Annotated in this window: 50 protein-coding genes and 1 pseudogene (1 of these 51 running past the window's edge); 33 read left to right on the top strand and 18 right to left on the bottom strand. The window is 73.1% G+C overall.

Annotated elements, in window-relative coordinates; all coding sequences use genetic code 11:
• The 9 genes from pssA to IE286_RS02235 all read right to left on the bottom strand — a co-directional run.
• Positions 1 to 408: the 5' portion of a CDP-diacylglycerol--serine O-phosphatidyltransferase gene (gene pssA, locus IE286_RS02275; RefSeq protein WP_189795101.1), read on the bottom strand. Its footprint begins 411 nt before the window's first position; only the first 408 of its 819 coding nucleotides appear in the window; the start codon lies at positions 406 to 408; its stop codon lies beyond the left edge, outside the window.
• Between the two features lie 22 nt (positions 409 to 430).
• Positions 431 to 1087, bottom strand: a complete 657-nt coding sequence (locus IE286_RS02270; protein ID WP_189794864.1) for a phosphatidylserine decarboxylase — start codon at positions 1085 to 1087, stop codon at positions 431 to 433.
• A 171-nt stretch (positions 1088 to 1258) separates the two neighbouring features.
• Positions 1259 to 2464 (bottom strand): acyl-CoA dehydrogenase family protein, encoded by a 1206-nt coding sequence (locus IE286_RS02265; protein WP_189794863.1) that lies wholly within the window; start codon positions 2462 to 2464, stop codon positions 1259 to 1261.
• 3 nt (positions 2465 to 2467) lie between these two features.
• Complete coding sequence (locus IE286_RS02260; RefSeq protein ID WP_189794862.1) at positions 2468 to 2980, bottom strand: MaoC family dehydratase; 513 nt, start codon at positions 2978 to 2980, stop codon at positions 2468 to 2470.
• A gap of 6 nt (positions 2981 to 2986) precedes the next feature.
• Positions 2987 to 4006 (bottom strand): HpcH/HpaI aldolase/citrate lyase family protein, encoded by a 1020-nt coding sequence (locus tag IE286_RS02255; protein WP_229861918.1) that lies wholly within the window; start codon positions 4004 to 4006, stop codon positions 2987 to 2989.
• Positions 4003 to 6051, bottom strand: coding sequence for an ethylmalonyl-CoA mutase (locus IE286_RS02250; RefSeq protein ID WP_189794861.1), 2049 nt, complete (start codon positions 6049 to 6051; stop codon positions 4003 to 4005). Before IE286_RS02250 ends, IE286_RS02255 begins: the two co-directional genes overlap by 4 nt.
• 9 nt (positions 6052 to 6060) lie before the next feature.
• The gene (ccrA, locus tag IE286_RS02245) at positions 6061 to 7398 is read right to left on the bottom strand and encodes a crotonyl-CoA carboxylase/reductase (protein ID WP_189795099.1); all 1338 of its coding nucleotides are present in this window, start codon (positions 7396 to 7398) and stop codon (positions 6061 to 6063) included.
• Between the two features lie 558 nt (positions 7399 to 7956).
• Positions 7957 to 8856, bottom strand: a complete 900-nt coding sequence (locus tag IE286_RS02240; protein WP_229861917.1) for a TetR family transcriptional regulator — start codon at positions 8854 to 8856, stop codon at positions 7957 to 7959.
• Between the two features lie 148 nt (positions 8857 to 9004).
• Positions 9005 to 10810: a 3-hydroxyacyl-CoA dehydrogenase family protein gene (locus IE286_RS02235; RefSeq protein ID WP_189794859.1), complete on the bottom strand. Its 1806-nt coding sequence runs from the start codon at positions 10808 to 10810 to the stop codon at positions 9005 to 9007.
• Positions 10811 to 11198: 388 nt separating this feature from the next.
• Between IE286_RS02235 and IE286_RS02230 the strand changes: the two genes are divergently transcribed.
• Positions 11199 to 11774, top strand: coding sequence for an adenylosuccinate lyase (locus tag IE286_RS02230; protein ID WP_189794858.1), 576 nt, complete (start codon positions 11199 to 11201; stop codon positions 11772 to 11774).
• A gap of 77 nt (positions 11775 to 11851) precedes the next feature.
• Here the strand turns inward: IE286_RS02230 and IE286_RS02225 are convergent, their stop codons facing one another.
• Together IE286_RS02225 and IE286_RS02220 are read right to left on the bottom strand one after the other, a co-directional pair.
• Entirely contained in the window at positions 11852 to 13474 is a 1623-nt protein-coding gene (locus tag IE286_RS02225; protein ID WP_189794857.1) for an alpha/beta hydrolase, read from the bottom strand.
• 250 nt (positions 13475 to 13724) lie between these two features.
• Positions 13725 to 14774 (bottom strand): Rv2578c family radical SAM protein, encoded by a 1050-nt coding sequence (locus IE286_RS02220; protein WP_189794856.1) that lies wholly within the window; start codon positions 14772 to 14774, stop codon positions 13725 to 13727.
• A gap of 188 nt (positions 14775 to 14962) precedes the next feature.
• Between IE286_RS02220 and IE286_RS02215 the strand changes: the two genes are divergently transcribed.
• The 23 genes and pseudogenes from IE286_RS02215 to IE286_RS02105 all read left to right on the top strand — a co-directional run bounded on the left by IE286_RS02215 (position 14963) and on the right by IE286_RS02105 (position 42521).
• Positions 14963 to 15406, top strand: coding sequence for an SRPBCC family protein (locus IE286_RS02215; RefSeq protein WP_189794855.1), 444 nt, complete (start codon positions 14963 to 14965; stop codon positions 15404 to 15406).
• A 175-nt stretch (positions 15407 to 15581) separates the two neighbouring features.
• On the top strand, positions 15582 to 18005 hold the full coding sequence (locus IE286_RS02210) for an MFS transporter (protein ID WP_189794854.1): 2424 nt from the start codon (positions 15582 to 15584) through the stop codon (positions 18003 to 18005).
• Between the two features lie 523 nt (positions 18006 to 18528).
• Positions 18529 to 21402 (top strand): bifunctional glycosyltransferase/CDP-glycerol:glycerophosphate glycerophosphotransferase, encoded by a 2874-nt coding sequence (locus IE286_RS02205; protein WP_189794853.1) that lies wholly within the window; start codon positions 18529 to 18531, stop codon positions 21400 to 21402.
• On the top strand, positions 21399 to 22532 hold the full coding sequence (locus IE286_RS02200; protein ID WP_189794852.1) for a glycosyltransferase: 1134 nt from the start codon (positions 21399 to 21401) through the stop codon (positions 22530 to 22532). The genes IE286_RS02205 and IE286_RS02200 overlap by 4 nt, the downstream gene beginning before the upstream one ends.
• A gap of 129 nt (positions 22533 to 22661) precedes the next feature.
• Entirely contained in the window at positions 22662 to 24092 is a 1431-nt protein-coding gene (gene gad, locus IE286_RS02195) for a glutamate decarboxylase (protein WP_189794851.1), read from the top strand.
• A 69-nt stretch (positions 24093 to 24161) separates the two neighbouring features.
• On the top strand, positions 24162 to 24995 hold the full coding sequence (locus IE286_RS02190) for a M55 family metallopeptidase (RefSeq protein WP_189794850.1): 834 nt from the start codon (positions 24162 to 24164) through the stop codon (positions 24993 to 24995).
• Positions 24988 to 26292, top strand: a complete 1305-nt coding sequence (locus IE286_RS02185; RefSeq protein WP_189794849.1) for a M20/M25/M40 family metallo-hydrolase — start codon at positions 24988 to 24990, stop codon at positions 26290 to 26292. Before IE286_RS02190 ends, IE286_RS02185 begins: the two co-directional genes overlap by 8 nt.
• Before the next feature lie 23 nt (positions 26293 to 26315).
• Entirely contained in the window at positions 26316 to 28277 is a 1962-nt protein-coding gene (locus IE286_RS02180) for an LpqB family beta-propeller domain-containing protein (RefSeq protein ID WP_189794848.1), read from the top strand.
• Positions 28274 to 29200, top strand: a complete 927-nt coding sequence (locus tag IE286_RS02175; protein WP_189794847.1) for a S66 peptidase family protein — start codon at positions 28274 to 28276, stop codon at positions 29198 to 29200. The genes IE286_RS02180 and IE286_RS02175 overlap by 4 nt, the downstream gene beginning before the upstream one ends.
• Positions 29201 to 29534: 334 nt before the next feature.
• Positions 29535 to 30122 carry a GNAT family N-acetyltransferase gene (locus IE286_RS02170; RefSeq protein WP_189794846.1) on the top strand — a complete coding sequence of 196 codons (588 nt, stop codon included), beginning with the start codon at positions 29535 to 29537 and terminating at the stop codon, positions 30120 to 30122.
• A 294-nt stretch (positions 30123 to 30416) separates the two neighbouring features.
• Positions 30417 to 31862: an NAD(P)/FAD-dependent oxidoreductase gene (locus IE286_RS02165; protein ID WP_189794845.1), complete on the top strand. Its 1446-nt coding sequence runs from the start codon at positions 30417 to 30419 to the stop codon at positions 31860 to 31862.
• A complete protein-coding gene (locus tag IE286_RS02160; protein ID WP_189794844.1) occupies positions 31859 to 33706 on the top strand; it encodes a transketolase in 1848 nt (615 codons plus the stop codon). Before IE286_RS02165 ends, IE286_RS02160 begins: the two co-directional genes overlap by 4 nt.
• A 126-nt stretch (positions 33707 to 33832) precedes the next feature.
• Positions 33833 to 36721, top strand: coding sequence for a SpoIIE family protein phosphatase (locus IE286_RS02155; protein ID WP_189794843.1), 2889 nt, complete (start codon positions 33833 to 33835; stop codon positions 36719 to 36721).
• A 124-nt stretch (positions 36722 to 36845) separates the two neighbouring features.
• The gene (locus IE286_RS02150) at positions 36846 to 37223 is read left to right on the top strand and encodes a gas vesicle protein GvpO (protein ID WP_189794842.1); all 378 of its coding nucleotides are present in this window, start codon (positions 36846 to 36848) and stop codon (positions 37221 to 37223) included.
• A 139-nt stretch (positions 37224 to 37362) separates the two neighbouring features.
• Complete coding sequence (locus IE286_RS02145; RefSeq protein WP_189794841.1) at positions 37363 to 37794, top strand: gas vesicle structural protein GvpA; 432 nt, start codon at positions 37363 to 37365, stop codon at positions 37792 to 37794.
• Complete coding sequence (locus IE286_RS02140) at positions 37791 to 38561, top strand: GvpL/GvpF family gas vesicle protein (RefSeq protein WP_189794840.1); 771 nt, start codon at positions 37791 to 37793, stop codon at positions 38559 to 38561. The genes IE286_RS02145 and IE286_RS02140 overlap by 4 nt, the downstream gene beginning before the upstream one ends.
• A 3-nt stretch (positions 38562 to 38564) precedes the next feature.
• Entirely contained in the window at positions 38565 to 38825 is a 261-nt protein-coding gene (locus tag IE286_RS02135) for a gas vesicle protein GvpG (protein WP_189794839.1), read from the top strand.
• Positions 38825 to 39526 (top strand): prolipoprotein diacylglyceryl transferase, encoded by a 702-nt coding sequence (locus IE286_RS02130; protein ID WP_189794838.1) that lies wholly within the window; start codon positions 38825 to 38827, stop codon positions 39524 to 39526. The genes IE286_RS02135 and IE286_RS02130 overlap by 1 nt, the downstream gene beginning before the upstream one ends.
• Positions 39523 to 40860 carry an SRPBCC family protein gene (locus tag IE286_RS02125; protein WP_189794837.1) on the top strand — a complete coding sequence of 446 codons (1338 nt, stop codon included), beginning with the start codon at positions 39523 to 39525 and terminating at the stop codon, positions 40858 to 40860. The genes IE286_RS02130 and IE286_RS02125 overlap by 4 nt, the downstream gene beginning before the upstream one ends.
• The gene (locus IE286_RS02120; RefSeq protein ID WP_125498824.1) at positions 40857 to 41225 is read left to right on the top strand and encodes a gas vesicle protein; all 369 of its coding nucleotides are present in this window, start codon (positions 40857 to 40859) and stop codon (positions 41223 to 41225) included. The genes IE286_RS02125 and IE286_RS02120 overlap by 4 nt, the downstream gene beginning before the upstream one ends.
• Positions 41222 to 41998 (top strand): GvpL/GvpF family gas vesicle protein, encoded by a 777-nt coding sequence (locus tag IE286_RS02115; RefSeq protein ID WP_189794836.1) that lies wholly within the window; start codon positions 41222 to 41224, stop codon positions 41996 to 41998. Before IE286_RS02120 ends, IE286_RS02115 begins: the two co-directional genes overlap by 4 nt.
• Positions 41995 to 42171: pseudogene (locus tag IE286_RS02110) on the top strand (gas vesicle protein); the annotation flags it as partial. The gene IE286_RS02115 and the pseudogene IE286_RS02110, both read left to right, overlap by 4 nt.
• Positions 42172 to 42233: 62 nt before the next feature.
• Positions 42234 to 42521: a gas vesicle protein K gene (locus IE286_RS02105; protein ID WP_125498595.1), complete on the top strand. Its 288-nt coding sequence runs from the start codon at positions 42234 to 42236 to the stop codon at positions 42519 to 42521.
• A 32-nt stretch (positions 42522 to 42553) separates the two neighbouring features.
• Here the strand turns inward: IE286_RS02105 and IE286_RS02100 are convergent, their stop codons facing one another.
• Complete coding sequence (locus IE286_RS02100) at positions 42554 to 43375, bottom strand: class I SAM-dependent methyltransferase (protein WP_189794834.1); 822 nt, start codon at positions 43373 to 43375, stop codon at positions 42554 to 42556.
• A 121-nt stretch (positions 43376 to 43496) separates the two neighbouring features.
• Entirely contained in the window at positions 43497 to 44987 is a 1491-nt protein-coding gene (locus tag IE286_RS02095) for a bifunctional phosphatase PAP2/diacylglycerol kinase family protein (protein ID WP_189794833.1), read from the bottom strand.
• A 122-nt stretch (positions 44988 to 45109) separates the two neighbouring features.
• On the opposite strand from IE286_RS02095, the gene IE286_RS02090 reads away from it, so the two are divergent.
• Positions 45110 to 45772 (top strand): histidine phosphatase family protein, encoded by a 663-nt coding sequence (locus IE286_RS02090; protein WP_189794832.1) that lies wholly within the window; start codon positions 45110 to 45112, stop codon positions 45770 to 45772.
• A gap of 80 nt (positions 45773 to 45852) precedes the next feature.
• On the opposite strand, the gene IE286_RS02085 is transcribed toward IE286_RS02090, so the two are convergent.
• Positions 45853 to 46968: a baeRF2 domain-containing protein gene (locus IE286_RS02085; protein WP_189794831.1), complete on the bottom strand. Its 1116-nt coding sequence runs from the start codon at positions 46966 to 46968 to the stop codon at positions 45853 to 45855.
• Between the two features lie 57 nt (positions 46969 to 47025).
• Between IE286_RS02085 and IE286_RS02080 the strand changes: the two genes are divergently transcribed.
• Complete coding sequence (locus IE286_RS02080) at positions 47026 to 47304, top strand: DUF6158 family protein (RefSeq protein WP_168131799.1); 279 nt, start codon at positions 47026 to 47028, stop codon at positions 47302 to 47304.
• A gap of 31 nt (positions 47305 to 47335) precedes the next feature.
• Here the strand turns inward: IE286_RS02080 and IE286_RS02075 are convergent, their stop codons facing one another.
• Together IE286_RS02075 and IE286_RS02070 are read right to left on the bottom strand one after the other, a co-directional pair.
• Positions 47336 to 47878, bottom strand: a complete 543-nt coding sequence (locus IE286_RS02075; RefSeq protein WP_189794830.1) for a type 1 glutamine amidotransferase domain-containing protein — start codon at positions 47876 to 47878, stop codon at positions 47336 to 47338.
• Between the two features lie 57 nt (positions 47879 to 47935).
• A complete protein-coding gene (locus IE286_RS02070) occupies positions 47936 to 48349 on the bottom strand; it encodes a DUF2795 domain-containing protein (RefSeq protein ID WP_189794829.1) in 414 nt (137 codons plus the stop codon).
• A 289-nt stretch (positions 48350 to 48638) separates the two neighbouring features.
• On the opposite strand from IE286_RS02070, the gene IE286_RS02065 reads away from it, so the two are divergent.
• The 3 genes from IE286_RS02065 to IE286_RS02055 all read left to right on the top strand — a co-directional run bounded on the left by IE286_RS02065 (position 48639) and on the right by IE286_RS02055 (position 51899).
• Positions 48639 to 49409 carry a hypothetical protein gene (locus tag IE286_RS02065; RefSeq protein ID WP_189794828.1) on the top strand — a complete coding sequence of 257 codons (771 nt, stop codon included), beginning with the start codon at positions 48639 to 48641 and terminating at the stop codon, positions 49407 to 49409.
• A gap of 148 nt (positions 49410 to 49557) precedes the next feature.
• Positions 49558 to 50832 (top strand): aminotransferase class I/II-fold pyridoxal phosphate-dependent enzyme, encoded by a 1275-nt coding sequence (locus tag IE286_RS02060; RefSeq protein ID WP_189794827.1) that lies wholly within the window; start codon positions 49558 to 49560, stop codon positions 50830 to 50832.
• Positions 50829 to 51899 carry an MBL fold metallo-hydrolase gene (locus IE286_RS02055; RefSeq protein WP_189794826.1) on the top strand — a complete coding sequence of 357 codons (1071 nt, stop codon included), beginning with the start codon at positions 50829 to 50831 and terminating at the stop codon, positions 51897 to 51899. The genes IE286_RS02060 and IE286_RS02055 overlap by 4 nt, the downstream gene beginning before the upstream one ends.
• 77 nt (positions 51900 to 51976) lie before the next feature.
• Here IE286_RS02055 and IE286_RS02050 read toward each other — a convergent pair whose 3' ends face one another.
• Complete coding sequence (locus IE286_RS02050) at positions 51977 to 52618, bottom strand: DedA family protein (protein ID WP_189794825.1); 642 nt, start codon at positions 52616 to 52618, stop codon at positions 51977 to 51979.
• Complete coding sequence (locus IE286_RS02045; RefSeq protein ID WP_189794824.1) at positions 52615 to 53385, bottom strand: MBL fold metallo-hydrolase; 771 nt, start codon at positions 53383 to 53385, stop codon at positions 52615 to 52617. The genes IE286_RS02050 and IE286_RS02045 overlap by 4 nt, the downstream gene beginning before the upstream one ends.
• 169 nt (positions 53386 to 53554) lie before the next feature.
• Here IE286_RS02045 and IE286_RS02040 point away from each other — a divergent pair, with 169 nt between their 5' ends.
• From IE286_RS02040 to IE286_RS02025, 4 genes are all read left to right on the top strand, one after another.
• Positions 53555 to 53992 (top strand): hypothetical protein, encoded by a 438-nt coding sequence (locus IE286_RS02040; RefSeq protein WP_189794823.1) that lies wholly within the window; start codon positions 53555 to 53557, stop codon positions 53990 to 53992.
• A gap of 110 nt (positions 53993 to 54102) precedes the next feature.
• Entirely contained in the window at positions 54103 to 56232 is a 2130-nt protein-coding gene (locus IE286_RS02035) for an alkaline phosphatase family protein (RefSeq protein ID WP_268255380.1), read from the top strand.
• A gap of 176 nt (positions 56233 to 56408) precedes the next feature.
• Complete coding sequence (locus IE286_RS02030) at positions 56409 to 56834, top strand: OsmC family protein (protein WP_189794822.1); 426 nt, start codon at positions 56409 to 56411, stop codon at positions 56832 to 56834.
• Positions 56835 to 57015: 181 nt separating this feature from the next.
• A partial coding sequence (locus IE286_RS02025) for an Hsp70 family protein (protein ID WP_189794821.1) occupies positions 57016 to 57230 on the top strand: 215 nt, incomplete at its 3' end.

Here is a 57230-nt window from a genome sequence, read left to right as displayed (position 1 = left end):
CAGCAGCACCACGACGGCGCCGAGCGCGGCCACCCGCTGATGGGCGTCGTCGGCGACCAAGCCGTACACCAGCACGAAGTACGCCGGGGCCAGGCCGAAGCTGATCAGGTCGGAGAGGTTGTCCAGCTCCGCGCCCATGGGGGAGGAGCGCAGCTTGCGGGCGACCAGGCCGTCGAACAGGTCGAACACGGCCGCGCACAGCATCAGGATGACCGCCGTCGCGGCGCTGTGCCGGGCCATGCCGCCGGTGTCGTGGCCGGCCAGATGCGGGATCAGGATGCCGGTGGTGGTGAAGTACACCGCCATGAAGCCGCACGTGGCGTTGCCGAGGGTGAGGGTGTCCGCTATCGACAGGCGCAGCGACAGGGGCATCTCCTCCTCGTCGTCCGCCTCGTCGGCCTCGGGCACCCAGCCGGTCTGGGTGTCGGGGTCAATCACGGTCAAGGCGCGTCACCCCTGCCACGGTCTTCTGGCCGACCTCGACGGCCGCGTCCACACCCTCCGGCAGGTACAGGTCGACACGCGAGCCGAAGCGGATCAGGCCGATCCGCTCGCCCTGCTCGACCTTGGTGCCCGACGGGACGTAGGGAACGATCCGACGGGCCACCGCGCCGGCGATCTGGACCATCTCGATGTCACCGAGCTCGGTGTCGAAGTGCCAGACGACGCGCTCGTTGTTCTCGCTCTCCTTGTTGAAAGCAGGAACGAAACCGCCGGGGATGTGCTCGACCGAGGTGACCGTGCCGGCCAGCGGGGCCCGGTTGACGTGGACGTTCAGCGGGCTCATGAAGATCGCGACACGGGTGCGGCCGTCCTTCCACGGCATGATGCTCTGCACCACGCCGTCGGCGGGTGAGATGACCCGGCCTTGACCGATCTCGCGCTCGGGGTCGCGGAAGAACCACAGCATCCCCGCGGCGAGCGCGGTGGCGGGGACGGCGAGCGCCTTGGCCGCGCCCGAGCGGCGGGCGCGGACCAGGCTGACGGCTGCGGTGGCGACGGTCGGCAGAAGCCACGGCGATGCTCCGCGCGCGAGGCGTACGCCGGCCAGGCTGTCGCGAGGTGCAGAGGTTTGGCTGTGGGGCATGGATGACCTTCGTAGCGGATGAATGCCGCGCTTTCGACGGGGGACGGCGGCTTTCCGCGATCGTAGCGGTTCGGCGCCGCAACTGGGTAAGCCAGGAAGTCGAGTCGGCCGCCGGAAACCGCTGACGGGGTGTGATCTTCTTCTCGAAGAAAACACCCCGTACACGGACAATCAGCGCTGGATCCGGTACTCCTCGAGGAGACGGCGACCGATGATCATTTTCTGGATCTCGGCGGTGCCTTCACCGATGAGCAGCATCGGTGCCTCCCGGTAGAGGCGCTCGATCTCGTACTCCTTGGAGAAGCCGTAGCCGCCGTGGATGCGGAAGGCGTCCTCCACGACCTCCTTGCAGTACTCGGCGGCCAGGTACTTCGCCATGCCGGCCTCCAGGTCGTTGCGCTGGCCGGAATCCTTCTTCCGGGCGGCGTTGACCATCATGGAGTGCGCGGCCTCCACCTTGGTGGCCATCTCCGCCAGTTTGAACTGGATGGCCTGGTGCTGGGCGATGGGCTTGCCGAAGGTGTGCCGCTGCTGGGCGTACTGCACACCCAGTTCGAAGGCGCGCAGGGCGACGCCGCAGCCGCGGGCCGCCACGTTCACCCGGCCCACCTCGACGCCGTCCATCATGTGGTAGAAGCCGCGGCCGGTGGTGCCGCCGAGCACGCGGTCGGCCGGCACCCGCAGCCCGTCCATGATCAGCTCGGTGGTGTCGACCCCCTTGTAGCCCATCTTCTCGATCTTGCCGGGGATGGTCAGGCCGGGGCGCACCTCGCCGAACCCGGGCTCCTTCTCCACCAGGAAGGTCGTCATGGACCTGTGGGGCGGTGTGCCCTCGGGGTGCCCCTCGTCGGTGCGGACGAGCACGGCCACCAGGGAGGAGGTGCCGCCGTTGGTCAGCCACATCTTCTGGCCGGTCAGGACGTACTCGTCGCCGTCCTTGACCGCCTTGGAGGTGATCGCCGACACGTCCGAGCCGAGCGAGGGCTCCGACATCGAGAACGCGCCGCGGATCTCACCGGCCGCCATCTTCGGCAGGAAGTAGTCCTTCTGTTCCTGCGTGCCGTGCTGCTTGAGCATGTAGGCGACGATGAAGTGGGTGTTGATGATGCCGGACACCGACATCCAGCCGCGGGCGATCTCCTCCACGCACAGCGCGTAGGTCAGCAGGGACTCACCCAGACCCCCGTACTCCTCGGGGATCATCAGACCGAACAGCCCCAGCTCCTTCAGGCCGTCCACGATCCGCTGCGGGTACTCGTCGCGGTGCTCCAGCTCGGTCGCGACCGGGATGATCTCCTTGTCGACAAAGTCACGGACGGTGGAGACGATCTCCTGCTGGACATCCGTCAGACCGGGCGTCTGGGCGAGACGGGCCATGGCTCACCTCTCCTGCTGCTTCGGCTCCGGGCGGGCAGGCTGCTCCCCGCCCCGCTCCTTGATGTACGTCTGGGTCGGCACCATGACCTTGCGGCGGAAGACGCACACCAGGGTGCCGTCCTGTTTGTAGCCCCGGGTCTCCACGTGGACGATGCCGCGGTCGTTCTTCGACTTCGACAGCCACTTGTCCAGCACGGTCGTCTCGCCGTAGATCGTGTCGCCGTGGAAGGTGGGCGCCACGTGCTTGAGCGACTCGACCTCCAGGTTCGCGATCGCCTTGCCGGACACGTCCGGCACGCTCATGCCGAGCAGCAGCGAGTACACGTAGTTCCCCACCACCACGTTCTTGCCGAAGTCCGTGGTCTGTCCGGCGTAGTGGGCGTCCAGGTGGAGCGGGTGGTGGTTCATGGTCAGCAGACAGAACAGATGGTCGTCGTACTCCGTGACCGTCTTGCCCGGCCAGTGCTTGTACGTCGCCCCGACCTCGAACTCCTCATAGGTGCGTCCGAACTGCATGCCGCCTCAGTCCTCCGGGATCTCGAACGTGCTGGTGCGCTTCATGCCGGCGGCGCGCCCCTTGCCCGCGATGACCAGGGCCATCTTGCGGCTGGCCTCGTCGATCATCTCGTCGCCGAGCATCGCGGACCCCTTCTTGCCGCCCGCCTCGGACGTGTAGTACGCATACGCGTCCAGGATGAGCTCGGCGTGGTCGTAGTCCTCCTGGGACGGCGAGAACACCTCGTTGGCGGCCTCGACCTGACCCGGGTGGAGCACCCACTTGCCGTCGAAACCGAGCGCGGCGGAGCGCTGTGCGACCTCACGGAAGCCGTCCACGTTGCGGATCTGCAGGTAGGGGCCGTCGATGGCCTGCAGGTCGTTGGCCCGGGCGGCCATGAGGATCCTCATCAGGATGTAGTGGTAGGCGTCCGCCGGGTAGCCGGGCGGCTGTTCGCCCACCACGAGGGACTTCATGTTGATCGACGCCATGAAGTCGGCCGGGCCGAAGATGATCGTCTCCAGGCGCGGGCTGGCGGCGGCGATCTCGTCGACGTTGTTCAGACCCCGGGCGTTCTCGATCTGCGCCTCGATGCCGATGCGGCCCACCTCGAAGCCCACGGTCTTCTCGATCTGCGTCAGCAGCATGTCGAGCGCGACGACCTGGTGGGCGTCCTGCACCTTCGGCAGCATGATGCAGTCCAGGTTCTGGCCGGCGCCCTCGACGACGGTGACGACGTCCCGGTAGGTCCACTCGGTCGTCCAGTCGTTGACCCGGACCACCCTGGTCTTGCCCGTCCAGTCGCCCTCGTTGAGGAACTTCACGATGGTGTGCCGCGCCTCGGGCTTGGCCAGCGGGGCGCAGGCGTCCTCCAGGTCCAGGAACACCTGGTCGGCGGGCAGGCCCTGGGCCTTCTCCAGGAAGCGGGGGTTGCTCCCGGGGACCGCGAGGCAGGAGCGGCGCGGACGCAGCCGGGAGGCGTCGCGCTGCTCGGGCGTCGCCCCGGACTGCGGGGAGCCGGACGGGCGGTCGGCAAAGAGGGTCATGCGGCAACCTCCAGGGGGTCGAGCTTGTTCGCGGTCCTGATCTCGTCGACGATGCGGCCGATGATGCCGGTGATGTCGAAGTCCTTCGGGGTGAAGACGGCGGCCACTCCGGCCTCGCGCAGCGCGTCGGCGTCACCGCTGGGGATGATGCCACCGGCGATCACCGGTATATCTGTGGCACCGGCCACACGGAGGCGCCGCAGCACCTCCGGCACCAGCCGGGCGTGCGAGCCGGAGAGGACGGACAGGCCGACCGCGTGCACGTCCTCGGCGAGGGCGGCGTCCACGATCTGTTCCGGTGTCAGCCGGATGCCCTGGTAGACCACCTCGAACCCGGCGTCGCGGGCGCGCACGGCGATCTGCTCGGCACCGTTGGAGTGCCCGTCCAGGCCGGGCTTGCCCACCAGGAAACGCAGCTTGCCCACACCCAGGTCACGGGCGGTCAGCTCCACCTTGCGGCGCACGTCGGCCAGGCGTGTGCCCTCCTCGGCGGTGACGGTCACGGGCGCGGACGACACACCTGTCGGCGCGCGGTACTCGCCGAACACCTCGCGCAGCGCCCCCGCCCACTCGCCGGTGGTGACGCCGGCGCGGGCGCACTCCAGGGTGGCCTCCATGAGGTTCTCCGTGCCCTGCGCGGCCTCCTTCAGCCGCTCCAGCGCCTTGCTCGCCCGCGGATGGTTGTACGGCGGCTGGTAGCGGGTGTCGCGCCAGTACTGCAGGGACCGCACGACCCGGGCCTCCACATCGGGGTCGACGGTCTGGATCGCGGTGTCCAGGTCGGCGGTGAGGGGGCTGGGCTCGGTCTCCTGGAAGACGTTCACCCCGACGATCCTGTCCTGGCCCGACTCGATCCGGGCCCGGCGCTCGGCGTGCGAGGCGACCAGCTGGGACTTGAGATACCCGGACTCCACGGCGGCCAGCGCACCGCCCATCCGCTGGATGTGGCCGATCTCGGCGAGTGCCGCCTCGACCAGCTCGTCCACCTTGGCCTCGATCACCTTCGAGCCCTCGAAGATGTCGTCGTACTCCAGCAGGTCCGACTCGTAGGCGAGGACCTGCTGGATGCGCAGCGACCACTGCTGGTCCCAGGGCCGGGGCAGGCCGAGGGCCTCGTTCCAGGCGGGCAGCTGCACGGCGCGGGCCCGGGCGTCCTTGGACAGGGTGACGGCCAGCATCTCCAGCACGATCCGCTGGACGTTGTTCTCCGGCTGGGCCTCCGTCAGGCCGAGCGAGTTGACCTGGACGCCGTAGCGGAAGCGGCGGTGCCGGGGGTTCTCGATGCCGTACCGCTCGCGGGTGATGCGGTCCCAGATGCGGCCGAAGGCGCGCATCTTGCACATCTCCTCGATGAAACGGACTCCCGCGTTGACGAAGAAGGAGATGCGGCCGACGACGTCGCCCATGCGCTCCTGCGGCACCTGGCCGGAGTCGCGCACCGCGTCGAGCACGGCGATCGCGGTGGACATCGCGTAGGCGATCTCCTGCACCGGCGTGGCCCCGGCCTCCTGCAGGTGGTAGCTGCAGATGTTGATGGGGTTCCACTTCGGCATGTGCGTGACCGTGTACGCGATCAGGTCCGTGGTCAGGCGCATCGAGGGGCCGGGCGGGAACACGTGGGTGCCCCGGGACAGGTACTCCTTGACGATGTCGTTCTGGGTGGTCCCCTGCAGCGCGCTGACGTCGGCACCCTGTTCCTCGGCGACGACCTGGTACAGCGCCAGCAGCCACATGGCCGTGGCGTTGATGGTCATCGAGGTGTTCATCCGCTCCAGCGGAATGTCCTGGAACAGCTTGCGCATGTCGCCCAGGTGCGCGACCGGCACCCCGACCCGGCCGACCTCGCCGCGCGCGAGGACGTGGTCGGGGTCGTAGCCGGTCTGGGTGGGCAGGTCGAAGGCCACCGACAGACCGGTCTGTCCCTTGGCGAGATTGCGCCGGTACAGCGCGTTGGACTCCTCGGCCGTGGAGTGGCCGGCGTAGGTCCGCATGAGCCACGGCCGGTCCTTGCCCCGCCCCTGCGCGGCGGTGTCACGCTCGCTCATGTGCGCCTCTCAGATGGTCCGGAAGCGGTTGATGGCGTCGAGGTGCCGGGCACGCGTCTCGTGGTCGCGCACGCCCAGGCCCTCCTCGGGAGCGAGGCAGAGGACGCCGACCTTGCCCTGGTGCAGGTTGCGGTGGACGTCGTACGCGGCCTGTCCGGTGTCCTGCAGGGGGTACACCTTCGACAGCGTGGGGTGGATCTTCCCCTTGGCGACGAGCCGGTTGGCCTCCCAGGCCTCGCGGTAGTTGGCGAAGTGGGAGCCGACGATGCGCTTGAGCGACATCCACAGGTAGCGGTTGTCGTACTCGTGCTGGTAGCCGGAGGTGGAGGCGCAGGTGACGATGGTGCCGCCCCTGCGGGTGACGTAGACGGAGGCGCCGAAGGTCTCGCGTCCGGGGTGCTCGAAGACGATGTCGACGTCCTCGCCGCCGGTCAGCTCGCGGATGCGCTTGCCGAAGCGCTTCCACTCCTTGGGGTCCTGGGTGTGCTCGTCCTTCCAGAACCGGTAGTCCTCGGCGCGGCGGTCGATGATGAGTTCGGCGCCCATGCTCCGGCAGATCTCGGCCTTCTGCTCGCTGGAGACCACGCAGATAGGGGTGGCGCCGCCGGCGAGGGCGAGCTGGGTGGCGTACGAGCCGAGGCCGCCGCTGGCACCCCAGATCAGGACGTTGTCGCCCTGCTTCATGCCGGCGCCGTTGCGGGAGACCAGCTGGCGGTAGGCGGTGGAGTTGACCAGGCCCGGGGCGGCGGCCTCCTCCCAGGTCAGGTGCCGCGGCTTGGGCATCAGCTGGTTGGACTTGACCAGGGCCATCTCCGCCAGGCCGCCGAAGTTGGTCTCGAAGCCCCAGATGCGCTGCTCGGGGTCGAGCAGGGTGTCGTTGTGGCCGTCGGAGGACTCCAGTTCCACGGACAGGCAGTGCGCGACCACCTCGTCGCCGGGCTTCCAGGCGTTGACGCCGGGGCCGGTGCGCAGGACGACGCCGGCGAGGTCGGAGCCGACGATGTGGTACGGCAGGTCGTGCCGCCGGGCCAGCTCACTGGTGCGGCCGTAGCGCTCCAGGAAGGCGAAGGTCGGCATCGGCTCGAAGATGGACGACCAGACGGTGTTGTAGTTGACCGAGGAGGCCATGACGGCCACGAGGGCCTCGCCCGGGCCCAGCTCGGGCAGCGGGACCTCCTCCAGGTGCAGCGACTTGCGCGGGTCCTTCTCGCGGGTCGCCATGCCCGCGAACATCTCCGTCTCGTCCTTGTGCACGGTGATCGCGCGGTACGACTCGGGCAGCGGCAGGGCGGCGAAGTCGGCGGACGCGGCGTCCGGCGACTGGATCGCGTCCAGGATGTCCTTCACGGTCACGGTGGTGCCTCCGGCGTCGAGCGGCCCTGAGGGAGGGGCGCGGGGGATACGTCGGTGCTGCTGGGGTCGGGATGCCGTCGGTGCGGCCGGTGGTACGTGGCAGCGCTTTGTGGCGCGAGAAGTGCCTGTGACGCAGGCGTCCGGGCGTGCGGGACCGAAGGACCCGCCGGGACAGCCGGCACACGGCTGGTCACCGCTGCCGGTCCGCCCGGACACCTTCAACGTATGACACCGCGTGTCAGCTGGCAAGGCACTGAGTGTCAGAAGTTGCGCTCATACGAAATCTTTACGCAACAGATGAGCGATGATCGATCGCATACGCGGTGCACTCCGGGTCGGAACCGCCCGGACATGACGAAACGGCCACCCCGGTCGGCGGGGCGGCCGTTTCCTGTGCTCGTGTGGTCCTGTCGCTTGTGTGGTCCGGTGGTGCTGCCCGTCGCCCGGGCCGGGCTGCCGCGGGCCGCGCCGGCCGGCCACTGCTCATAGCGCCGGCCGGGCCGCTGCTCGCCGGCCGGGCCGGCCGTGCCGCCGGCCCCGCTGCCGCGGCGCTCAGCGCTCCTTGCCGAGCGCCTCCTCGATGGTCCGCATGACCTCCTCCAGCGGGGCGTCGGTGCGGGCCACCGCGACCAGCACCTCCCCCTTCCGGGAGGCCGTCACGGCGGACGCACCCGAGGTGCCGCCGGAGGTGCCGGACGTGTCCGACGCGCCGGACGAGGCGCTGGACGGCGTCCCGGACGTACCCGACGGCCGGGACGCCGGGCCGCCCTTGCGGCCGGCGCTGATCCCGGTGCCGAACGTCTTGCGCACGATGGCGAAGGCGTGGTCCAGCTGCGCCTCCAGGTCGCCCTGGCCGCCCGCCCGCAGCCAGCGGCGCAGCACATGGTTGTGCGCGGTGACCACCGCCGAGGCGGCGACCTCCGCCAGCAGCGGGTCGTCGTTGGCGTCGTCGGCGTGGACGTGCTCGTCGAAGTGACCCAGCAGATAGCGCGTGAACAGCCGCTCGTAGCGGGACACCGAGGCGATCTCCGCCTCCCGCAGCGTGGGCACCTCGCGGGTCAGCTTGTACCGGGCGACCGAGATGTCCGGCCGCGCCGCGTACATCTTCATCACTTCCTTGATGCCGCGGCACACCGTGTCCAGCGGGTGCTCGTGCGCAGCGGCCGCGTTCAGCACCGCCTCGACGCGGACCAGGGTGTCGTCGTGATCGGGGAAGATCGCCTCTTCCTTGCTGCGGAAGTGACGGAAGAAGGTGCGGCGGGCGACCCCGGCCGCCGCGGCGATCTCGTCCACCGTGGTCGCCTCGTAGCCCTTCGTCGCGAACAGCTCCATCGCGGCGGCGGCCAGCTCCCGGCGCATTTTCAGCCGCTGGGCGGCCGCGCGGGAGCCGGCGGTGCTCTCCGGTGCGTCGGGTGAGGCGGGGGTGCGTGAGGACATGGCGGGCTGGGGCATGACCCGAACGTACTCCATGCGGGCGGCCTTTTGTGCAGGTCCGGCTCCGCTTCGGCCGCTCACGGGCGGGGCGGCCGGTGCCGGATCCAGCAGGCCGCCCCACTCCCGCGCCGGTCCGTGCCGCGCCCGGGCCTGCTCCTCGCCCCGGTCAGCGCCGGGCATGTTCGCGGAAGCCGCGGCCCGTCTTGCGGCCGAGGCAGCCCGCGGCCACCAGATGCTCCAGCAGCGGCGCCGGGGCCAGCCCGGGGTCGCGGAACTCCTGGTGGAGCACCTTCTCGATGGCCAGCGACACGTCCAGGCCGACCACGTCCAGCAGCTCGAAGGGCCCCATCGGGTAGCCGCCGCCGAGCCTCATCGCCGCGTCGATGTCGTCCAGCGACGCGTAGTGCTCCTGGACCATCTTCACCGCGTTGTTCAGGTACGGGAACAGCAGGGCGTTGACGATGAAACCGGCCCGGTCGCCGCAGTCCACCGGATGCTTCTTGATCCGCGCGCAGACCTCGCGCACCGTGGCGTGGACGTCGTCCGCAGTGAGCACCGTGCGCACCACCTCGACCAGCTTCATCGCGGGCGCCGGGTTGAAGAAGTGCATGCCGATCACGTCCTGCGGGCGCGTGGTGGCACGGGCACAGGCGACCACGGACAGCGAGGAGGTCGTACTGGCCAGCACCGCGCCCGGCTTGCACACCTTGTCCAGCACCCCGAACAGGTGCTGCTTGACCGCCAGATCCTCGGCGACGGCCTCCACGACGAGGTCCACGTCGGCGAAGTCGTCGTAACTGCCGGTCGCCGAGATCCGGTCCAGCGCCTGCGCGGCGGCCTCGGCGGTCAGCCGCCCCTTGTCCACCGAGCGCGACAGCGACCTGCCGATGCGCCCCTTCGCGGCCTCGGCCTTCTCCGGGCCGCGCGCGGCGAGCACCACCTCGAACCCGGCCTTGGCGAACACCTCCGCGATGCCGCAGGCCATGGTGCCCGAGCCGGCCACGCCGACGGAGCGGACCGGGCGTCCGGCACCGAGGCTGCCGCCGTCGCGCGGGGTCAGCACGTCGGGCACCACGGTGCCGCTGCCGGGCGCCTCGTAGGTGTAGAAGCCGCGGCCCGCCTTCCGGCCGGTCAGGCCCGCCTCGCTCAGCTGCCGCAGGATCGGCGCCGGTGCGTGCAGCCGGTCGCGGGAGGCGTCGTACATGGCCTCCAGGACGGTGCGCGCGGTGTCGATGCCGATCAGGTCCAGCAGCGCCAGCGGGCCCATCGGCAGACCGCAGCCCAGCCGCATCGCGGCGTCGATGTCCTCCCGGGAGGCGTACTTCGCCTCGTACATCGCGGCGGCCTGGTTGAGGTAGCCGAACAGCAGCCCGTCGGCGACGAACCCCGGCCGGTCGCCGACCGAGACCGGCTCCTTGCCCAGCTCCACGGCCAGATCCGTCACCGCGGCGACGGCCTGCGGGGCGGTCAGCACCGAGGAGACGATCTCGACGAGCTTCATCGCGGGAGCCGGATTGAAGAAGTGCATGCCCAGAACGCGTTCGGGGCGGGCGGAGTCGGCGGCGAGCCGGGTCACGGACAGCGCGTTGGTGCCGGTCGCCAGGATCGTCTCCGGCCGCACGATGCCGTCCAGCTCCCGGAAGATCTGCTGCTTGAGCTCGTACGACTCCGGCGCCACCTCGATCACCAGGTCGGCGTCGGCCGCGGCGGCCAGCGAGGTGGAGGTGCGCACCCGGGCCAGGGCCTCGGCACGCTCGGGCTCGGTCAGCCGGCCGCGCTCGACGGCCCGGGAGGTGGTGGACTCCAGCGCGGCGACGCACCGGGCGGCCGCCGCCTCGCTGACGTCGATACCGACGACCGTGCGGCCGGCCTCGGCCAGGACCTCGGCGATGCCGGTGCCCATGGTGCCCAGGCCGACCACGGCGACGGTCTTCAGGGGGGACAGAGAGGTGTCGGAAGAGGGAGTGGCCATCGCGGGACTCCAGGAATGAGGGTGACGACGACGAGCACGCCCCGGTACGCCCGGCGGCACACCGGTGCGGCGGGAGAGATGTGCGAGGTGTCCGGGCTGCACAGGCGGCCACGCCCGGTGCCGGAGCCCGCGGGCGAGCACACGCCCCCGGGCACGGCGGAAAACCGACCGGCTCTGTCCCGAAGCCGGGTCGTACTCACGGCCCCTGCGCATCCGAGCATGCCCGGATGCGCAGGGCCGACATGCTCGCGCGGCTGCGTCACCAAACCGCCACGAGCGATACGAGCGGGGTAGCTCGCTCGTATGAGCTTAACCAGCGAGTAATGAGCGCGCCACCCCCTTGGCGGAATCGCTGCCGAGGACGCCGCCGCACCCCTAGGCTGGCCTCGTGGACGAGGAGTTGCGACTGCTCACGGAACGCGCACGCCGGGAGTCGGGAGGGTCGGCCGCCTGTGCACGCCTGGCGGCCACCGACGACCTGGACGAGCTGGCCGGCGTGCTCGTGGCCCACGGGCAGCCGCTGTGGGCCAGGGAGCTGGCCGCCGTCCGGCTGGGAGCGGCGGGCGACCGCCGGGCCTTCGAGTCGCTGGTGCTGCTGCTCAACCACCGCGACCCGCAGCGCTGCGCGTCGGCCGCCTACGCCCTGGCTCGCCTGGCCGACCCGCGCACCGCCCGCGCGGCCGCCGCTCTCGCCACCAATGAACTGCGCGTCGCCTACGCGCTGGAGCCGGTGCGGCTGCTGGTCCAACTCCGCGCACCCGAGTCCGTGCCCGCCCTGATCACCACGCTGCGACGCCGGCTGCGCCCCCACGACCCCTACCGTCGGGTGGCGTTGGCCTGTGTGGAGGGCTTGGGTGCCCTGGGGGACGAGCGGGCCCGACCGGTGCTGAACGATGCTCTGGCTTACCCCGCCCTCGCCGAGGCGGCGGCCCTGGCACTGGCGCGCATTCCACGGCAGCGGTGACGGAGGATCGCGCGCACCGGGCGGCCGCCCGGCGGTATCGGCATCGCGCGGCCCGGCTCCGTCCGGGCCGCGCGCTGTCAGCCGCGGAAGCCGACCAACCGGTGCAGCAGCGAACCCCGGGAGGCGCCGGTGGCTTCGGACGTATCGGAGGTGGAGGTGCTCTTGTTGTCGTCCGCCTTCTCCGGCTTCGGCTCCGGCGTCCTCTCGCACACCGCGTCCGCCGCGCCGGCGTGGCCGCGCGGCACCGTGCCGTCGGCCAGATAGGCGCTCAGGTGCTTGTCCAGGCAGGAGTTGCCGCTGAGCGTCACACCGTGGTTGCCGCCGCCCTGTTCGACGACCAGGCTGGAGTGCGCCAGCAGCCGGTGCAGGATCACGGCGCCCTCGTAGGGTGTGGCCGCGTCGCCGGTCGCCTGGAAGAGCAGCACCGGGGGCAGGCTGGCGTTGGCGACGTTCAGCGGGCGGTGCTTGAGTGAGGACGGCCAGAAGGCGCACGGTGCGTTGTACCAGGTGTTGTTCCAGGCCATGAACGGCGCCTTGCGGTACACCGCCCAGGTGTCCCGGCGCCAGCGCCGCCAGTCGCGCGGCCAGGCGGCGTCGCCGCACTGCACCGAGGTGTAGACGCTGTAGCCGTTGCCGGTGGAGGAATCGGCCGCGGCCAGATCGTCGAACGCCTCGACCAAGGGCGCCGTCTGTCCGTCGTTGGCGTAGGCCGCGAATGCCTCGGCCAGGCGGGGCCAGTAGCCGTCGTAGTAGCCGGCCGGGATGAAGGTGTCCTCCAGTTCGGCGGCGCCGACCTTGCCACCCGCGGGCTTGCGGGCCAGCGCCGCCCGCATCGCGAACCACTTCGCCTCGACCCGTGCCGGATCGGTGCCGAGCCGGTAGGCCCCGTCGTGCTTGGCGATCCATGCCATGAAGGCGCGGTGCCGGTCGTCGAAGGAGTAGTCCTGGCGCAGGTTGTCGCGGTACCAGACGCCGGTCGGGTCGACGACGGAGTCCAGCACCATCCGGTGCACCCGGTCGGGGAACAGCGTGGCGTACACCGCGCCGAGGTAGGTGCCGTAGGAGTATCCGAAGTAGGAGATGCGTGGTGCGCCGAGGGCGCGCCGGACGACGTCGAGGTCCCTGGCCGTGTCGACGGTGGTGAGATGCGGCAGCAGATCGGCGTACTTGCGGCCGCAGGCGGTGGCGAAGGACCGTGCGCGCGCGAGGTTGGCCTGCTCCACCGCGGCGGTCGCGGGCACGGAGGCCGGGCGCACCGGCGCGAAGTGGTCCGGCACGCAGTCCAGCGCCGGCTCGCTCTTGCCCACCCCGCGCGGGTCGAAGCCGATCACGTCGTACTGGGCCGCGACGGACTCGGGCAGCGAGGAGACGACGAATCCGGCGAGCATGCGCCCGCTGCCCCCGGGTCCACCGGGGTTGACCAGCAGCGGCCCCTGGAACGTGCGCGCGGTGTGCGGAACGCGGGTGAGCGCCAGGGTGATCTGCTTCCCGGAGGGACGCGTGTGGTCGAGCGGCACCCGCACCGTCCCGCACTGCAGGGTGGGATGCTCTTGGGTGCCGCACTTCTTCCACGTGACCGGGCTGACCGGGGCGACGGGTGCGGCGGCCGCGGTGGGCGGCGAGGTGGCGTCGGCGGGTGCGGCGGTGACACAGCCTGCCACGACGACGGCGCCGCACAGCGCGGCAGCGCGTCTGCTCATGGAGCCCTCCAGGACGGGGAGGCGACGAAGTGCGTGATCTGCGATCTTCGCCGCACCGTCCCGGAAAGGACGGGTGCGCCGGCGCGTGGTGGCGATTGTTGACCCGATCGGGGCGTCGGATGCCGCCGAACGAGGCGGGCGTCACCGACCGAGTGCCCCAGGGCCGTGCGTCAGGGGCCTGCGGGCGGGCGGCGCCCGGCGGGACCGGGCGGTGCGGGCCGGACCGGTACGGGCAGCCGGGTGCGGGGTGTCACAGCAGAGACAGCTGGACCGGACGATCGGTGCCGTGCGGTTCGGGACGGGCCGGCTTTGGCGGGCGGATGCGTCGCGAGGCGCCCGCCCGGGCGGGGCCGATGCCGTACTCCTGGGCCAGTTCGTGCACCTGGCGGGTGATGCGGCGCTGGTACCAGCGGGGTGCGTAGGTGCCGCCCGCGTACAGGCGTTCGTAGCGGGGCACGAGGTGCGGGTGGTACCGGGTGAGCCAGGCCATGAACCACTCCCGGGCCCCGGGGCGCAGATGCAGCGTCAGCGGGGTGACGGAGGTCGCCCCGGCCTCCGCGATCGCGCGGACGGTGGCCCGCAGCTGGTCCGGGTGGTCGCCGAGGAAGGGGATCACCGGCGCCATCAGCACCGCGCAGCCGATGCCGTGCTCGCCGAAGGTCCGCACCACGTCCAGCCGGCGCTGCGGGGCGGGAGTGCCCGGCTCCACGGTCCGCCACAGCTCGGGGTCGGTGAAACCGACGGAGACGGAGATGCCGACGTCGGTGACCTGCGCCGCCTGCACCAGCAGGTCCAGGTCGCGGAGGATGAGGGTGCCCTTGGTCAGGATGGAGAACGGGTTGGCGCGGTCCCGCAGCGCGGAGATGATGCCGGGCATCAGCCGGTAGCGGCCCTCGCCGCGCTGGTAACAGTCGACGTTGGTGCCCATCGCGATGTGCTCGCCCTGCCAGCGGGGCGAGGCCAGTTGGCGGCGCAGCACCTCGGGGGCGTTCACCTTGACCACGATCTGGGTGTCGAAACCGATGCCGGTGTCGAGGTCCAGGTAGCTGTGCGTCTTGCGCGCGAAGCAGTAGACGCAGGCGTGGGTGCAGCCCCGGTAGGGGTTGACCGTCCACTCGAAGGGCATGCGGGAGGCGCCCGGCACCCGGTTGAGGACCGAGCGGGCCCGGACCTCGTGGAAGGTGATCCCGCGGAACTCGGGCGTGTCGATGGTGCGCCTGGTGACCGCGTCCGCGCCGAACAGCGCGGTGTCGTCGGCCCGGCCGTGTTCCGGCCCGTCCGTGAGGTTGTCCCAGCGCATGACGCCTCCTCGGTAAGGGTGGAGCCAGAATAGAACAAACGTTCCCATGATCGTGCGGGCCGCTGTCCGCGGCCGGACCCGGACGGGTCCGGTGTGCCGTCGGTCGGTTGCCGGACGCCGATTTGGAGGCCGGGCGGCGGGGTGGTTGGCTGGACCGGACTTCGAGATCGGATGTCCTGGGAGGAACCATGGCGCAGGTCGAGGCCACCACCGAGCGCATCGTGGCGGCGGACGCCGAGACGGTGTTCGACGCGCTCGCCGACTACCGCGGCACCCGTGAGCGGCTGCTGCCCGAGCAGTTCAGTGAGTACGAGGTGCGCGAGGGCGGGGACGGCGAGGGCACCGTCGTGCACTGGAAGCTCCAGGCCACCAGCAAGCGGATCCGCGACTGCCTGATGGAGGTCAGTGAGCCCACCGACGGGGAGCTGGTCGAGAAGGACCGCAACTCCTCCCTGGTCACCACCTGGCGTGTCACCCCGGCCGGCGAGGGACGGTCCCGGGTCACGGTCACCACCACCTGGAAGGGCGCCGGCGGCGTCGGCGGCTTCTTCGAAAGGACGTTCGCCCCCAAGGGGCTGTCCCGGATCTACGACGCGATGCTGGCCAAGCTCGCCGCCGAGGTCGAGAAGTAGGCTCCCCCTCCCCTCGCGGCCCAACTCGCCCCGTTCTCACCCGGGTTGAGGGCTCACCGGTTCGAGTGATCTCCCCGTGGCTCTGCCCTGTGCCGTAACTCCGCGTGCCCGCTCGGAGTTGTCGCAGTACGCGCGAAGCCGCGCGGCACAGGCACGACGAGGGAGAGGTACGCAGGTGGGCGGTATCGGTCTGGTGCGGGACGAACCGGTCGCGGCGCCGTCGCAGACGGACGGCGCACCGGCCTCGGCCGGCGCCGCCCCGCAGTCCTCCGCCCCGCCGCTCAGCCCCCGGCGGGTGCGGCTGGTCTTCTCCGGGCTGATGCTCGCCCTGCTCCTGGCCGCCCTGGACCAGATGATCGTCGCCACCGCGCTGCCCAAGGTGGTCGGCGAACTGCACGGCCTGGACAAGATGTCCTGGGCGATCACCTCCTACCTGCTCACCTCCACCGTGCTGCTGCCCGTCTACGGCAAGCTCGGCGACCAGATCGGCCGCAAGGGGGTCTTCCAGTTCTCCATCCTCGTCTTCGTCGTCGGCTCCCTGCTGGCCGGACGGGCGCGGACGATGGACCAGATGATCGCCTTCCGGGCCGTGCAGGGCGTCGGCGCGGGCGGGCTGATGATCGGCGTCCAGGCGATCATCGCGGACATCGTGCCGCCCCGGGAGCGGGGCCGCTTCATGGGGCTGATCGGCGCCGCCTTCGGTCTCGCCTCCGTCGCCGGCCCCCTGCTCGGCGGCTACTTCACCGACCACCTGTCCTGGCGCTGGTGCTTCTACATCAACGTGCCGTTCGGGCTGGTCACCCTCGTCGTCGTCGCCCTGGTGCTGAAACTGCCCGCCGTGCGGGTCCGGGGGCGCTTCGACGTCCTGGGCGCCACGCTGCTGGCCGCCGCCTCCACCTGCCTGGTGCTGCTGACCAGCTGGGGCGGCACCGAGTACGCCTGGAGCTCCGGCGTCGTCCTCGGGCTCGGCGCCGGTGCCGTCGTGGCGATCGCGCTGTTCCTCCTCGCCGAGCGCTTCGCCGCCGAACCGATCATCCCGCTGCACCTGTTCCGGGACTCGGTCTTCACCATCAGCGGCCTGGTCGGCCTGGTCGTCGGCGTGGCCCTGTTCGGCGCGGCCAGCTATCTGCCCACCTTCCTGCAGATGGTGGACGGCGCCTCGGCCACCGAGTCCGGGCTGCTGATGCTGCCCATGACGGGCGGCGTGGTCGGCGCGTCGATCCTCTCCGGCCAGCTCATCAGCCACACCGGCCGCTACCGGATCTACCCGGTGCTGGGCAGCGCCGTGTCCGCCGTCGGCATGTGGCTGCTCTCCCGTCTCGAGGCCGACACCTCGCGGCTGGCGTACAGCGTGTGGATGGCCGTACTCGGCGCCGGCATCGGCCTGGTCATGCCGGTGCTGGTGCTCGCCGTGCAGAACTCGGTGCGCCCCGCCGACCTGGGCACGGCGACCAGCGCCAACAACTACTTCCGGCAGATCGGAGGCAGCGTCGGAGCCGCCGTCTTCGGCACCCTGTTCGCCGACCGGCTCACCGACGCGCTGCACGACCGCCTTCCCCCGCGCGCGGGAGCCGGCCTGCCCGATGCCGAGTCGATCACCCCGCAGGTGGTGTACGCCCTGCCGCCGGCCGTGCGCGACGCCTACATCCAGGCGTACGCCGACGCCATGCCGCGGATCTTCCTCTACCTGGTGCCGGTGCTCGTCCTCGGCCTGCTCATCGCCTTCTTCCTCAAGGAGAAACCTCTGGTGTCCCACAACACCCCCGCCGCAGCACCCGCCCACGACACGGAGACCGCCCCGCTCAACGCGGCCGTACCGCAGGCCCGTTCGCCCTACCCGGCCGGCGTGCCCGTGTGCGGCACGGTGCGGCACGCGGACGACAGCGTCGTACCGCGCGCGGCGCTCACCCTCATCGACGTCGCGGGGCAGCAGATCGGGCGCGGCGCGAGCGGCGAGGACGGCCGGTACGCGCTGTCCACACCGGGCGCCGGCTCCTACGTCCTGATCGCGGCGGCCGGCGGGCACCAGCCGCAGGCGGTGTCCGTGACCGTCGGCGAACGCCCTGTGGAACTGGACGTCGTCCTCGGCGGTGCCGGACGCCTCGCGGGCACCGTGTGCACCGCGGACGGCACCCCCGTGCGGGACGCCACCGTCACCCTGACCAACGTCCACGGCGAGGTGGTGGCCACCACCCGCAGCGGCCGTGAGGGCGGCTACGTCATCACCGAGCTGGTCGCCGGCGAGTACACGCTCGCCGCCAGCGCGCCCGCCTTCCGCCCGGCCGCGCTCCCGGTCACCGTGCAGGCCTCGCGGGAGACCCGCCAGGACGTGGAGCTGGCGGGCGGCGCCGTGCTGCGCGGCACCGTGCGGGCGAGCGGCGGGCGGCCCGTCGAGGACGCCCGGGTGACGCTGCTCGACGCGGCCGGCAACGTCGTCGACACCCTCACCACCGGGCCCGACGGAACGTTCCGGTTCGTGGACCTGTCCTCGGGCGAGTACACCGTGATCGCGGCCGGCTACCCTCCGGTCGCCACGGTGCTCCAGGTGGCGGGCGGCGGCCGCACGGAACGCGACCTCCAGCTCGGCCACGAGGACTGACAGTGAGGGTGTGACGTGGCTTCTCCGACGGGTCCGACGCACGGCCTGACCGACGTCTCGACTGTCTTGTCCGGGATGTGTCGATCCGCTCGGAGGAGCCGCCTCGCACGCGACCGGACGGGCTGCGCTGCCTCGAACGCCATGTCGCCCGCGAGGTCTACCGCGTCCTCATGCCCCGGCGAACCCTCGAAGCGACCTCACTGAAGCCGCTCGACATCCATAGGGCATCCCGGTACGGCAGGGCGGACGAGCAGCAGTGCCCCGCCGGACGGCCGCGCGGACCGGTGGTGCAGAATGCCGGGGGAGGACGGCCGCCTGCGGGGACCGGCCCGGCCCGCACCGTCCTGCGCAACCCCGGCCCACCCGTGTCCGGACCGCGGCGGGCGAGGCGCCATGCGTGTCACGGAGCGGCTTATTGTCGCATTGACGTAGTTTGGGTGGGGTTCAGGGACGGCGGCCGACCCTACAACCTGTAGGGTTACGCCCAGCCCGCCGCACCCACGGACTGAGACGAGAGGTTGCCGTGTCGAGCGTCCCGCCCGAACCGGACGTCAGTGTCGTCGTCATCGTCTACAACGACGAGGACAGACTCCCGACAGCGGTCGGTTCCGTGCTCGAACAAAGTCTGCGCAATGTCGAGGTGATCATCGCCGACGACTGCTCGACGGACCGCTCCTTCGAGGTCGCCCAGGCGCTCGCCGCGCAACACCCCGGCACGGTCCGCGCGATCCGCCTGCCGGAGAACAGCGGCGGCTGCGGGGAGCCCCGTAACCAGGGCATCAAGGTCGCCCGCGGCCGGTACGTGATGTTCCTCGACAGCGACGACACCCTGGAGCCGCACGCCTGCCGCAACATGGTCGAGGCCGCCGACCGCACCGGCGCCGACCTCGTCTCCGGAATGTGCGTCCGCGTCCACACCGACAGCCGGCACGGCAAACGGGTCCCGTGGTACCCCTGGCTGTACCGCTCCACCCGCACCCTGGAGTCCGTCGCCGAGCTGCCGGACTTGTTCGTCTTCGACACCCTGTCGACCAACAAGTGCTACCGGCGCTCGTTCCTCCTCGACAACGAGCTCACCTTCCCCCGGGGCATCCACTACGAGGACCTGCTCTTCTCCGCCCAGGCCTACCTGGCCGCCCGGCGCATCACCCTCATCCCGCACACCGTCTACTTCTGGAACGTCGTCCAGAAGACCGCCAACAAGTCGATCAGCAACCGGCGCGGTGAGATCCGCAACTTCGCCGACCGGGTGGAGATCCACCGCCGGATCGACGCCCTGCTCCAGGAGCGCGGCGAGGACGAGCTGAAGCTGCGCAAGGACATCAAGTTCCTCAAGCACGACCTCGTGCTGTACCTCCGGGAACTGCCGTTCCTCGACGACGACTACCGGCACCGCTTCGCCGGGCTGGCGCGGCCCTACGTCCAGACCTTCTCCGACGCCGCCTACGCCGAACTCGACCGCGTCCACGCCATCTGCGCCCAGCTGCTGCTGCGCGAGGACTGGGACGGCCTGATGCCGGCCATCGACACCCTGATCAACCGGAACAAGATCTCCACGCCGCTGGCCGAGCGGGACGGCCGGATCTACTGGACCGACCGTCACCTCGACGACCCGGAGATGCGCGCCGTCCTCGACGTCACCTCCCTCGGCTACCACGCCAAGCAGCTGAACCAGATGTTCCTGCGCAACCGGCTCACCGCGTACACGGCGCGCGGCGCCGACGTGGTGCTCGCCGGAGAGGTCGTCAATCCGCTGGGCGTCATCGCGCCGGACGCCGAGCTGACCGCCGAGCTGGAGTTCCGCGCCCGCCGGCGCAGCCTTCAGACCTTCCGCTTCCCCGTGCCCGCCCCGCGCCACCAGGGCGACAGCATCGCCTGGCGGGCCGAGGTGCCTCTGGGCCGCAGGCTCCGCCCGCTCGGCATCGTGGACGACGTGTGGGACGTCCGGCTGCACCTGACGGCCGACGGCAAGCGCACCACCAGCCGTCTCACCGTCGGCGACGTCGGCCTCGAAGGCGTCGCGGACCTGCCCGTGCGGCCGCGGCTGACCAGGCTCATGGCCGACCGGCTGCACGCCGAGGTGTCCGCCAAGGGGCACCTCGCCTTCCGGCTCACCCAGCACGGGCAGCTCTCCCGCGCCGGCCGCGCCGCCGTGGAGCGCAATCTGCACGGCCGTTCCGCCCGTGCCGCCAAGAGCGCCTACCGCACCCTGCGCTCCCTGCGGCGCGAGCTGAACTCCGGCACCCGCAAGCTCCAGGTCTACGAGCACATGCTGACCCGGCTGCCCGTCCGCAAGGGCACCGTCGTCTTCGAGAGCCACCTCGGCAAGCAGTACAGCGACAGCCCCCGCGCCATCTACGAGGAACTGCGCCGCCGCGGCACACCCGTCACCGCCATCTGGTCCTACGCCGGTGAGCGCCCCGAGGGTTTCCCCGACGACGTGCAGCTGGTGCGCCGCTGGTCCTGGAGCTACCTCATGGCGCTGGCGCAGGCCGAGTTCTGGATCGACAACCAGGGTTTCCCGCTGCGTCTGAGCAAGCGCCCGGAGACCACGTACATCCAGACCTGGCACGGCTCCGCGCTGAAGCGGATGGGTTTCGACGAGCCCGGCACCCGGATGCTCTCCGAGGCGGAACAGCGCACCTACCAGCGGGCGCTGGACCGCTTCGACCACTTCGTGGTGCGCAGCGAGCACGACGTACGCACCCTCGCCCGCGCCTACCGCATCCCCGAGGACAAGCTGCTGCGCACCGGCTACCCGCGCAACGACGCCCTGGTCCGGGCCGCCCAGGGCACCGACGACCCCGAGGCGCGGCGGCTGGCCGAACGCCTCGGCCTGGAGCCCGGCCGGCAGGTGCTGCTGTACGCGCCCACCTTCCGCACCGGCCGCGACGGCCGCGTCAGCGACTTCGCGTTCCCCTTCGACATCGAGGAGTTCGCGGAACGCTTCGGCGACCGGTACACGCTCCTGGTGCGCGCCCACTACCTGAACCGGCTCACCCTGCCCCCGTCGGTGGCCGGACGGGTGCTCGACGTCAGCCGCGAGCCGGACATCACCCCGCTCATGCTGCTCGCCGACGCCCTGATCACCGACTATTCCTCGGTGATGTTCGACTACGCCCTGCTGCACCGCCCGATCGTGTTCTTCGCGCACGACTGGGAGGAGTACGCCCAGGACAGCCGGGGCACCTACTTCGACCTGCTCGCCGAGGCGCCGGGCCCCGTCCCGCGCACCCCGGAGGAGTTCTACGCCGCCCTCGAGGACCTCGGGGCGCTGCGCACGACCTACGAGGCACGGCTGAAGGAGTTCGTGGACAAGTACGGCGAGTACGACCGCGGCGATGCCGCGGCGCGGATCGTGGACCGCTTCTTCTCTCCCGCGGGAGGGGCCCGATGACCCAGCGCGACATCTTCCTCGTGGCCAACGAGGTCAACGAACTCGGCGGCGTGGGCCGCTGGCAGATCCAGCTGGCCACCCTGCTGGCCGAGCGCGGTCACCGGGTCACCGTCGTCGGCATCGCCCCGCCCCACCACCCCATGGACCTCGGTGAGCGGCCCCCGTTCCGGACCGAGACCCTCTACGCCCGCCGTCCGCCGAGCCGGCCCCGGCCGCGCCGTCTGCTGGGCGCCGCCGACCCGGCCGTGCGCCGCCACGAGGCCCATATGCGCAAGGCCGCCGAACGGCTCACCGCGCTCTTCCGCGCCGCCCGGCCCGGCGCCATGATCATCGTGCCGCAGGTGTGGGCGATGGAGTGGGTGGCGCTCGCGGACACCGCCGGACACCCGGTCATCGGCATGACCCACGAGTCCTTCGACACCTGCCGCAAGTCCTCCCGTTTCCAGCGGGTGAAGAAGTACTTCGCGGACGTCGACCGGCTGCTGGCCCTCACTCAGGAGGACGCCGACCGGTGGGTGGGCGAAGGCCTGAACAACATGGACTTCATGCCCAACCCGCTGCCGTTCCTGCCCGGCGCCCCCTCGCCGCGCTCGGAGAAGGTGGTGGCGAGCATCGGGCGGCTCTCCCACGAGAAGGGCGTCGACATGCTGCTGGACGCCTGGGCCGAGGTGGCGCCCCGGCAGCCCGGCTGGACCCTGCGCATCTACGGCCGCGGAGAGGCCGAGCAGGAGCTGAAGCAGCGGTGCGCCGACCTGGGGCTGGAGGACTCGGTGGACTTCGCCGGACAGACCGACGACGTCCCCGGCGCGCTGCGCGCCAGCTCCCTCTTCGTCCAGTCCTCCCGCGGCGAGGGCTTCCCGCTGGCCCTGCTGGAAGCGATGGCGTGCGGGGTGCCGTGCGTGGCGTTCGACTGCGCGCCCGGCGTCCGGGAGATCATCACCCACGAGGAGGACGGGCTGCTGGCCCGGCCCGGCAACACCTTCGAACTCGCCCGCCACCTGGTGCGGTTGATGTCGGACGAACACCTGCGCGACACCTTCGGCGAGCGGGCGCTGCGCAATGTGCGCCGCTTCGACCCGGAGACCATCACCCGCCGCTGGGAGGAGCTGTTCGACCTCCTGGAACGCTGAGCGGACCGGGGAGGGGGCGGGCGCCCGCGCCGGGCGCCCGCCGGGCGCGTCGGCCGCCCGCCGGGGGGACGTACGCACGGATGTGACACCCGATCCCCGACACGCGACGACACGCCGGAGGCGGTACGCATGACGGTCAGGCACCCTCGCGAGCGGCACGGCCACAGCCGGGACCTGCAGATCAACCCGGTCTTCAGCCGGGAGCCCCTCAGGGTGCCCCGGTACGCGCTGCCCGAGCGGCAGATGGAGCCGGACACCGCCTACCAGATCGTGCACGACGAGCTGATGCTCGACGGCAACGCCCGGCAGAACCTCGCCACCTTCGTCTCCACCTGGGCCGAACCCCAGGCCCGGCGGCTCATGGACGAGTGCGCCGAGAAGAACATGATCGACAAGGACGAGTATCCGCAGACCGCGGAACTGGAGTCCCGCTGCGTCCACATGCTCGCCCGGCTGTGGCACGCCGAGGACCCGCGGCACGCGGTCGGCTGCTCGACCACCGGATCGAGCGAGGCGGCGATGCTCGGCGGACTTGCCCTCAAACGGCGCTGGCAGCACCGCCGCCGCGCCGAGGGCGCATCCACCGCCCGGCCCAATCTGGTCATGGGCGTCAATGTGCAGATCTGCTGGGAGAAGTTCGCCGACTACTTCGAGGTCGAGCCGCGCTACGTGCCGATGGAGGGCGACCGGTACCACCTCACCCCCGACAAGGCCGTCGAGCTGTGCGACGAGAACACCATCGGGGTGGTCGCGGTGCTCGGCTCCACCTTCGACGGCAGCTACGAGCCCGTCGCCGGCATCGCCGCGGCCCTGGACGACCTTGAGGCCCGCACCGGGTGGGACATCCCCGTCCACGTCGACGCCGCCTCCGGCGGAATGATCGCCCCCTTCCTCGACCCGGAGCTCGTCTGGGACTTCCGGCTGCCGCGCATCGCCTCCATCAACACCTCGGGTCACAAGTACGGGCTCGTCATGCCCGGGGTCGGCTGGGCCCTGTGGCGCGACCGAGACGCCCTCCCCGACGACCTGGTCTTCCACGTCAACTACCTCGGCGGCGACATGCCGACCTTCGCGCTGAATTTCTCCCGCCCCGGCGCCCAGGTCGTCGCCCAGTACTACACGTTTCTGCGTCTGGGTTTCGACGGCTACCGGCGGGTGCAGCAGACCTGCCGTGACGTCGCCACCCGGCTGGCCGCCGAGATCGCCGAGCTGGGCCCGTTCGAGCTGATCACCGACGGCAGCGAGCTGCCGGTGTTCGCCTTCCGGGTGCGGCAGGACATCGACCGCTTCAGCGTCTTCGACGTCTCCGCCGCGCTGCGCGAACGCGGCTGGCTGGTGCCCGCGTACACCTTCCCGGAGAACCGCACCGACCTGGCCGTGCTGCGCATCGTGGTCCGCAACGGCTTCAGCCACGACCTGGCCGACCTGCTCCTCGACGACCTGCGCCGCATCCTGCCCCGGCTCCAGGGCCAGCGCGCACCGCGCCGCAGCGCCGCCGACTGCGCCGGCTTCTCCCACGGCACGGAGCCGAAGAGGGCGCGCCGCGAAGTGCGCGCCTGAGCGGAGCGCGCGAAAGCAGTCGCGGCGGATCGTGGCGCGGTGCCCGCCCGGCGCGTAACGTGGCGCAGCATGAAGATCCTCATCAGCGCCGACATGGAAGGCGCCACCGGGGTCACCTGGCCGGCGGACGTGCTGCCGGGGACGCCGCAGTGGGAGCGGTGCCGGTCGATGTTCACCTCGGACGTCAACGCCGCCGTGCTGGGCTTTTTCGACGGCGGTGCCGACGAGGTCCTCATCAACGAGGCCCACTGGACCATGCGCAACCTGCTGCTGGAGGAACTGGACGAGCGGGCGCAGATGCTCACCGGGCGGCACAAGTCGCTGTCCATGGTCGAGGGTGTGCAGCACGGCGACGTCGACGGTGTCGCGTTCATCGGCTACCACGCGGGCGCGGGCATGGAGGGCGTCCTGGCGCACACCTACCTCGCGAACTCCATCACCGGGGTGTGGCTGAACGGTGTACGGGCCAGCGAGGGACTGCTCAACGCGCATGTGGTGGCAGAGTTCGGCGTGCCGGTGGTGCTGATCACCGGTGACGACGTGGCCTGCGAGGACGCTTTCGGGTATGCGCCCGAGGCGCTGAAGGTGGCGGTGAAGGACCATGTGTCGCGGTACGCGGCCGTGTGCCGTACCCCGGCGCGGACCGCCGTCGACATCCGTGCCGCCGCCGCGAAGGCGGCCTCGCTGGCGGTGCGGCACGAGCCCGCCGAGAGCGGTCCGTTCACCGTCGCCGTGGAGTTCGACGCCGAACACCTGGCGATGGCCGCCACCGTGGTGCCGGGTGTGGCCCGCACCGGGGAGCGGAAGGTGGCCTACACCAGCCCCACCATGTACGAGGGCATCCGTACCTTCAAGGCGGTCACCACGATCGCCTCCGCCGCTGTGGAGGAGCAGTATGGCTGACGCGCAGGCGCTGGAGGAGGTCGTGACCTTCACCTCCGACCTGATCCGGATCGACACCACCAACCGGGGCGGAGGCGACTGCCGCGAACGCCCGGCCGCCGAGTACGCCGCCGCGCAGCTGTCCGGCGCCGGCCTGGAGCCGCTGCTGCTGGAACGCACCCCGGGCCGGACCAATGTGGTCGCCCGGGTGGAGGGCAGCGAGCCGTCGGCGCCCGCCCTGCTGGTCCACGGTCATCTGGACGTGGTGCCCGCGCAGGCGGAGGACTGGAGCGTGCACCCGTTCTCCGGGGAGATCCGCGACGGCGTGGTGTGGGGCCGGGGCGCGGTCGACATGAAGAACATGGACGCGATGATCCTCGCCGTGGTCCGCGGCTGGGCCCGGCAGGGGCTCCGGCCGCGCCGGGACGTGGTGATCGCGTTCACCGCGGACGAGGAGGCCAGCGCCGAGGACGGCTCCGGGTTCCTCGCCGACCGGCACGCGGAGCTGTTCGAGGGCTGCACCGAGGCCATCGGCGAGTCCGGCGCGTACACCTTCCACGACGGCTCCGGACGCCAGATCTATCCCATCGCCGCCGGTGAGCGCGGCACCGCCTGGCTGCGGCTGACCGCGCGCGGCCGGGCCGGCCACGGCTCACGCGTCAACAAGGACAACGCGGTCACCCGTCTCGCCGCCGCCGTCGCCCGCATCGGCGCCCACGAATGGCCGCTGCGGCTCACCCCGACCGTGCGCGCCGCCCTGACCGAACTGGCCGACCTCTACGGCCTCGAACCCGACCTGGACAACGTGGACGCCCTGCTGGACAAGCTGGGCCCGGCCGCGTCCCTGGTCGAGGCCACCGTGCGCAACAGCGCCAACCCGACCATGTTCGACGCCGGTTACAAGATCAACGTGATTCCGGGGGAGGCCGTCGCCCGCGTCGACGGGCGCTATCTGCCCGGCGGCGAGGAGGAGTTCCGCACCACCCTGGACCGGCTCACCGGCCCCGAGGTGGACTGGGAGTTCGAGCACCACGAGGTGGCGCTGTCCGCGCCCGTGGACTCGCCGACGTTCGCGTCGATGCGGGCCGCGGTGGAGGAGTTCGCACCCGAGGGACACGTGGTGCCGTACTGCATGGCGGGCGGCACCGACGCCAAGCAGTTCTCGCGGCTCGGCGTCACCGGCTACGGCTTCTCGCCGCTGAAGCTGCCCGAGGGATTCGACTACCACCATCTGTTCCACGGCGTGGACGAGCGCGTCCCCGTGGAGGCGCTGCATTTCGGTGTCCGTGTCCTCGACCGCTTCCTGCGGTCGGCCTGAGCATGTCGGGAGAGCGTGAGCACATGTCGGACGTGCAGACCCTGCCGTACGGTTCCTGGCCCTCGCCGATCGACGCGGCGCTGGCGGCCGCGCACGACGGCCGGCCGGAGTACGCCGGTTTCGTCGGCGACGAGGTGTGGTGGACCGAACCACGGCCCGCCGAGGGCGGCCGGCGGGCCCTGGTGCGGCGCCGCACCGACGGCACCGAGGAGTCCGTGCTGCCGGCGCCGTGGAACGTGCGCAGCCGCGTCATCGAGTACGGCGGCCGCCCCTGGGCCGGCACCGTCCAGGACGGCGAGCCGCTGCTGGTGTTCGTGAACTTCGCCGACCAGCGGCTCTACCGCTGGCAGCCCGGCGGCGAACCCCGCCCCCTCACCCCCGTCTCCGCGGTGGGCGGCGGACTGCGCTGGGCCGAGCCGCAGATCCTGCCCGGCCGCGGTGAAGTGTGGTGCGTGCTGGAGGAGTTCACCGGCCCCGGCCCCTCGGACGTGCGCCGCGTCGCGGCCGCCGTGCCGCTGGACGGCTCGGCCGCCGAGGACCGCAGGGCCGTCCGCGAACTGGCCGCCGAACGGCACCGGTTCGTCACCGGGCCCCGCCTGTCGCCCGACGGGCGGCGCGCCGCCTGGCTGGCCTGGGACCACCCGCGGATGCCCTGGGACGGCACCGAGCTGGTGGTCGCCGACGTCGACGACCAGGGCCGCCTCGTCGTGCCCCGCACCGTCGCCGGCGGCCCCGAGGAGTCCGTCGCCCAGGCCGACTGGGCGGCCGACGGCTCCCTGCTGTACGCGAGCGACCGCGACGGCTGGTGGCACCTGTACCGCGACGGCGCGAAGCTGTGCGGCGGCGAGGAGGAGTTCGCCGGGCCGCTGTGGAAACTCGGCCAGCGCTGGTTCGCCCCGCTGGAGTGCGGCCTGATCGCCGTGCTGCACGGCCGGGGCGCCCTGCGCCTGGGCATACTCGACCCGCTGACCGGTCAGGTGGCCGACGCGGCCGGCCCGTGGACCGAGTTCGACGCCACGCTCGCGGCGCACGGCGACCGCGTCGTGTCGGTCGGCGCGAGTCCCCGCAGCTCCTGGGAGGTCGTCGAGCTGGACACCCGCACCGGCCACGCCCGGGTGATCGGCTGCGCCCACCGGGACCCGGTCGACCCCGCGTACTACCCGCAGCCGCAGGTGCGCACCTTCACCGGGCCCGAGGGACGCGAGGTACACGCCCACATCTACCCGCCGCGCAACCCGGACTGCGCCGCACCCGAGGGCGAACGGCCCCCGTACGTGGTGTGGGCGCACGGCGGTCCCACCAGCCGCTCCCCGCTGGTGCTGGACACGGAGATCGCCTACTTCACCTCCCGCGGCATCGGGGTCGCGGAGGTCGACTACGGCGGATCCACCGGATACGGCCGGCAGTACCGCAACCGGCTGCGCGAACAGTGGGGCGTCGTCGACGTCGAGGACTGCGCGGCCGTCGCGCTCGCGCTCGCCGAGGAGGGCACCGCCGACCGGGCCCGGCTGGCGATCCGGGGCGGCAGCGCCGGCGGCTGGACCACCGCCGCGTCCCTGACCCGCACCGACGTCTACGCCTGCGGCACCATTCTCTACCCGATCCTCGACCTGACCTCCTGGGCCACCGGCGAGACCCACGACTTCGAGTCCCAGTACCTGGAGTCGCTGGTCGGGCCGCTTGCCGAGGTCCCCGAACGGTACGCCGAACGCTCGCCCGCCGAGCACGCCGACCGCATCACCGCGCCGTTCCTGCTGCTGCAGGGCCTGGACGACGTGATCTGCCCGCCGGCGCAGTGCGAGCGGTTCCTGCGGCGCATCGAGCAACGGCAGGTGCCGCACGCCTACCTCACCTTCGAGGGCGAGGGCCACGGGTTCCGCCGCGCCGACACCCTGGTGCGCGCCCTGGAGGCGGAACTCTCCCTGTACGCCCAGGTGTTCGACCTGGACATCGCGGGCATCCCGGCCCTGGAGCTGCACACGTGAAGGAACTGCGGCGCCCCGCCCGGCTGGCCCCCGGCGCCCGCGTGGCCGTCGTCGCCCCCAGCGGACCCGTGCCCGAGGAGCGGCTGCAGGCCGGCCTGGACGTGCTGCGCGGCTGGGACCTGGACCCGGTGGTCGCCCCGCACGTCCTGGACCGGCACCCGACGTTCGGCTACCTGGCCGGGACGGACGCCGACCGGGCCGCCGATCTGCAGCGGGCCTGGTGCGACCCGGCGGTGGACGCCGTGCTGTGCGCCCGCGGCGGATACGGCGTCCAGCGCATGGTGGACCTGCTCGACTGGGAGGCCATGCGGGCGGCCGGGCCGAAGGTGTTCGTCGGCTTCAGCGACATCACCGCACTCCACGAGGCGTTCGCCGTCCGTCTGGGCCTGGTCACCCTGCACGGCCCGATGGCCGCAGGCGTCGACTTCGTGAAGAACGCACGGGCGCAGGAGCATCTGAAGGCCACTTTGTTCGCGCCCGAGACGGTCACCACGATCGCCTCCGGCGGCGCCGCCCTGGTCCCCGGGCGGGCCCGCGGCGTCACCCTCGGCGGCTGCCTGGCCCTGCTGGCCGCCGACCTCGGCACCCCGCACGCCCGGCCGTCCGCGGCCGGCGGGCTGCTGTGCCTGGAGGACGTGGGGGAGGAGACCTACCGTCTGGACCGGTATCTCACCCAGCTGCTGCGGGCCGGCTGGCTCACCGGAGTGTGCGGCATCCTGCTCGGCTCCTGGGAGGACTGCGGCAGCGGCTACGACGAGGTCCGCGCGCTGCTCGCCGACCGGCTCGGCGGGCTCGGCGTGCCGGTGGCCGAGCGGTTCGGCTTCGGGCACTGCCCGGGCGCGCAGACCCTGCCCTTCGGCGTCGCCGCCGAACTGGACGCGGAAGGGGGCGTCTTGACGCTGGACCGTCCGGCGCTGCGCTGAACGGTGCGTATCCGGGCGCGGCGGCTTCCGGCTCCGCCGCGCCCGGATACGGTGCACCGGCCGTCGTCACCGAATGCCCGTCGAAGCACCTCGTGCACGCCGATCGACCCCGCCCCGCACCTGCCACAGCACGAAGCGGCCGGTACCTACCAGTCGATAGGCCGGTTGGTCCTCGGTGTGGAGGCGCGACGCCGCCGGCGACGAGCGCGTCGACGCGCCGGACGGCACACGGACCCTGGTGCACCGTCTGGCCGTCCGGCAGACGGATGCCGACCGGGCGGACGGGGCTTTCCCGGACAGACCCCGGGGCCGTGGAAGGATCTACAGTCGGGGCATGGCGCACACCACAGCTCGCTGGCTGGCCGAAGGTCCCCGCGTGGGCATCCGCCCCTTCACCCTGGAGGACGGAGAGGAGTTCACCGCACGGGTGCGGGAGAGCAAGGACCTGCACCAGCCCTGGCTGTTCCCGCCGGACACCGCCGAGGCGTATGCCGCCTACGCGGGACGGCTGATCGACGACCCGGCCAAGGCCGGTTTCCTGGTCTGCGAGAAGACCGGCGGGGACATCGCCGGATTCATCAACATCAACAACATCGTCCACGGCGCCTTCCAGTGCGGCGCGCTCGGCTACGGCGCCTTCGCGCACGCCGCCGGACGCGGCCTGATGAAAGAGGGCCTGAACCTGGTCGTCGACCATGCCTTCGGCCCGATGGGACTGCACCGGCTGGAGATCAATGTCCAGCCGGGCAACGCCGCCTCCATCGGGCTCGCCCGCTCCTGCGGCTTCCGGCTGGAGGGCTACTCGCCGCAGATGCTGTACGTCGCCGGCGCCTGGCGCGACCACGAACGCTGGGCGCTCACCACCGAGATGCGCCGGCCTGGCCGGCCCTGTGCACCGTGCCCGGGCACCGGTGCCCCCTAGCCCGTCGAGAGCTCTTCGAGCAGGGGCCCCCTGAGCGCGCACCGGACGCCGTTCGGCCGCACTCCGGGCGGACGACGGCAGTGTCCGGGCACGGCCCGGCGTCTTGCTGTGCACCCGCGCCGGCGGCCGGCGGGCCTGCGGGACGTGCTCGTCGAGTGCCTCGCCGGTGGTGCCCGCACCGAGCCGGAACCGGCCCTCGGTCGTCCGCCGCGCCGGCTGCGGCAGGTTTGGCGGGGGCGGCGCGGGGGACGCGGAAGCATCGCACCAGGCACGCGAACACGTCGGAGGTGCCCCGTGAGTGGACCGCGTATCGTGATCGTCGGGGCCGGTTTCGCCGGCTACCGCACTGCCCGGACGCTGGCCCGGATGAGCCGGAACAAGGCCGACATCACGCTGCTCAACCCGACCGACTACTTCCTGTACCTGCCGCTGCTGCCCCAGGTCGCCGTCGGCATCCTGGAACCGCGCCGTGTCGCCGTCTCCCTCACCGGCACCCTGCCCGGGGTGCGGCTCGTCCTCGGCGAGGCCCGCGGCCTCGACATGGACGCGCGGACCGTGCACTACACCGACCCGGAGGGCGGCGAGGGCACCCTCGTGTACGACCGGCTGGTGCTGGCCGTCGGCAGCGTCAACAAACTGCTGCCGATCCCCGGTGTCGCCGAGCACGCGCACGGCTTCCGCGGGCTGCCCGAGGCGCTGTACCTGCGCGACCACGTCACCCGCCAGATGGAGCTGGCGACCGCCGAGGAGGACCCCGACCGGTGCGCGGCACGCTGCACGTTCGTCGTGGTGGGCGCCGGATACACCGGCACCGAGGTCGCCGCGCACGGCAAGATGTACACCGACGCCCAGGTGCGCGGCCATCCGCTGCGCCGGGGCATGCGGCCGCGCTGGCTGCTGCTGGACATCGCCGGCCGGGTGCTGCCCGAGATGGACGAGCGGCTGTCGCGCACCGCCGACCGGGCGCTGCGGAAGCGCGGCGTGGAGGTGCGCACGGGCACCTCCGTCAAGGAGGCCCTGCACGACGGTGTGCTGCTGACCGACGGGGAGTTCCTGCCGACCCGGACGCTGGTGTGGTGCGTGGGCGTGCGGCCCGATCCGCTGGTGGAGAGCACCGGGCACCCCCTGGAGCGCGGACGGCTCCTCGTGGACCCGTATCTGCGGGTGCCGGGGCGGCCGGAGGTGTTCGCCTGCGGGGACGCGGCCGCCGTGCCCGACCTGAACCGTCCGGGGCAGTACACCCCGATGACCGCCCAGCACGCCTGGCGGCAGGGCAGGACCGCCGCGGTCAACGTGGCCGCCTCGCTGGGCGTCGGCGAACGCCGCGCCTACCGGCACCGGGACCTGGGCTTCGTGGTCGACCTCGGCGGTGCGCTGGCCGCCGCCAACCCCTTCGGTGTGCCGCTGTCCGGCCCGGTCGCCGGAGCGGTCACCCGCGGCTACCACCTGGCGGCGATGCCCGGCAACCGGGTGCGGGTCGCCGCCGACTGGCTGCTGGACAGCGTCCTGCCGCGCCAGGCCGTGCAGTTGGGGCTCGTCCGGTCCGCCTCGGTGCCGCTGGACACGGCGTCCCCGGAGCTGGCGCGAACCCCGGGCCGCCCCGCCGGCGCCTCGCGCGGGCCTGCCGGGAACCGGCCGGCGCACCCCCCGGCACAGGAGCCGGGCCGGGGCCCGCACGCGGCCCACCCGGCGCCGGGCCCGGTCCGGCGTGCGGACATCCCCGCGGAAGGAGACCCATGAACACCGCCGAACTCGAAGAACTCGGCCAGCAGTTGCGCGTGGACAGCGTACGGGCCGCCGCGGCGGCCGGCTCCGGTCACCCGACGTCCTCCATGTCCGCCGCCGACCTGATGGCCGTGCTGCTCGCCCGCCATCTGCGCTACGACTTCGACCGGCCCGACCACCCCGGCAACGACCGCTTCGTGCTGTCCAAGGGACACGCCTCCCCGCTGCTGTACGCGGCGTACAAGGCGGCCGGTGCCATCGACGACGAGGAACTGCTCGGTTTCCGCACACGCGGCAGCCGGCTGGAGGGCCACCCCACGCCGCGGCGGCTGCCCTGGGTGGACACCGCCACCGGCTCGCTCGGCCAGGGGCTGCCCGTCGGCGTCGGCATCGCCCTGGCCGGCAAACGCCTGGACCACGCCGGGTACCGGGTGTGGGTGCTGTGCGGCGACAGCGAGATGGCCGAAGGGTCCGTCTGGGAGGCCGCCGAGCACGCCGGATACGAACACCTGGACAACCTGATCGTGCTCGTGGACGTGAACCGGCTCGGGCAGCGCGGCCCCACCCGGCACGGCCACGACCTGGACGCCTACGCCCGCCGCTTCAGCGCCTTCGACTGGCACACCGTGGAGATCGACGGGCACGACATCGACGCGATCGACCGGGCCATGAGCGAGGCCGTCTCCACCGTCGGGCAGCCCACCGCGATCATCGCCCGCACCCTGAAGGGCAAGGGCGTGCACGACACCGAGGACCGTGAGGGACTGCACGGCAAGCCGCTGAAGAACGCCGACGAGGCGATCGAGGAACTCGGCGGCGTACGGGACATCCGCGTCCGGGTGCACGAACCGCCGCCCGTCCGCCCCGCACACCCCGCCGGCACGGGCACCGTGACGCTGCCCCGCTGGGACAAGGGCGACCAGGCCGCCACCCGCGACGCCTACGGCCGGGCGCTGGCCGCTCTGGGCACCGCACGCGGTGACGTGGTGGTCCTGGACGGCGAGGTGGGCGACTCCACCCGCTCCGAGCTGTTCGCGAAGGAGCACCCGGACCGCTTCTTCGAGTGCTACATCGCCGAACAGCAGATGATCGCGGCGGCGGTCGGGTTCGCGGCGCGCGGCTGGGTGCCGTACGCCTCCACGTTCGCCGCCTTCCTCACCCGCGCCCACGACTTCATCCGCATGGCGTCCGTCAGCGGCTCCGGCATCAGCCTCAACGGCTCCCACGCGGGTGTGGCGATCGGCCAGGACGGCCCCAGCCAGATGGGGCTGGAGGACCTGGCCATGATGCGGGCCGTGCACGACAGCACGGTCCTCTACCCCTGCGACGCCAACCAGACCGCCCGGCTCGTCGCCGCGACGGCCGCGCTGGACGGCATCCGCTATCTGCGCACCTCGCGCGGCGCCACACCGGTGATCTACGGCCCGGACGAGGAGTTCCCGGTCGGCGGCAGCAAGGTGCTCCGCTCCAGCGGCCACGACCGGCTGACCGTCGTCGCCGCGGGCGTCACCCTGCACGAGGCGCTGGCCGCCGCCGACGCCCTGAGCGCTCAGGACCTGCCCGTCCGCGTCATCGACCTGTACTCGGTCAAACCCGTGGACCGGGCCACGCTGCGCCGGGCCGCCGAGGACACCGGCTGCCTGCTCACGGTGGAGGACCACCGGGCGCAGGGCGGCCTCGGGGACGCGGTCCTGGACGCCTTCTGCGACGGGCGCCCGGTGCCGCGCCTGGTACGGCTCGCCGTCCGGACGATGCCCGGTTCGGCCACGCCCGCCGAGCAGCTGCACGCCGCGGGCATCGACGCCGAGTCGATCGCCGCGGCCGCACGGCTGCTGGTGGAACAGGCCGTGGTGCCGTGACCGCGCCGGGAGCGGCCGCGCCGCGGGTCACCGGCCGGCGCGCCGCCCGGCCGGCGGCGCGCCTGGTCAGCGCGGCCGCAGGGACAAAAGGTAAGTATCTGGCCAGAAATCTGTAGACTGCGTGCTATGAGCGGGGTTCCGCCCACCTGTCGTCGCGCCGACGATCTGGTTCGGGCCGAGTCGTTGCGTGCCGGTCTCGCACAGGTCGTCGGCGATCTGCGCGGAGTGGCAGGGCTGGTGTACGTGCAGGCCGGTAGCCCGGACGGCCTGCACCTGGTGTCCAGCACCGGGGTGTCCCCGGAGCACGCCCGGTCGCTGCGGTACCTCACGAACAACGAGATCTCCCCGCCCGCCCGCACCGTGTGCGAGGGGGCCCAGGGCGCCCGTGCATGGCTGCCCGCCCCGGCCGCCACGAGCGGCGCCGCCGACGGTATCTGGCCCGCCGCGGGTGTGGCGGTCGTTCCGCTCCCCGGCACCGCGGAGCCGGACGATCCGAAGGGCGCCCTCGCCGTGCTGCTGCAGACCGACCGCCGGCCCGGTGCCGAGCAGTGGGCGCTCCTCGAGTCCGCGGCCGCCCGGGCGGCCGCCGACATACGCCGTGTCTTCACCGCGAGAACACCGCCCTCGCAGACACGCCAGGCGGCCCGGTCGACCACCCCGCAGGCGCTGCAGGCCGTCGGTGTCGGCTGCTGGGAATGCACCCCCGCGACCAACCGGCTCGTCCTGGACGAGCAGGCACTGGCCGTCCTCGGCATCGACGAGGACCGCTTCGACGGCCGGCTGGAGACCTGGGCGCGCCTGATCCACGCCGACGACCGGCCGACCCTGGCCTTCGAGGGCGCGCGGGCCATCCGCACCGGTTCGCTGTTCGTCCACGAGCACCGGCTGTGCCGGCCGGACGGCGCCCGCCGCTGGGTCCAGGTCCGCGGCCGGGTGAGACACGGGGTGCCGGAGGAGCCGGTGACGTTCATCGGCACCCTCTGCGACGTCACCGACTCCCGGGGCGAACGCGAGCAGATCAGCCACGCCATGCGCCACATGAGCGACGGGTTCCTCGCGGTCGACCGCGGGTGGCGGATCACCTTCGTCAACACGGCGGCGGACGCCATGCTGGGGTCGGCGAAGGACATCGTCGGCCGCGTCCTGTGGGATCTGCCGGCCACCGGACGGCTTCCGCTGCCGACCGGCCTGCGCGAGATGTGCCGGCGGGTGGCCGACACCGCCACACCCGCCGACATGGATGTCAAGGGGCCCGTGGACGGCCGCTGGTACCGCCTGCGGCTGGTGCCGCTCTCCGACGGTCTGGCCTTCTACTTCACCGACATCCACGACAAGCGGGAACGCAAGGCGGCCGAACGGGCGGAGGCCCTGCGGGCCGCCCGCACCGCGGAGCTGACCACGGCGCTCGCCGAGGCCATCGGCACCCAGGGCGTGGTGGACGCCGTCGCCCGGCACGTGCTGCCCATGTTCGGCGCGGCCGGCGTCGTCATGCAGGTCATCGAGGGAGACCGGATCCGTATCGTCGGCAGCGCGGGCTACACGCGGGACTTCCTCGACCTGGTCGCCAGCATGCCCCTGACGGCGACCAACGCGACCGCCAACGTCCTGCGCAGCCGGACACCGCAGTTCCTCTCCACCCCGGAGGAATACCTCTCCCGCTACCCGCGGTCCGCCTTCCTCGGGAACCTGGGCGACAAGGAGGCCTGGGCGTTCCTCCCGCTGATCGCCTCCGACCAGCCGGTCGGGGTGTGTGTGATCTCCTTCGCCCGTCCGCGACGTTTCACCCGGGAGGAGCGCACCCTCATGGTGGCGCTCAGCGGTCTGATCGCCCAGGCGCTGGAGCGGGCCCGGCTCTTCGACGCGGAGCACCTGCGGGCCCAGGAACTGCAGCGCGGCCTGCTCCCTCGGGAACTGCCGGTGGTGCCGTACTGCTCCACCTCGGTCCGCTACCAGCCCGCCGGGCAGGGCATGGACGTGGGCGGGGACTGGTACGACCTCATCCCGCTCTCCAGCCACCGGATCGCCCTCGTCATCGGTGACGTCATGGGACACGGTCTGGCCCAGGCCGCGGCCATGGGGCGGCTGCGCACCGCGGTGCACACCCTCGCCGGCCTGGAACTGTCCCCCGACGAGGTCCTGGAACACCTCAACGAGGTCGTCGCGGGCCTCGGCGACGACTCGTACGCGACCATGCTCTACGCGGTGTACGACCCGGTCACCGGCCGGTGCGTGTTCGCACGCGCGGGGCACCCGCCGCCGGCCCTGGTCGGCCCGGACGGCACCGTCCGCTTCCCCGACCTGCCGTCCGACCCGCCGCTCGGCGCCGCCGACCCGCCCTTCGAGACCACCGAGGTGACCATCCCCGACGGCAGCCTGCTGGTGCTGTACACCGACGGACTGGTCGAGTCGAGCCGGTGCGACATCGACACCGGGATGAGCCGCCTGGCGCAGCTGCTCGGCGAGGGCGGCCACCTTGACGACCTCGACACCCTGTGCGAGAAGCTGGTCGCCGGTCTCCTGCCGGCCCGGCAGCAGACGTCCGACGACTCGGCGGTGCTGCTCGCCCGGGTCCACCGGGTGCCCGCCGACGCCATCGCCGCATGGCCGCTGCGCGCGGAACCGCAGGCGGCGGGCGAGGCCCGCCGGCTGGTCGGCGAGCAGCTGGAGAGGTGGGGCCTGAGCGACCTGGCCACGACGACCGAACTGCTGGTCAGCGAACTCGTCGGCAATGTCGCCCGGCACGCGAAGGGGCCGGTCGGCCTGCGGCTGCTGCGCGGCAGCACGTTGATCTGCGAGGTGTCCGACGGCAGCCTCACCACACCCCGGATCCGCCGTGCGTCCGCACTGGACGAGGGCGGCCGGGGCCTGCAGCTGGTCGCCGCCCTCTCCCGGCGCTGGGGCACCCGGTACACCGCGACCGGGAAGTGCATCTGGACGGAGCAGGCCATCGGGGACCGGGCGGGCCTGTCGGCCGACACGCTGCTGTCCGCCCTGACCGGCAGTCCGTTCGCCTGATCGCCCCGTCCGGCACGCACGCACTCCCGGGCGGTGTCCGGCACCGCCCGGCACGGCGGGAACGGGAACACGGCGGAGGTTTGACCCGAGGACCCGGTGGTCACCCGAAGGCCAAGAGGTGGCCATGTCGCACACACCGAACGACCACACGTCCGAGCCGGAAGCTCCCCACGGGACACGTTCCTCCCGCAGGCCGCCGAAGTCGCATGACGACGGCGACCGGGACAGGGCGGCACAGCCCCGGATGAGCCCCGTGCAGGTGCTGCGCGAGGCCCGGGCCCAGCTGGCCGAACTGACCGGAATGTCCGTGGAGGCCGTCAGCTCCTTCGAGCGGACGCCGGACGGCTGGTCCCTGCAGGCCGAGGTCCTCGAACTCGCCCGGGTGCCCGACACCATGAGCCTGATGGCGAGCTACGAGGTCGATCTCGACGCTGAGGGCCTGCTCACCGGATACCGGCGCGTGCGCCGCTACGAACGCGGCCGAGCCGACGCCCGCCGCTGAGGCGGGCACGAGGCACCCCATCCACAGGAACGACCCGTACACCCCACACCACCGGGCGCGGCACGGAAAAGACGCGCACGACGCGCGGACCAGTGACCCCGTCTGCACACCGGAACAGACAGAAGGAGGCGCGGTCGGTATGAGCGTGGTTCCGGCACAGACGGCCGGCGGCACAGGCGGCAGCAGCGGCCTGTACGACGTCCTGGAACTCGTGCTCGACAGGGGACTGGTCATCGACGCCTTCGTGCGGGTGTCGCTGGTCGGCATCGAGATCCTGAAGATCGACATACGTGTCGTCGTCGCCAGCGTCGACACGTACCTGCGCTTCGCCGAGGCCTGCAACCGGCTGGATCTGGAGGCCGGCCCCCGCAAGGCTCCCGGCCTGCCCGACCTGGTCGGTGAGATCACCGAGTCCGGTGCGCGCGGCAAGTCCAAGGGAGCGCTCTCCGGAGCCGCCCAGACCGTGTCGGACGCGTTCAAGCAGGCGCGTGCCGAGAGCTCGGAGGAGGCCGAGCCCCGGCAGCGGCCGCGCAGGGCCACCTCGGCGCGGCGGAAGGAGGAGCCGGAGTGAGCACGTATGTCTACGGCATCATGGCCGCCTCGCACCCCGCGCCGCCCGAGGGCATGACCGGGGTGGGCAACCCGCCGCGGCCCGTACGTGTGCTGCGGGCGGACGACCTCGCGGCCGTGGTCAGCGAGGCACCCGAGGGCCTGCGCCCCAAACGCAGGGACCTGCTCGCCCATCAGAATGTGCTCAGCGAGATCGGGGCCGCGGGGTGTGTGCTCCCGCTGCGTTTCGGCAGCGTCGCCCCCGACGACGACACCGTCGTCGGGGTGCTCACCGAACGAGCGGCGCACTACCGGGAACGCCTGGGCGCCCTGGACGGCATGGTCGAGTACAACGTGAAGGCCCACCACGTCGAGGATGCGGTGCTGCACCGCGTGATGGCCGAGAACTCCGAGATCCGCGCCCTGGCCCTGGCCCAGCGGCAGGCCGGCGGGGCCGGCTACGAGGCCAAGATCCGGCTCGGCGAGATGGTCGCGGCCGCCGTCAAGGCCCGCGAGGCCGAGGACGCCAAACTGGTCGTCAGCGCCCTGCGGGGCGGAGCGGCCGCGGTGAGCACCGGCCCGGAGTCGACCGGCTGGCTCGCCAATGTGTCGTTCCTGGTGCCCCGGGACTCGGCGGCGCGGTTCCTGGAGTTGGTCGAGCAGGCCCGCAAGGACCTGTCCCATCTGGAGTTGCGCGTCAACGGGCCACTGCCGCCCTACAGCTTCGTCGAGCCCGGCCCGGCCGAGCCGGCGGGCAGCGCGGCGGGGGCCGGCGCGGGAACGGGGTGAGCCATGGGACTGATCTCGGAAGTGCTGCTGCTGCCGCTCGCCCCGGTGCGCGGCAGCGCATGGGCGGTCCGTCAGGTCCTGCGCGAGGCGGAGCGCATCTACTACGACCCGGCCGCCGTACGCAAGGAACTCGCGCAGCTGGAGCAGCGCCTGGAGGCGGGAGAGATCACCGAGGAGGAGTTCGACCGCCAGGAGGACGAGCTGCTGGACCGGCTGGAGACCGGCATGCACGGCGGCGCGGGGACAGGTGAGGGGACGGCATGATGAACCGGACGGCACTGGGCCTCGCGGTCGGGGCCGGCTACCTGCTGGGACGCACCCGGAAACTGAAGCTGGCCGTCGCCGTGGGCAGCTTGGTCGCGGGCAGGAAGCTGAATCTGAGCCCGCGTGCGGTGGCGGACCTGGCCACCCGGCAGCTCAAGAACAACCCGCAGGTCGCCCAGATCGGCGACCAGCTCCGCCAGGATCTGGGCGGGGCCGGGAAGGCGGCCACCGGCGCCCTGGTCGAGCGGCGCATCACCGCACTCGCGGACCGGCTCCACGAGCGCACCGCGCGGGTGCGCGAACAGGCGTCGGGCACGGTGGACGAGGACCGCGGCGAAGAGCACGGCACGGCGCACGAGGACGAGTACGAGGACCGGGAAGGCCGCGAGGCCGAGGACGAGAGCACCGCCGGGGAGCAGCCCGAGCCGCAGAAGGCCCGGCGTCCCGAGCGCACGGCCCCCACGGCACCGAAGGCACGACGCGGTCCGGCGCAGCAGGCGGCCGAGAAGACTCCGTCGGGCCGGCGCACCGAGAAGTCCGCGAAGCAGGCGGCGTCACAGGCCGCCCGCAGGACATCGGCCCGCAGGACGACGTCGGCGAAGGCCGCGGCCCGGGGGGCCGGCACGACCGCGAAGAAGACCACCGGGGCGGGCGGCGCGGCTGCCCGTGCCCGGCTGTCGAAGGGCGGCGGTGAGCGATGACCGAGACCCTGAAATCAGCGGCTTCCGCGGCCGGCCGGACGGCGGGTTCCGCCACCGGCGGCGCCAAGGACAACCCGCTGACCGCGCTGGCGCACAGCGAGGCCACCGACCGGCTCAAGGCCGAGGCGCAGGACTACCTCGCGGCCCAGGCCGAGCGTCTGCTGGCGGGCTTCGGCCGCAAGCTCGGCACGGCCACCGGCAAGCTCACCGACATCGCCGAGGGCAACAGCCCCGGCTTCGGCAAGCTCGCCCTCGACGCCGGCCGCAAACTGGCCGAGGGCAAGTCCCCGGTGCGCTCCGTGCTGGAGCTGGGTGCCTCACGGGCGAAGGAAAGCGTCATGGGCGCGCTGAAGAACATCGGCGGCAAGGGCGGCGGCAAACGCAAGGGCGCCGCCGGCAGCAAACCCGTCGTCATCATGGAGTCCATCGACGTCGGCGTGCCCGTGCGCACCGCATACGACCAGTGGACCAGGTTCCAGGACTTCAGCACCTTCGCCCAGGGCGTGAAGAGCGCGAGCCGCGCCGACGACACACACTCCGACTGGCAGGCGAAGATCTTCCTGTCCAGCCGCAGCTGGAAGGCCACCACCACCGAGCAGATCCCCGACTACCGCATCCAGTGGACGTCGGAAGGGGCCAAAGGCACCACCAAGGGCGTCGTGTCCTTCCACGTACTGGAGAAGAACCTCACCCGGGTGCTGCTCGTCATGGAGTACTACCCCAGCGGTTTCTTCGAGAAGACCGGCAACATCTGGCGGGCCCAGGGCCGCCGCGTCCGGCTGGACCTCAAGCACTTCGCCCGCTTCATCACCCTCAAGGGGGAGACGGAGGACGGCTGGCGCGGCGAGATCCGCGACAGCGAGGTGGTCCGCAGCCACGAGGACGCCGTCGCCGAGGAGGAACGCGCCGAGCGGTCCGAGGAGGAACCCGAGGACGAGGAGGAACCCGAGGACGAGGCCGCCTACGACGAGGACGAGGAGGAGCCCGCCGGCGAGGACGAGGAAGAGGAGGCGGCGGACGAGGAGGAGTCCGAGGACGAAGAGGAGCCCTACGAGGACGAAAAGGACGAGGACGAAGAGGAGCCCTACGAGAACGAAGAGGACGAGGACGAGGAGGAGCCCCACGAGGACGAAGAGGACGAGGACGAAGAGGACGAGGCGGACGGCGAGTACGACGCCTACGACGAGGAGCAGGGGGACGAGGACGCGGGCGGCGAGGCGCGGGTCCGGCGCGGCGAGTCCTTCGAGGAGTACCCCGAGGACGAGGCCGACGAGGACTACGACGACCAGGACGCCGAGGACGACGAGCACGCCCGGGGCGGGGGCCGCCGATGACGACGCCGAGCAGGCTGCCCGAACCGTACGGCCCCAGCAGCGGCGCGAGCCTCGCCGACATCCTGGAGCGGGTCCTGGACAAGGGACTGGTCATCGCCGGCGACATCCGGATCAACCTGCTCGACATCGAACTGCTCACCATCAAGCTCCGGCTCGTCATCGCCTCGGTCGACAAGGCCAAGGAGATGGGCATCGACTGGTGGGAGAGCGACCCCGCGCTCTCCTCCCGCGCCCGCCGCGACGAACTCGCCCGGGAGAACGCCGAGTTGCGGGAGCGGCTGGCACGCCTGGAGGAACTGGAGCAGGGCACGCTGGACCAGGGCACGACCCGTGGCGGTCGTACGTCCCCGAAGGAGGGACCATGACGGGGCTGCGCTACGTCTACGCCGTGTGCCGTCCCCTCGGCGCGCCCCTGCAGGCGCAGCTGACGGGGGTGGCAGGCGCGCCGGTCAAACAACTGCCCCACCACGGACTGATCGCCGTCGTCAGCGAGGTGCCCGCAGGCGACTTCGCCGAGGAGCCGCTGCGCGCCCACCTGGAGGATCTGGACTGGCTCGCGGCCACCGCACGCGCCCACCACGGGGTGATCGACGCGCTCACCATGGTCACCACACCGATGCCGCTGCGCCTGGCCACCGTCTTCCGCGACGACAGCGCCGTCCGCTGCATGATCCAGTCCTGGGAGGACCACATCCGCAGCACCCTGGAGCGGCTGCAGGGACGTGTGGAGTGGGGTGTGAAGGTGTACCTGAGTGCCGAACCCGCGCACGCGGCCGCCGCGGCGGCACCCGCCCCGAAACCCGCGTCCGGCCGGGACTATCTGCGGCAGCGGCGGCAGCAGACCCGGGCGCACGAGGACCTGTGGCAGCAGGCCGAGGCCTTCGCCAGCCGGCTGCACGACAAGCTCTCCGCGCTCGCCGAGGAGTCCCGGCTGCACGCACCGCAGTCCGCCGCGCTCTCCGGGGCCGCCGGCCCCAACGTGCTCAACGCCGCCTACCTGGTGCCGCGGGCACGGTCCGAGGAGTTCGTGGAGGTCGTGGACCGGATGAGGGACGACGCCGCGGGGCCGCGCGTGGAGCTCACCGGGCCCTGGGCGGCGTACTCGTTCGTGGGGGACCTGCCGGGTGAGGAGGCATGACGGTCGTCGAACGCCGTGAGGTGGCCCTGGTGGACCTGCTGGACCGGCTGCTGGCCGGCGGGGTCGTCATCACCGGGGACGTCACCCTGCGGATCGCGGACGTCGACCTCGTGCGCATCGACCTGAACGCCCTGATCAGCTCGGTCAACGAACAGGTGCCGTCCCCCTTCGAGATCCCCCGGGCCGTCCCCGGGACCACCGCGGCCCCGGACGGCCCCCGGACCGAGGAGCCGCCGTGACCCCGCGCCCCCGCAAACACCTGGAACTCGAGCCCGACACGGTCGAACGCGACCTGGTCAAACTCGTGCTGACCGTCGTCGAGCTGCTGCGTCAGCTGATGGAACGGCAGGCCTTGCGCCGGTTCGACGTGGGAGACCTCACCGAGGAGCAGGAGGAGCGGATCGGCCTGACGCTGATGCTGCTGGAGGACCGCATGGCCGAGCTGCGCGACCGCTACGGACTGCGGCCCGAGGACCTCAACCTGGACCTCGGGCCGCTGGGGCCGCTGCTGCCCCGGGAATGACCGGGCCGGCAGCCCGCTGACGAGCGGGCGGATCAGGCCGGCTTGCGGCACAGGATCTCGCCGCTCAGCACGGCGAACCAGCCGTCCGGCTGCGCCCCCCACTCCCGCCAGGCCCGTGACACGGCCCGCAGCTGCTCCTCGGTCGCGTGCCCGCCGCCGACCGCCCGCTCGGCGTACGCGGGCGCCAGGGTGCGCTCGGCCCACAAATCGCTCCACCACGTCCGTTCGGCCTCGGTGGCGTACGTCCACGTACTGGACGTCGCGGTGATGTCCCCGAAGCCCGCCGCCCGGGCCCAGGACAGCAGCCGGCGGCCCGCGTCCGGTTCCCCGCCGTTGGCGCGCGCCACCCGCCGGTACAGATCCAGCCAGTCGTCCAGCCCCTCGACCTCGGGGTACCAGGTCATCGCCGCGTAGTCGGCGTCCCGGACGGCGACGATCCCGCCCGGCCGGGTCACCCGCATCATCTCCTTGAGCGCGCCCACCGGGTCGCCCACGTGCTGGAGCACCTGGTGGGCGTGCACGACGTCGAACGTGTCGTCCGGGTGGTCCAGCGCGTGCACGTCCGCCACCGCGAAGTCCACGTTCTCCAGCCCCCGCGCGGCGGCCGTCGCCCGCGCCCGCTCCAGGACGCCGGGAGCGCGGTCCACGCCGGTGACGTGCCCGTCGGGCACCAGCTCCGCGAGGTCGGCGGTGATCGTGCCCGGGCCGCAGCCGACGTCCAGGACCGTCATACGGGGTTCGAGCGCGCCGACGAGGTAGGCCGCCGAATTGGCGGCGGTCCGCCAGGTGTGCGAGCGCAGCACCGACTCGTGGTGTCCGTGCGTGTAGACGGCGGTCTCCCGTGCCTCCGGCATGGCTGTACCCCTTCTCGTCACCTCGTCCGGCGGGGACCGCGCCCCCGGGACGCAGGCATCACGGTAGACGGAACAGCCGCATCATGAGACCCCCGTCTCGCACAGTGGACCGCGGGAGGTGTCAGCCGGACAGCGGCCGGTACACCCGCAGGGCCCGGGGCAGCTTCTCCAGCAGCACCTCGCGGCCCGCCCGCGCGACCTCGCCGTCGTAGGCCAGGAGCGTGCCGGGCGCCAGGCCGGTCAGGCGCAGCCGGGTCACATGCACCGCGGTGTGGACGGGGGAGCGGGTCAGCGGTCCGGCGACGGCCGCCGACAGCAGCCGCAGCGCCGGCCGGCGTCCCCCGGGCACCACCCGGACGTCGAGCACCCCGTCGGCCAGATCGACCCGCCGGCCCGGCGCGAGCCCCATCCGGTGATAGGTGCCGTTGCCCGCGAACAGCATCCACAGCGGCCGGCACCGCCCTCGGAACTCCGCCCGCAGCGGATGACGGTCCGCGCGCAGCACCCGCACCGCCGCCAGCACCCCGGCCGGCCAGTCGCCGATGCGGTCCGCCCAGCGCTCGCGCTCGCGCACCAGCTCCGGATACACCCCCAGGCTGAAGGTGTTCAGGAACACCCCTCGAAGGTCGCCGGAGACGAACCGGCCGACGTCCACCCTGACGCCCTCGCCCCGTTCCAGGGCCCCGCTCAGATCCCGCTCGTCCTCCACGCCCAGGTCGTAGGCGAAGTGGTTCAGCGTGCCGCCCGGCAGCACCGCGAGCGGCAGGTCGTGGCGGAGCGCGATCCGGGCGGCGGCGTTCACCGTGCCGTCGCCCCCGCACGCCCCCAGCACCCGGGCCCGGCCGGCCGCCTTCTCCAGCTCGGCGGCCACGTCCTGCGGCTCGCACTCGACGACCTCGGCCCGCGGCAGCACGTCCTGCAGCGCCCGGACGCGCTCGGAGGTGCCCGAGCCGTAGTTGGCCACCAGCACCAGGCCCTCGCCCCCGGGCAGTGCCGGCAGCTGGACCCTCGGCCGCGCGGGCGCGGTCAGCTGGGCACGCGTGGGCACCAGGCTCCGCACGACGAGGGCGGCGCCCGCACCGAGGGCCGCGCCGGCCAGTACATCGCTCGGGAAATGCACGCCGGTGTACACCCGCGAGACCGCCACGGACAGCGCGAGGGGCGCCACCGCCGCTCCCCAGGCCGGGGACTCCAGGGCGACGCCGGTGGCGAAGGCCGCCGCGGAGGCGGCGTGACCGGACGGGAACGACGTGGTGACCGGCCGCCGGCCCAGCCGGCGCACGTCCGGCACCCCGCCCAGGGCCGGCCGCGGGCGGCGCACCGACCGTTTGCCGAGCGTGTTGACGGTCAGTGAGGCCAGCGCCAGCGAGGCCAGGCCGCGCACCGCGGCACGGCGGGCCCGCGGGGTGCGCGTGGCCGCGATCGCGGCCGCCGCGGCGCCCCACAGCACACCGTGGTCGGCAGCGCGGCTCAGCCGGGGCAGCACGGGACCGGCGGCCGGCCAGTGCCGCCCGGCCGCGGTGTCGAACAGGCGGTGGTCCAGCGCCGGCAGCCCGCGCAGAAGGGTGCGCACGCCGGCCCGCGGAGCGGTGGGATCGAGGTCCGGGCTCATACAGCACCGTTACCCTGAAGTGGCCGTTTCCTGCGTGCGGAACGCCGGTGTCGCCCGACGGGGCTGCGCGGCCGGGCGCACAGCGGCGGCCCTGTCCTGTCCCCGCACGAAAGCGCCTGCGTATGCGCCTCGTCCTGATCCGCCACGGCGAAACACCGTCCAACGTGATCTCCCGCCTGGACACCGCCGCCCCCGGACCGGCCCTGACCGCCCTGGGGCAGCGGCAGGCCGCGGCCCTGCCCGAGGCACTCGCGGACGAGGACATCGAGGCGGTCTACGCCTCCACCCTGCTGCGCACCCGGCTCACCGCCGCCCCGCTGGCCGCCGCCCGCGGACTCGACGTGATCGTCCGCGCCGGCATCCGCGAGATCTGTGCCGGCGACCTGGAGGGCGAGCCGGGCGGCTCCGAGCGCGGACAGCGGTATCTGCGCACCGTCCTGGCCTGGGCGGCCGGCGACCTGGAGGTGAGGACGCCCGGAGCCGGCGGCGAGAGCGGCCGCCAGGTGCTCGCCCGCTTCGACGCGGTCGTCGCCGAGGCCGCCCGCAGCGGCGCCGGGACCGTCGCCATGGTCAGCCACGGTGCGGCCATCCGGCTGTGGGCCACCGTGCGCGCACACAATCTCGACGCGGACTTCGCCGCCCACCCGCTGCGCAACACCGGAGTGGTCGTGCTCGACGGCTCCCCCGACGACGGCTTCAAGGCCCTGTCCTGGACCGGTGCGGTCGTGGCACCGGCGCGGGAGGGCGGCCCGGCCGGGCAGGCCGCCGGCGACGGGGACCGCTGAACCGGAGCGGCCTCGCGGCGCCCGGCACCCGGGTCGAGTCCCCGCTCGCCCTGCCGGAGGCGGGGCCGCCGCCGGGCCCGTCACCTCCAGCGCAGCAGAGCGCCCAGACCGCCGGCCGGGGCATCCGGTGCGCCGGGCGCCACCGGGGCCAGCGACAGCGCCTGCGCGTCCGTCGTCACCGCCGACCGGATCAGCGCGTCGTCCGCACGCGCCGGCCGGCACTCCTGCTCCCCGAGGATCTTCAGATCCGCGCGGCGCACCCCCAGCTGGTCCGGCTCCCGGCCGACCCACACCTCCCGGTGGGCGTCCGCCGCGTCCGGGCGGATCAGCAGCTCCTTCAGGCGGTGCTCGCGCGCCGCCTGAACCAGCGCGGGCACACCCTCCACGGCACCCGTGCGGCCCTCGTCGTCGGGTGTGCGGGCGGCCCGGAACCGCTCCAGCTCCTCCTCCACGTGGTGGTGCACATGCTCGGCCCGGATACGCGCGACGTCCTCGTCGAGCAGGCGGCTGCCCGTGCCGTGGGCGGCGTCCGCCACATGGGCGCGCAGCCGCTGCGGCAACCGCTCGCGCACCTCCCGCCGCTCCCTGTCGTCGCCCACCAGAATCACCAGGTCGGCCTGCGTCTCCTCCTGGCAGACGCCGAGCGCCTCGGCGATCTCGGCGGCGTTGTGCTCCCAGGTGTTCTCCACCGTCAGCTGGAAGTGCCGCTCGGACCAGTCGGCACTGCTCGTACGGTGCAGCGGCCACTGCTGCCCGAGAACCGTGCCCGCCGGGCGGCTGCCCAGCGCACTGTGCAGCTCGAAGTCCGCGCCCTGCCGGCCGACGTAGGCCACGACCGCGACCGGCTCCTCGCCCGCGAGGTCCAGCAGCGGGCCCACCCGCGGCAGCGGCCCCCACTCCGCGTGGCTGCCGCCCTGCGGCTCACCGGCCAGCAAGGCCTCCAGGACGACCTCGCCGTCCTGCGCGAACACCGCCCGGCCGTACGGGTCCGGGGAGTGCCGCAGCGCGTCGACGGCACGCTCCACCGCCCGGCAGGTGTCCTCGTCCGCACCCTGCCGGGCCAGCTCCCGGCTCACCGCCCGGGCCGTCAGGAGCAGCTCGTGGGCGGTGTCCTCGGTGTGCCGGGAGGTGTCGACGTACACGGAGGCCCAGGGGCCGGGGCTGACGTACAGCGGATGCAGGAATGCGAGGTCCATGGCGCCCTCCCGGAAGGCGGTCGGTGGTACTGCCCGCGAGGCGGGTACCCGTGGGTCATGACCGAACACGACGAGCGGGGCACCACCATGAGCGGAGTCGACCCGTCCCGGCTGGACGATCAGCAGCTGATGAGGGAGCTGGAGACCATCCACCGCACGCGCCACGACACCCTGTTGTACGGCTCGAACGACGCGCTGCGGGTCCACAACGAGCGGATGGCGCAGCTCGAAGGCGAGTATCTGCGCCGCAATCCGCGCCGGCCGGTGGCGGCGGGCCGCACCCGTGAGGGAGCCCGGGAACGCAGCTGCGGGGAGTCGGCGACTCCCCGCAGCTGAGGGGCACGGATGCGGCGCGCCGCGCGGCGGCTCAGCCCGCCTGCCGCCCCACGACCTCGAGCAACGTCGCGCAGAACGCGCCCAGGTCGGCCGGTTTCCGGCTGGTGACCAGGGTGTTGGGGCCCCTGTCGCAGAGGTGCACCTGCTCGTCGACCCAGGTGCCGCCCGCGTTGCGGATGTCGGTCCGCAGGCTCGGCCACGACGTCAGCACCCGGTCCCGTACCACGTCCGCCTCCACCAGCGTCCACGCCGCGTGGCAGATCGCGGCCACGGGACGGCCCTGATCGAAGAAGTCGCGGACGAAACCCACGGCCTTGTCGTCCAGACGCAGAAAGTCCGGGTTGGCCACGCCGCCGGGCAGCACCAGCGCACCGAAGGAGTCGGCGGAGGTGTCGGAGACGACCTCGTCCACCGGGAAAGTGCCGGCCTTGTCCAGATGGTCGAACGCCTGGATCTCGCCGGGCTTCGTCGACACCAGCACCGGCTCGTGCCCGGTGTCCCGCACGGCCTTCCACGGCTCGGTCAGCTCGACCTGCTCCACGCCCTCGGGGGCGGCCAGAAATGCGATACGCATGAATTCACGTCCCTCGTGTGCTCGTTCCGTCCCACCCGTGCCGGGTGCATCGCCGGTTCACGGCCGCTCGCCCGCATCCTGCCGGGCGGCCGGCCGCCCGCTGCGGGTCAGCTCTCTGGCCAGCTCCTGGACATTGGTGTACCGCGCCGTGCGGGGCAGCCGTTCCAGCGCCTCCACCAGCGCGTCCGGAGCGTTCTTGCGGCGCAGCAGCCGCACCAGTTGGCCGGGCTGGGCGGGGAAGGCGCTGCGGCCCAGGATTCTCGCCAGTTCCAGGCGCACGGTCTCCAGGGAGGCCCGGGAGGTGCCCGGCGCCACCGGCCCGGTCCAGATCTCCGGGTCGTCCTCGGCGGACGGCTCGGGGTCGTGCCACTCCTCGGTCCGGGTGGGGTGTCCGGACCTGAGCAGCCCCTGCAGTTCGTGCTTCATCTCCTCGTCACGGTGGACACTCAGCCGGTCACTGCCTCGCTGCATGTCTCCTCCAGATCTCCGGGGTGGCCCCCCGCGTACCCGTGCAGACCGGGCCGACACCGGCTGGCGCCGCCGGGTGCGGAACGCGGGGCGCATCCCGCAGTCACCCGACAGGCCGCCGGGGTACCGCGAATGGGGCCCGGCCACGCGCGGCCGGCCGGGCCGCGGGCTGTGATGGGGCCTGGAGCCCTTCGCCGGGACGAGCCGGCCATGTCCGGCGGCGGGCCCCGGGGCACCGGCACGACCGCCGTGCCCTTCGCAAGCCGTTCGCCGGCCCGAGGAGAGTGCAGCCATGCGCCCTGCCGTCCACCGTGCCCTGTCCGTCGCCGTCCTCGCCCTCGCCATAGGAGGACCCGCCGGGCCGGCGTGGGCCGCGCAGCCGGACCCCGGACGGCCCGAGTCCTGGGTGCTTCCGCCGGGACACGCCGCCGGTGCCGCCGGGAGCGACACGCTCGGCGCGGGACGCGCCCGGACGCTGCCCGGCCCCGGGCTGCCGGAGGAAGCGGCCGGCCCGGCCTACGGCACGACGGGCGCGGACCACGGCCGGCCCTACGCCTACGGCCAGAGCTACGCCACGGGCCTGCCGCTCGGATACGCGCCCGCGTACGCCCCGGGGTACGACCCCGGCTACGCGCCGGGGTGGGCTCCGGCGCTCGATCCGATGCTCACAGAGGTGCTGCCCCCGGTGCCGCCCGGCCAGGACACCGGCGCACCCTACGGCTCTGTGAGCGCACCGCCCGGCGGCCAGGATCCCGGGCTGCCCTACCGTGACCCGCTCACCCGGCTCCCGGGCGGCGGCACCAGCACCGCGGCCCCGCTGCCGCCGCGCACCCCGGGCGACCCGGCCCGCGACACCGCCGGCAAGGACCGCGACCCGGCTGGCAGCTCGGCGGACGGGCCCTCGGCGGACGGGCACTCCGCGCTGCAGCACGGGGTGGCGGCCGGCGCGGGCGGCGCGTTCGCACCGTCCCGGGCCGCACTCGCCTGCGGCGGTGCGCTGATCGCCGCCGCGGCCGGCGCCGCTGTCCACCGGGCCTGGCCGCGCAGGCGGGCGGACCGCTGACGGCGGGGAGCGTCCCCCGATGGTCCCGCCGCCCCGTGTGATCTTCGCGACCCGGCCGGACAGCCATGCCGGCGGTCCCGGCTGGGTACTTGCTCGCCCAGGACACGGCCGGCGCCGTACCGGCACCGAGGACTGCGCGGAGGACGCCATGCGGCCTACGGACCCTGAGGACCACGGCGGGGACCACGGCCCGGTCCGCTACGGGCCCTCGGCGCTGCCCGACGAGGGTCTGCCCGTGCTGCCGGAGCTGTCCGCGGCGCTCGCCGCGGCGGCGGGCCGGACCCGCCGCGCACCGGCGGGCGCCGTCCTCGGCGCGGACCCCGCCCTGCGGGACGCGGCCTGCGGCTACTGGCGGCGGCGCGGGCTGCCCTCCTCGCCCGGCCGGGTGGCCGCCGCCCCGGGCGCCCCGATGCTGCTGCTCGCCGTGGCCGCCGCGCTCGGCGGCGACGTGCTCGTGCCCCGCCCGTGCGCCGCCTGGTGGCTGCCCTCCGCACGTCTGCTGGGCCGGCCCGCCTTCACGGTGCCCACGCCCGCCGAGTGCGGAGGCGTCCCCGATCCGTACGCCCTGCTGGAGACCGTCCACCGGGTGCGCGCGGAGGGCGGCGACCCGCGGCTGCTGGTGGTGTCCGTCGCCGACGACCCCACCGGCACGGTCGCACCGCCGGAGGTGCTGCACGAGACCGTCGAGGCCGCCGCGGGAGAGGGCCTGCATCTGCTCAGCGACGAGACCTGGCGGGACACCGTGCACGCGCCGCACGACACGGTCGTCGTCTCCCCGGCCGAGATGCTGCCCGAGCGGGTCACCGTCCTCACCGACCTCGCCGGTGCCTACCTGCCCGCCGGCTGGCCCGCCGCGATCGCCCGGTTCCCGGCCGGCCCGGCCGGCGGCGTGCTGCACGCCCGTGTGCTGGACGTGCTCACCGCGCTGGACGCCCGCATCGCCGACCCGGTGGCCGCGGCCGCCGTGCGCGCCCTGGACGAACCCGAGGCCGTCACCGCACGGGTGGCCGCCGCGGTGCGCCTGCATGCGCGCCTGGCGTGCGCCGTGCACGCCGTGGTGACCGACGCCGGCGCCCTGGCCCGGCCGCCGCGGGCCGGCCGTCACCTCTATGCCGACCTCGCCCCGTTCCGCGCGGCCCTCGCCACGCGCGGCGTCAGCGACGCACAGGAACTGGAGGACTTCCTCGGTGCCCGGCTGAGTGTGCCCGTGCCCGGCGGCCACCGCTTCGGCGATGACCTCGGGGCGCTGCGCGTGCGGCTGTCCACGGCGGACCTGCTCGGCGGCACGGACGAGGAGCGCGCGGAATCCCTCCGCTCCCTCAAGCCGCTGGAACTGCCGCACGTACGGCGCGCGTTGACCTCCTTGAGGTCCGTCTTCGGCGATCTCCGTGACGACGCTCAGCGATGGGAGCCTCCTCGATGACGCAGCAGTCCGAGCCGACCACGACGTCCACGACCCCCAGCCGGTCCGCCGGCCGCCCGGCGGCCTCCGCCACGCTCGCCTCGCCGTCCGCGTCCGCGCCGCCGCCGGCCGCCCCCCGGCCGCTGGGCGAGCGGCGGGTGTGGCCGCGCAGCTTCCACGACCGGCTCACCGCCCCGCTGCCCGGGCTGAAGGCCTTCGCCCGGTTCGCCCGCGAGGGCGCGGTCCGCCCCGACAAGGCGGGCCTCGCGGACATCCCGCTGCTGCCTTACGAGCCCGGCCCGCTGCCCGAGGTGGACGCGCGAACCGTCGCCGTCACCTGGGCCGGGCACGCCAGCTGGGTGGTGCGCATCGGCGGACTGACGGTGCTCACCGACCCGGTGTGGTCCCGGCGGATCCTCGGCACCCCGGCCCGGATGACGCCGGTCGGCGTGGCCTGGGAGGCGCTGCCGCCCGTCGACGCGGTCGTCATCAGCCACAACCACTACGACCACCTGGACGCCCCCACGCTGCGCCGGCTCCCCCGCGACACCCCGGTGTTCGTGCCGGCCGGGCTCGGACGCTGGTTCCATCGCCGGCACTTCACCCGCGTCACGGAGCTGGACTGGTGGGAGGCGGCCGAGCTGTCCGGGGTCCGCATCGACTTCGTGCCCGCGCACCACTGGTCCAAGCGCACCCTCATCGACACCTGCCGCAGCCTGTGGGGCGGCTGGGTGTTCACTGCGCCCGACGGGCAGCGGGTGTACTTCGCCGGCGACACGGGCTACGGCCACTGGTTCTCCCGCATCGGCAGCCGTTACCCCGGCATCGACCTCGCCCTGCTGCCGATCGGCGCCTACGACCCCCGCTGGTGGCTGCGGGACGTCCACTGCGACCCGGAGGAGGCCGTCCAGGCTGCCCAGGATCTCGGCGCCCGCCGCATGGCCCCCATGCACTGGGGCACGTTCGTCCTCTCCGCGGAGCCGGTGCTGGAACCGCTCACCCGGGTCCGCGCCGCCTGGGAGAAGGCGGGCCTGCCCCGGGAGGACCTGTGGGACCTGCCGGTGGGCGGCTCCCGCGTCCTGCGGTGACCGCGCCCGCCCGTTGTGCCGGGACGAGCGGCGGCGGCCGCCCCGCCGGCTCCCGGCGGCACGGGCGGCCGGCCCGGTCAGCGGGAGCGCTGGGCCGGCACCGAGCGGCGCAGCCGCCGCCAGACGGAGGGCACCGCGCTCACCAGCACGGTCAGCAGCACCGCCGCGGCCACGCCCTCCCACGGCTCACGGAACAGCGCCCCGCCGAGCAGCCCGATCAGCTGATAGGTCACCGCCCAGGCCAGGCAGGCGGGCAGATTGCCCCGGCAGAACCGGCGCAGCGGCCACCGCGCCAGCAGGCAGGCCAGCATCACCGGAATCCGGCCGGCCGGGACGAGCCGGGAGAGCACCAGCACCGCCACCCCGTGCTCGGCCAGCTTCTGCTGGGCCTGGGCCAGCCGGTCCTCCGGGGCCCGCGAGCGGATCGCCTCCAGCCAGCGCGAGCCGTTCTTCGAGCCGATGCCCCGCCGCCCCAGCCAGTACAGCGCGACGTCCCCGCAGAACGCGGCCAGTGACGCGGTGACGAACACCAGGGCCGGAGCGAACGGCGCGGTCCGGTGGGCGGCCACCACCGTCGCCGAGCTGACCAGCGCCCCCGTGGGCACCACCGGCACCAGCGCCCCGATCAGCACCAGCAGGAACAGCGACGGATACCCCACCGCCTGCTGTGTGGACTCCGGCGGGACCACCGTCGTCACGGCGGCGGTGAGCCGTATCACCGGGCGACCTCCAGCCGCAGACTCTCCCCGTGCCCGAGCCGGTGCACCGCCACCTCAGGCGCGCGCAGCGCCGCCTGGCGCACGAACTCCTCGCCCGGCGCATGGAACTCATGGGGGCGCACGGCGTCCATCCCGATCGGCCAGAACGTGCCGTAGTGCACCGGCACCGCGGTGCGCGGCGCCAGACGCGCCAGGGCCTGCGCGGCCCGGTCCGCGTCCATGTGGCCCTCGCCCAGGTACGGCCCCCAGCCGCCCACCGGCAGCAGCGCCGCGTCGACCGGCCCGACCTCCTCCGCCATCGTGTCGAACAGCGCTGTGTCCCCGGCGAAGTACGTACGGGCCCGGCCCTCGACCACATAGCCCAGCGCGGGGGAGCGGTGCGGGCCGAGCGGCAGCCGCCGCCCGTCGTGCCGGGCGGACACCACCCGCACCGCGACCTCTCCGATCCGCACCCGGTCCCCGGGCACCACCTCGGTGACGTCCAGCCCGAGCCGGCGCAGCCCCGGCACCGCCCGCAGCGCGCCGCGCGGCACCAGCAGCCGGCCGCCCGGGGCGAGCCGGGCCAGCGAGGGGACGTGCAGATGGTCGGCGTGCAGGTGGGAGACGAGCGTGACGTCCGCCCGCCAGGCCGCCGGCGGCGGTACGGCCCCGCGACGCCGGCGCAGGTGCGCCAGCCGGCGGACGAACAGCGGGTCGGTCAGCACACGGACGTCCGAATCCTCGATCGTGCACGTGGCGTGACCCCACCAGGTGATCTCCACCGGCACCTTCTTCGCCTCCTTCGCGCGACTCCCCCTGAGCCTACGGGCAGCGGTAGGGTCGGCGGCCGGGCCGTGTTCGTGAGGCCGCGTCGTCCGCCCGAGGGGCGGGCCGTGCGCCGGGCGGCGGACGGGACGTCGCGGAGACGGCCTCGGACCCGGAGGTGAGGGGAACGCCATGGGAGAAGTGCGCCATGCCCGGGGCGGCGCCGCCGGGACGGCGGTGCGCGTCACCGCCATCGCCACCCTGACCCCGCTGGAGAAGCTGCACGAGGACCCCTTTCTGGTGGACTCCCGCAGCCAGCACGCGATGTGCGCCCGCTGGGCCGCCGAGCGGGGCTATGTCGTCACCCGCGAACTGCTGGTGCACGGGCTGCGCCCCGACCACGGCGCGCTGTGGGACGGTGTGCGGCCCGGCGTGGACGTGTTCGTCGCGCCCAGCAGACGGGTCCTGGAGCGGGCACTGGCCTCCGTGGAGGACTTCACCGCCGAGTGCGCCCGGCGCGGGGTCCGGGTCGAGACCGTCGGCACGGACGAACCGTCCTACGACGCACAGATGAAGGCCCGCGTCCACCGCCGCCTGTCCCTGCCGACCGCCGGCTACGACGGGCGGTAGCCGCCGGCCCGCACGTCGCGGCACCACGGACCGGGTCCTGCTTTTCGTCGATATGACAAGCTGGAGCAGGCCCGTACGACGGTCCGGGCCAGGACGTGAGGTGTGCTGGAGTGCGGGACGGAAGGTGGCGGCGGGCCGCCGGTCAGATCGGGCGGAGCGTCGCGGTGTGGGCCGTTTCCACCCTCACCATGCTCGTGCTCGCCGGGATCCTCCCGGACTTCCGGCTGCAGTCCGCCGACGGCGACAGCGCCACCACCGTCGCGATCACCGCCGCGCTCGGCGCGGGCGCCTTCGGTGTGCTCTCGGCCGTGGTGTGGCCGCTGCTGGTGCGGCTGCTGCTGCTCGTGCCCGCGCTGGTCCTCGGACTGCTGGTGTTCTTCCTCAACGGCTCCCTGCTGCTGCTCGCCCTGCGCATCAGCCCCTCGGGCGAGCCACAGGCTGCCCCGCAGACCGCGATGATCGTGGCCGCGGCGATGTCCGCGGTCGCCTCCGCCACCGGCGGTGCTCTCGCCGTGCGCGACGACGAGGCGTACCGGCGGCGGCTGCAGCGGCTCGCCGTCCGCCGCCGCGGCCGCTGTCCGGCCTGTCCCACCACGCCCGGCACCGTCGTCGTCCAGCTCGACGGCGTGGGGCACGACGTGCTGCGGGACGCCGTCGGCCGGGGGCTGCTGCCCACCGTGGCCCGCTGGCTGGGCAGCGGCCCCGGGGAGCGGTCCGCGCCGGCCACGCACCGGCTCACCGCCTGGCGCACCGACTGGTCCAGCCAGACCGGCGCCAGCCAGCTCGGCATCCTGCACGGCACCAATCACGACGTGCCCGCCTTCCGCTGGTACGAGAAGGACACCGGCGAGGTGATGGTCTGCAACCGGCCCGCCAGCGCCGTGCAGCTGCAGCGCCGCGCCGTCGCCCGCAGCGGCCACGAGGGGCTGCTCGCCGTGGACGGCGCCAGCCGCGGCAACCTGTTCAGCGGCGGCGCCGGCGAGTCCGCGCTGGTGCTGTCGGTGTCCGCCCGGCGCGGCCCCGGCACCCGCTCCCGGGCCGGCTACTTCGCGTACTTCTCCGACCCGGCCAACGCGGTGCGCACCGCCCTGTCGTTCGTCGCCGAGGTAGCCCGCGAGATCGGGCAGTCCCTGCGCGCCCGCATCCGCAAGCAGCGCCCGCGGGTCTCCCGCGGCGGCCTGTACCCGCTGGTGCGCGCCTTCGCCACCGTCGTCGAACGGGACGTGGTGGTCGCCGCCGTGGTGGGCGACCTGCTCGCCGGGCGCACCGTCGTCTACGCCGACCTCGTCGCCTACGACGAGGTGGCCCACCACTCCGGACCGCACAGCCGGGACGCGGCCAAGGTGCTGCAGCACCTGGACCGGGCGCTCGCACTGATCGAGAAGGTCGCCGAGCACGCCCCCCGCCCGTACCGGATCGTGGTGCTCTCCGACCACGGCCAGAGCCCCGGCGAGACCTTCCACGCCCGCTACGGCCTCACCCTCGGCGACCTGGTCCGGGCCGGCTGCGGGCTGCACGTGCCGCGCCGGGCCGGACGGACCCGCAGCGGCGCCGAGGCACGCGCCGCCGTCCGCGCGGCGCTGCGCCGGCCGGTGGAGGAGCACGGCACACCCCCGCGGCACTCCCGCCGCAGCGAGCCCGTCGTGCTGGCCTCCGGCAACCTGGGCCTGGTGTCCTTCCCGGACGTGCCGCACCGCATGACCCGCGAGGAGATCGACGCCCGCTACCCCGCGCTGCTGCCCACGCTCGCCAACCACCCCGGCATCGGCTTCCTGCTGGTGCGCAGCGAACGGCACGGCGGCGTCGTGCTGGGCGCGCGCGGCGTGGAGATCCCCCTGGACCGGCTGGACGACGACCCCGGTCCGCTCGCCGTGTTCGGAGCCGGCGCCGCCGACGCCGTGCGCCGCACCCACTCCTTCCCGCACACCGCCGACATCATGGTCAACTCCTTCTACGACCCGGCGGACGGCGAGGTGCTGGCCTTCGAGGAGCAGATCGGCTCCCACGGCGGCCTCGGCGGCGCGCAGTCCCGCCCGTTCCTGCTGGCCCCGCTGGCCTTCTCCCCGCCGGCCGAGGACGGCACCGAACTCGTCGGCGCCGAACAGATCCACCAGGTGCTGCGCCGCTGGCTGAGCGAAGCCGCCGCCCCGCAGGTGCCCGTTCCCGCGCAGCCCGTGCGGGACGTCCGCCCGGCCGCACCGGGGCGAGGGCCGGAGGCGGAGGAGGAGCAGGCCGCCTGACGACCGGCGCCGGGCGCGGCATCCGCCGATCCGTTCCGGCACCCGTTGCCCGGTCCCGCACGGCGGCCCGCCCCGGCGGCACGGCCCGGACTGCGGGCACCGGGCGCCCGGATGTGATCGGATGTGACCCAGAAGCCCGGGCAACGGGCCCCTAGGCGAAAGGCAGGAAACACACCGTGGCAACCACGCGCACCGCTCACACCGTCTGGGAAGGCAACCTGCTCCACGGCAGCGGCGTCGTCACCTTCGACTCCTCCGGCATCGGTGAGCAGCCGGTGTCGTGGCCGTCGCGCGCCGAGCAGGCGAACGGGAAGACCAGCCCCGAGGAACTGATCGCCGCCGCCCACTCCAGCTGCTTCTCCATGGCGCTGTCGAACGGTCTGGCCAACGCCGGCACCCCGCCCACCAGGCTGCGGACGAAGGCCGACGTCACTTTCCAGCCCGGCGAGGGCATCACCGGCATCCACCTCACCGTGGAGGGCACCGTCCCCGGCATCGACAACGACGCGTTCGTCGCCGCCGCCGAGGAGGCCAAGAAGAACTGCCCGGTCAGCCAGGCCCTGGCCGGCACCAGGATCACCCTGGACGCCAAACTCGCCTGAGACGGCCCGCCCGGCCGCACGCCGGGCCCGCCGTCCGCCGACGGCTCCCCGATGCCGCGCCGCGCCCCGTGCACGGCGCGGCATCATCCTTCCCGGCCGGTGGGGTACCCGGCCTGCGACGGCCCCCGCCCGTCCGGTCCGGGCGCGCGGGGCAGGCGTCGGAGGCGGAAAGGGGACGACGATGGCACGCGCGGTCGGGATCGATCTGGGCACCACGAACTCGGTGGTCGCCGTGCTGGAGGGCGGGGAGCCCACCGTCATCGCCAACGCCGAGGGCGCGCGGACCACCCCGTCGGTGGTGGCCTTCGCCAAGAGCGGCGAGGTGCTGGTCGGCGAGGTCGCCAAACGGCAGGCCGTGACGAACGTCGAGCGCACCGCCCGCTCCGTCAAACGCCA

Source organism: Streptomyces thermodiastaticus, from assembly GCF_014656135.1.
Taxonomy (GTDB): domain Bacteria; phylum Actinomycetota; class Actinomycetes; order Streptomycetales; family Streptomycetaceae; genus Streptomyces; species Streptomyces thermodiastaticus.
Note: the sequence above shows the minus strand (reverse complement) of the source record. Positions and strands in the feature narration are given on the sequence as shown.

What these genes read in the sequence shown, in the direction of transcription:
- IE286_RS02085 (WP_189794831.1), bottom strand. Translation starts at nt 46,968, where the DNA reads ATGGACCTCGCATTCCTGCATCCGCTGTACGTCAGCCCCGGCCCCTGG.
- IE286_RS02080 (WP_168131799.1), top strand. Translation starts at nt 47,026, where the DNA reads ATGACCGAACACGACGAGCGGGGCACCACCATGAGCGGAGTCGACCCG.
- IE286_RS02180 (WP_189794848.1), top strand. Translation starts at nt 26,316, where the DNA reads ATGTCGGACGTGCAGACCCTGCCGTACGGTTCCTGGCCCTCGCCGATC.
- IE286_RS02270 (WP_189794864.1), bottom strand. Translation starts at nt 1,087, where the DNA reads ATGCCCCACAGCCAAACCTCTGCACCTCGCGACAGCCTGGCCGGCGTA.
- IE286_RS02215 (WP_189794855.1), top strand. Translation starts at nt 14,963, where the DNA reads ATGGCGCAGGTCGAGGCCACCACCGAGCGCATCGTGGCGGCGGACGCC.
- IE286_RS02095 (WP_189794833.1), bottom strand. Translation starts at nt 44,987, where the DNA reads ATGAGCCCGGACCTCGATCCCACCGCTCCGCGGGCCGGCGTGCGCACC.
- IE286_RS02135 (WP_189794839.1), top strand. Translation starts at nt 38,565, where the DNA reads ATGGGACTGATCTCGGAAGTGCTGCTGCTGCCGCTCGCCCCGGTGCGC.
- IE286_RS02070 (WP_189794829.1), bottom strand. Translation starts at nt 48,349, where the DNA reads ATGCAGCGAGGCAGTGACCGGCTGAGTGTCCACCGTGACGAGGAGATG.
- IE286_RS02240 (WP_229861917.1), bottom strand. Translation starts at nt 8,856, where the DNA reads ATGCCCCAGCCCGCCATGTCCTCACGCACCCCCGCCTCACCCGACGCA.
- IE286_RS02060 (WP_189794827.1), top strand. Translation starts at nt 49,558, where the DNA reads ATGCGGCCTACGGACCCTGAGGACCACGGCGGGGACCACGGCCCGGTC.
- IE286_RS02260 (WP_189794862.1), bottom strand. Translation starts at nt 2,980, where the DNA reads ATGCAGTTCGGACGCACCTATGAGGAGTTCGAGGTCGGGGCGACGTAC.
- IE286_RS02220 (WP_189794856.1), bottom strand. Translation starts at nt 14,774, where the DNA reads ATGCGCTGGGACAACCTCACGGACGGGCCGGAACACGGCCGGGCCGAC.
- IE286_RS02145 (WP_189794841.1), top strand. Translation starts at nt 37,363, where the DNA reads ATGAGCGTGGTTCCGGCACAGACGGCCGGCGGCACAGGCGGCAGCAGC.
- IE286_RS02170 (WP_189794846.1), top strand. Translation starts at nt 29,535, where the DNA reads ATGGCGCACACCACAGCTCGCTGGCTGGCCGAAGGTCCCCGCGTGGGC.
- gad (WP_189794851.1), top strand. Translation starts at nt 22,662, where the DNA reads ATGACGGTCAGGCACCCTCGCGAGCGGCACGGCCACAGCCGGGACCTG.
- IE286_RS02185 (WP_189794849.1), top strand. Translation starts at nt 24,988, where the DNA reads ATGGCTGACGCGCAGGCGCTGGAGGAGGTCGTGACCTTCACCTCCGAC.
- IE286_RS02150 (WP_189794842.1), top strand. Translation starts at nt 36,846, where the DNA reads ATGTCGCACACACCGAACGACCACACGTCCGAGCCGGAAGCTCCCCAC.
- IE286_RS02100 (WP_189794834.1), bottom strand. Translation starts at nt 43,375, where the DNA reads ATGCCGGAGGCACGGGAGACCGCCGTCTACACGCACGGACACCACGAG.
- IE286_RS02190 (WP_189794850.1), top strand. Translation starts at nt 24,162, where the DNA reads ATGAAGATCCTCATCAGCGCCGACATGGAAGGCGCCACCGGGGTCACC.
- IE286_RS02125 (WP_189794837.1), top strand. Translation starts at nt 39,523, where the DNA reads ATGACCGAGACCCTGAAATCAGCGGCTTCCGCGGCCGGCCGGACGGCG.
- IE286_RS02090 (WP_189794832.1), top strand. Translation starts at nt 45,110, where the DNA reads ATGCGCCTCGTCCTGATCCGCCACGGCGAAACACCGTCCAACGTGATC.
- IE286_RS02160 (WP_189794844.1), top strand. Translation starts at nt 31,859, where the DNA reads ATGAACACCGCCGAACTCGAAGAACTCGGCCAGCAGTTGCGCGTGGAC.
- IE286_RS02155 (WP_189794843.1), top strand. Translation starts at nt 33,833, where the DNA reads ATGAGCGGGGTTCCGCCCACCTGTCGTCGCGCCGACGATCTGGTTCGG.
- IE286_RS02055 (WP_189794826.1), top strand. Translation starts at nt 50,829, where the DNA reads ATGACGCAGCAGTCCGAGCCGACCACGACGTCCACGACCCCCAGCCGG.
- IE286_RS02200 (WP_189794852.1), top strand. Translation starts at nt 21,399, where the DNA reads ATGACCCAGCGCGACATCTTCCTCGTGGCCAACGAGGTCAACGAACTC.
- IE286_RS02065 (WP_189794828.1), top strand. Translation starts at nt 48,639, where the DNA reads ATGCGCCCTGCCGTCCACCGTGCCCTGTCCGTCGCCGTCCTCGCCCTC.
- IE286_RS02235 (WP_189794859.1), bottom strand. Translation starts at nt 10,810, where the DNA reads ATGGCCACTCCCTCTTCCGACACCTCTCTGTCCCCCCTGAAGACCGTC.
- IE286_RS02120 (WP_125498824.1), top strand. Translation starts at nt 40,857, where the DNA reads ATGACGACGCCGAGCAGGCTGCCCGAACCGTACGGCCCCAGCAGCGGC.
- IE286_RS02265 (WP_189794863.1), bottom strand. Translation starts at nt 2,464, where the DNA reads ATGGCCCGTCTCGCCCAGACGCCCGGTCTGACGGATGTCCAGCAGGAG.
- IE286_RS02040 (WP_189794823.1), top strand. Translation starts at nt 53,555, where the DNA reads ATGGGAGAAGTGCGCCATGCCCGGGGCGGCGCCGCCGGGACGGCGGTG.
- IE286_RS02250 (WP_189794861.1), bottom strand. Translation starts at nt 6,051, where the DNA reads ATGAGCGAGCGTGACACCGCCGCGCAGGGGCGGGGCAAGGACCGGCCG.
- IE286_RS02255 (WP_229861918.1), bottom strand. Translation starts at nt 4,006, where the DNA reads ATGACCCTCTTTGCCGACCGCCCGTCCGGCTCCCCGCAGTCCGGGGCG.
- IE286_RS02075 (WP_189794830.1), bottom strand. Translation starts at nt 47,878, where the DNA reads ATGCGTATCGCATTTCTGGCCGCCCCCGAGGGCGTGGAGCAGGTCGAG.
- IE286_RS02130 (WP_189794838.1), top strand. Translation starts at nt 38,825, where the DNA reads ATGAACCGGACGGCACTGGGCCTCGCGGTCGGGGCCGGCTACCTGCTG.
- IE286_RS02225 (WP_189794857.1), bottom strand. Translation starts at nt 13,474, where the DNA reads ATGAGCAGACGCGCTGCCGCGCTGTGCGGCGCCGTCGTCGTGGCAGGC.
- IE286_RS02115 (WP_189794836.1), top strand. Translation starts at nt 41,222, where the DNA reads ATGACGGGGCTGCGCTACGTCTACGCCGTGTGCCGTCCCCTCGGCGCG.